The 57,671-nt window shown below is 43.2% G+C and carries 54 protein-coding genes (2 of these 54 cut by a window edge); 12 read left to right on the top strand and 42 right to left on the bottom strand.

The features are described from left to right. Positions 1–390, bottom strand: the 5' portion of a protein-coding gene (gene lpcA, locus ACOSVQ_RS14515; RefSeq protein WP_491983231.1) for a D-sedoheptulose 7-phosphate isomerase. Its footprint begins 186 nt before the window's first position; 390 of the gene's 576 nt are visible here — the first part of the coding sequence; it begins with the start codon at positions 388–390; its stop codon lies off the left edge, out of view. Positions 391–738: 348 nt separating this feature from the next. Here lpcA and fadE point away from each other — a divergent pair, with 348 nt between their 5' ends. Then, complete coding sequence (gene fadE, locus ACOSVQ_RS14510; RefSeq protein WP_491983230.1) at positions 739–3,183, top strand: acyl-CoA dehydrogenase FadE; 2,445 nt, start codon at positions 739–741, stop codon at positions 3,181–3,183. A gap of 67 nt (positions 3,184–3,250) precedes the next feature. Here fadE and ACOSVQ_RS14505 read toward each other — a convergent pair whose 3' ends face one another. Both ACOSVQ_RS14505 and dnaQ read right to left on the bottom strand, forming a co-directional pair. Then, positions 3,251–4,501 (bottom strand): TIGR03503 family protein, encoded by a 1,251-nt coding sequence (locus ACOSVQ_RS14505; RefSeq protein ID WP_491983229.1) that lies wholly within the window; start codon positions 4,499–4,501, stop codon positions 3,251–3,253. Positions 4,502–4,525: 24 nt separating this feature from the next. Continuing rightward, positions 4,526–5,269 (bottom strand): DNA polymerase III subunit epsilon, encoded by a 744-nt coding sequence (gene dnaQ, locus ACOSVQ_RS14500; RefSeq protein ID WP_491983228.1) that lies wholly within the window; start codon positions 5,267–5,269, stop codon positions 4,526–4,528. Between the two features lie 56 nt (positions 5,270–5,325). On the opposite strand from dnaQ, the gene rnhA reads away from it, so the two are divergent. Continuing rightward, positions 5,326–5,790, top strand: coding sequence for a ribonuclease HI (rnhA, locus tag ACOSVQ_RS14495; RefSeq protein WP_165312071.1), 465 nt, complete (start codon positions 5,326–5,328; stop codon positions 5,788–5,790). A gap of 2 nt (positions 5,791–5,792) precedes the next feature. On the opposite strand, the gene ACOSVQ_RS14490 is transcribed toward rnhA, so the two are convergent. Beyond that, the gene (locus ACOSVQ_RS14490; RefSeq protein WP_491983227.1) at positions 5,793–6,527 is read right to left on the bottom strand and encodes a methyltransferase domain-containing protein; all 735 of its coding nucleotides are present in this window, start codon (positions 6,525–6,527) and stop codon (positions 5,793–5,795) included. Positions 6,528–6,564: 37 nt separating this feature from the next. On the opposite strand from ACOSVQ_RS14490, the gene gloB reads away from it, so the two are divergent. The 3 genes from gloB (at position 6,565) to ACOSVQ_RS14475 (ending at position 9,653) form a co-directional block, all read left to right on the top strand. Next, positions 6,565–7,323, top strand: coding sequence for a hydroxyacylglutathione hydrolase (gloB, locus tag ACOSVQ_RS14485; RefSeq protein WP_491983226.1), 759 nt, complete (start codon positions 6,565–6,567; stop codon positions 7,321–7,323). A 72-nt stretch (positions 7,324–7,395) separates the two neighbouring features. Further along, a complete protein-coding gene (locus ACOSVQ_RS14480) occupies positions 7,396–8,970 on the top strand; it encodes a lytic transglycosylase (RefSeq protein WP_491983225.1) in 1,575 nt (524 codons plus the stop codon). Further along, positions 8,967–9,653, top strand: coding sequence for a YIP1 family protein (locus ACOSVQ_RS14475; RefSeq protein WP_491983224.1), 687 nt, complete (start codon positions 8,967–8,969; stop codon positions 9,651–9,653). Before ACOSVQ_RS14480 ends, ACOSVQ_RS14475 begins: the two co-directional genes overlap by 4 nt. 12 nt (positions 9,654–9,665) lie before the next feature. Here ACOSVQ_RS14475 and ACOSVQ_RS14470 read toward each other — a convergent pair whose 3' ends face one another. The 21 genes from ACOSVQ_RS14470 to rpsB all read right to left on the bottom strand — a co-directional run bounded on the left by ACOSVQ_RS14470 (position 9,666) and on the right by rpsB (position 32,305). After that, complete coding sequence (locus ACOSVQ_RS14470) at positions 9,666–10,520, bottom strand: endonuclease/exonuclease/phosphatase family protein (RefSeq protein WP_491983223.1); 855 nt, start codon at positions 10,518–10,520, stop codon at positions 9,666–9,668. 85 nt (positions 10,521–10,605) lie between these two features. Next, on the bottom strand, positions 10,606–10,944 hold the full coding sequence (glnB, locus tag ACOSVQ_RS14465) for a nitrogen regulatory protein P-II (RefSeq protein WP_042480092.1): 339 nt from the start codon (positions 10,942–10,944) through the stop codon (positions 10,606–10,608). Positions 10,945–11,025: 81 nt separating this feature from the next. Then, positions 11,026–11,337: a c-type cytochrome gene (locus ACOSVQ_RS14460; protein ID WP_491983222.1), complete on the bottom strand. Its 312-nt coding sequence runs from the start codon at positions 11,335–11,337 to the stop codon at positions 11,026–11,028. A 71-nt stretch (positions 11,338–11,408) separates the two neighbouring features. Continuing rightward, complete coding sequence (gene tilS / locus ACOSVQ_RS14455) at positions 11,409–12,713, bottom strand: tRNA lysidine(34) synthetase TilS (RefSeq protein ID WP_491983221.1); 1,305 nt, start codon at positions 12,711–12,713, stop codon at positions 11,409–11,411. 183 nt (positions 12,714–12,896) lie between these two features. Continuing rightward, entirely contained in the window at positions 12,897–13,856 is a 960-nt protein-coding gene (gene accA / locus ACOSVQ_RS14450; protein WP_491983220.1) for an acetyl-CoA carboxylase carboxyl transferase subunit alpha, read from the bottom strand. A gap of 45 nt (positions 13,857–13,901) precedes the next feature. Beyond that, complete coding sequence (gene dnaE / locus ACOSVQ_RS14445) at positions 13,902–17,381, bottom strand: DNA polymerase III subunit alpha (RefSeq protein WP_491983219.1); 3,480 nt, start codon at positions 17,379–17,381, stop codon at positions 13,902–13,904. Between the two features lie 76 nt (positions 17,382–17,457). Next, complete coding sequence (gene rnhB / locus ACOSVQ_RS14440; protein ID WP_491983282.1) at positions 17,458–18,084, bottom strand: ribonuclease HII; 627 nt, start codon at positions 18,082–18,084, stop codon at positions 17,458–17,460. A gap of 19 nt (positions 18,085–18,103) precedes the next feature. Next, on the bottom strand, positions 18,104–19,255 hold the full coding sequence (lpxB, locus tag ACOSVQ_RS14435; protein ID WP_491983218.1) for a lipid-A-disaccharide synthase: 1,152 nt from the start codon (positions 19,253–19,255) through the stop codon (positions 18,104–18,106). A 123-nt stretch (positions 19,256–19,378) separates the two neighbouring features. Next, entirely contained in the window at positions 19,379–20,167 is a 789-nt protein-coding gene (lpxA, locus tag ACOSVQ_RS14430) for an acyl-ACP--UDP-N-acetylglucosamine O-acyltransferase (RefSeq protein WP_491983217.1), read from the bottom strand. 1 nt (position 20,168) lies between these two features. Then, positions 20,169–20,600, bottom strand: coding sequence for a 3-hydroxyacyl-ACP dehydratase FabZ (gene fabZ / locus ACOSVQ_RS14425; RefSeq protein ID WP_491983281.1), 432 nt, complete (start codon positions 20,598–20,600; stop codon positions 20,169–20,171). A gap of 126 nt (positions 20,601–20,726) precedes the next feature. Next, positions 20,727–21,761: a UDP-3-O-(3-hydroxymyristoyl)glucosamine N-acyltransferase gene (gene lpxD, locus ACOSVQ_RS14420; protein WP_491983216.1), complete on the bottom strand. Its 1,035-nt coding sequence runs from the start codon at positions 21,759–21,761 to the stop codon at positions 20,727–20,729. A gap of 31 nt (positions 21,762–21,792) precedes the next feature. Beyond that, positions 21,793–22,302 carry an OmpH/Skp family outer membrane protein gene (locus tag ACOSVQ_RS14415; RefSeq protein ID WP_491983215.1) on the bottom strand — a complete coding sequence of 170 codons (510 nt, stop codon included), beginning with the start codon at positions 22,300–22,302 and terminating at the stop codon, positions 21,793–21,795. Positions 22,303–22,316: 14 nt separating this feature from the next. After that, entirely contained in the window at positions 22,317–24,731 is a 2,415-nt protein-coding gene (gene bamA / locus ACOSVQ_RS14410; protein ID WP_491983214.1) for an outer membrane protein assembly factor BamA, read from the bottom strand. A 38-nt stretch (positions 24,732–24,769) separates the two neighbouring features. After that, positions 24,770–26,128, bottom strand: coding sequence for a sigma E protease regulator RseP (rseP, locus tag ACOSVQ_RS14405; RefSeq protein WP_491983213.1), 1,359 nt, complete (start codon positions 26,126–26,128; stop codon positions 24,770–24,772). Further along, positions 26,125–27,333: a 1-deoxy-D-xylulose-5-phosphate reductoisomerase gene (ispC, locus tag ACOSVQ_RS14400; RefSeq protein WP_491983212.1), complete on the bottom strand. Its 1,209-nt coding sequence runs from the start codon at positions 27,331–27,333 to the stop codon at positions 26,125–26,127. The genes rseP and ispC overlap by 4 nt, the downstream gene beginning before the upstream one ends. A 51-nt stretch (positions 27,334–27,384) precedes the next feature. Continuing rightward, the gene (locus ACOSVQ_RS14395) at positions 27,385–28,227 is read right to left on the bottom strand and encodes a phosphatidate cytidylyltransferase (protein WP_491983211.1); all 843 of its coding nucleotides are present in this window, start codon (positions 28,225–28,227) and stop codon (positions 27,385–27,387) included. Positions 28,228–28,242: 15 nt separating this feature from the next. Continuing rightward, on the bottom strand, positions 28,243–28,995 hold the full coding sequence (uppS, locus tag ACOSVQ_RS14390) for a polyprenyl diphosphate synthase (RefSeq protein ID WP_491983210.1): 753 nt from the start codon (positions 28,993–28,995) through the stop codon (positions 28,243–28,245). Between the two features lie 94 nt (positions 28,996–29,089). Further along, positions 29,090–29,647 (bottom strand): ribosome recycling factor, encoded by a 558-nt coding sequence (gene frr, locus ACOSVQ_RS14385; protein WP_491983209.1) that lies wholly within the window; start codon positions 29,645–29,647, stop codon positions 29,090–29,092. 42 nt (positions 29,648–29,689) lie between these two features. After that, a complete protein-coding gene (pyrH, locus tag ACOSVQ_RS14380; protein WP_042480135.1) occupies positions 29,690–30,415 on the bottom strand; it encodes a UMP kinase in 726 nt (241 codons plus the stop codon). 184 nt (positions 30,416–30,599) lie between these two features. Further along, a complete protein-coding gene (gene tsf, locus ACOSVQ_RS14375) occupies positions 30,600–31,442 on the bottom strand; it encodes a translation elongation factor Ts (protein WP_491983208.1) in 843 nt (280 codons plus the stop codon). Between the two features lie 131 nt (positions 31,443–31,573). Beyond that, positions 31,574–32,305 (bottom strand): 30S ribosomal protein S2, encoded by a 732-nt coding sequence (gene rpsB / locus ACOSVQ_RS14370; RefSeq protein ID WP_491983207.1) that lies wholly within the window; start codon positions 32,303–32,305, stop codon positions 31,574–31,576. 349 nt (positions 32,306–32,654) lie between these two features. Between rpsB and map the strand changes: the two genes are divergently transcribed. The 3 genes from map to ACOSVQ_RS14355 all read left to right on the top strand — a co-directional run bounded on the left by map (position 32,655) and on the right by ACOSVQ_RS14355 (position 36,854). Further along, on the top strand, positions 32,655–33,548 hold the full coding sequence (map, locus tag ACOSVQ_RS14365) for a type I methionyl aminopeptidase (RefSeq protein ID WP_491983280.1): 894 nt from the start codon (positions 32,655–32,657) through the stop codon (positions 33,546–33,548). A 139-nt stretch (positions 33,549–33,687) separates the two neighbouring features. Further along, a complete protein-coding gene (glnD, locus tag ACOSVQ_RS14360; RefSeq protein ID WP_491983279.1) occupies positions 33,688–36,312 on the top strand; it encodes a bifunctional uridylyltransferase/uridylyl-removing protein GlnD in 2,625 nt (874 codons plus the stop codon). 161 nt (positions 36,313–36,473) lie between these two features. Continuing rightward, positions 36,474–36,854 (top strand): DUF3461 family protein, encoded by a 381-nt coding sequence (locus tag ACOSVQ_RS14355; protein ID WP_491983206.1) that lies wholly within the window; start codon positions 36,474–36,476, stop codon positions 36,852–36,854. Between the two features lie 104 nt (positions 36,855–36,958). On the opposite strand, the gene pgpA is transcribed toward ACOSVQ_RS14355, so the two are convergent. The 14 genes from pgpA to ACOSVQ_RS14285 all read right to left on the bottom strand — a co-directional run bounded on the left by pgpA (position 36,959) and on the right by ACOSVQ_RS14285 (position 49,474). Beyond that, positions 36,959–37,462, bottom strand: a complete 504-nt coding sequence (gene pgpA, locus ACOSVQ_RS14350; RefSeq protein ID WP_491983205.1) for a phosphatidylglycerophosphatase A — start codon at positions 37,460–37,462, stop codon at positions 36,959–36,961. 9 nt (positions 37,463–37,471) lie between these two features. Further along, entirely contained in the window at positions 37,472–38,446 is a 975-nt protein-coding gene (gene thiL / locus ACOSVQ_RS14345) for a thiamine-phosphate kinase (protein WP_491983278.1), read from the bottom strand. An 88-nt stretch (positions 38,447–38,534) separates the two neighbouring features. Beyond that, positions 38,535–39,005, bottom strand: coding sequence for a transcription antitermination factor NusB (nusB, locus tag ACOSVQ_RS14340; protein WP_165312100.1), 471 nt, complete (start codon positions 39,003–39,005; stop codon positions 38,535–38,537). Beyond that, complete coding sequence (gene ribH / locus ACOSVQ_RS14335; protein ID WP_042480155.1) at positions 39,005–39,475, bottom strand: 6,7-dimethyl-8-ribityllumazine synthase; 471 nt, start codon at positions 39,473–39,475, stop codon at positions 39,005–39,007. Before ribH ends, nusB begins: the two co-directional genes overlap by 1 nt. A gap of 215 nt (positions 39,476–39,690) precedes the next feature. Further along, positions 39,691–40,800 carry a bifunctional 3,4-dihydroxy-2-butanone-4-phosphate synthase/GTP cyclohydrolase II gene (ribBA, locus tag ACOSVQ_RS14330; RefSeq protein WP_491983204.1) on the bottom strand — a complete coding sequence of 370 codons (1,110 nt, stop codon included), beginning with the start codon at positions 40,798–40,800 and terminating at the stop codon, positions 39,691–39,693. Between the two features lie 59 nt (positions 40,801–40,859). Next, positions 40,860–41,516 (bottom strand): riboflavin synthase, encoded by a 657-nt coding sequence (locus ACOSVQ_RS14325; protein WP_491983203.1) that lies wholly within the window; start codon positions 41,514–41,516, stop codon positions 40,860–40,862. Between the two features lie 4 nt (positions 41,517–41,520). Continuing rightward, positions 41,521–42,642: a bifunctional diaminohydroxyphosphoribosylaminopyrimidine deaminase/5-amino-6-(5-phosphoribosylamino)uracil reductase RibD gene (ribD, locus tag ACOSVQ_RS14320; protein WP_491983277.1), complete on the bottom strand. Its 1,122-nt coding sequence runs from the start codon at positions 42,640–42,642 to the stop codon at positions 41,521–41,523. A gap of 36 nt (positions 42,643–42,678) precedes the next feature. Beyond that, positions 42,679–43,128 (bottom strand): transcriptional regulator NrdR, encoded by a 450-nt coding sequence (gene nrdR / locus ACOSVQ_RS14315; protein ID WP_042480166.1) that lies wholly within the window; start codon positions 43,126–43,128, stop codon positions 42,679–42,681. A gap of 133 nt (positions 43,129–43,261) precedes the next feature. After that, positions 43,262–44,512, bottom strand: a complete 1,251-nt coding sequence (locus ACOSVQ_RS14310; RefSeq protein WP_491983202.1) for a glutamate-5-semialdehyde dehydrogenase — start codon at positions 44,510–44,512, stop codon at positions 43,262–43,264. A gap of 13 nt (positions 44,513–44,525) precedes the next feature. After that, positions 44,526–45,659, bottom strand: coding sequence for a glutamate 5-kinase (gene proB, locus ACOSVQ_RS14305; protein ID WP_491983201.1), 1,134 nt, complete (start codon positions 45,657–45,659; stop codon positions 44,526–44,528). Positions 45,660–45,782: 123 nt separating this feature from the next. After that, entirely contained in the window at positions 45,783–46,172 is a 390-nt protein-coding gene (gene crl / locus ACOSVQ_RS14300) for a sigma factor-binding protein Crl (RefSeq protein ID WP_491983200.1), read from the bottom strand. Positions 46,173–46,278: 106 nt separating this feature from the next. Further along, positions 46,279–47,529, bottom strand: a complete 1,251-nt coding sequence (frsA, locus tag ACOSVQ_RS14295) for an esterase FrsA (protein ID WP_491983199.1) — start codon at positions 47,527–47,529, stop codon at positions 46,279–46,281. A 130-nt stretch (positions 47,530–47,659) separates the two neighbouring features. Beyond that, positions 47,660–48,124 (bottom strand): xanthine phosphoribosyltransferase, encoded by a 465-nt coding sequence (gpt, locus tag ACOSVQ_RS14290; protein WP_491983198.1) that lies wholly within the window; start codon positions 48,122–48,124, stop codon positions 47,660–47,662. Between the two features lie 60 nt (positions 48,125–48,184). Continuing rightward, positions 48,185–49,474: an NCS2 family permease gene (locus tag ACOSVQ_RS14285; RefSeq protein ID WP_491983197.1), complete on the bottom strand. Its 1,290-nt coding sequence runs from the start codon at positions 49,472–49,474 to the stop codon at positions 48,185–48,187. Positions 49,475–50,268: 794 nt separating this feature from the next. On the opposite strand from ACOSVQ_RS14285, the gene ACOSVQ_RS14280 reads away from it, so the two are divergent. The 4 genes from ACOSVQ_RS14280 (at position 50,269) to ACOSVQ_RS14265 (ending at position 54,412) form a co-directional block, all read left to right on the top strand. Then, positions 50,269–51,741, top strand: a complete 1,473-nt coding sequence (locus ACOSVQ_RS14280) for an aminoacyl-histidine dipeptidase (RefSeq protein ID WP_491983196.1) — start codon at positions 50,269–50,271, stop codon at positions 51,739–51,741. 259 nt (positions 51,742–52,000) lie between these two features. Then, the gene (locus ACOSVQ_RS14275) at positions 52,001–52,444 is read left to right on the top strand and encodes an ATP-dependent zinc protease family protein (protein WP_491983195.1); all 444 of its coding nucleotides are present in this window, start codon (positions 52,001–52,003) and stop codon (positions 52,442–52,444) included. Then, positions 52,441–53,346, top strand: coding sequence for a 30S ribosomal protein S6--L-glutamate ligase (gene rimK, locus ACOSVQ_RS14270; protein WP_491983194.1), 906 nt, complete (start codon positions 52,441–52,443; stop codon positions 53,344–53,346). The genes ACOSVQ_RS14275 and rimK overlap by 4 nt, the downstream gene beginning before the upstream one ends. Further along, a complete protein-coding gene (locus ACOSVQ_RS14265; protein ID WP_491983193.1) occupies positions 53,306–54,412 on the top strand; it encodes a succinylglutamate desuccinylase/aspartoacylase family protein in 1,107 nt (368 codons plus the stop codon). Before rimK ends, ACOSVQ_RS14265 begins: the two co-directional genes overlap by 41 nt. Positions 54,413–54,491: 79 nt before the next feature. Here ACOSVQ_RS14265 and ACOSVQ_RS14260 read toward each other — a convergent pair whose 3' ends face one another. The 3 genes from ACOSVQ_RS14260 to ACOSVQ_RS14250 form a co-directional block, all read right to left on the bottom strand. Continuing rightward, positions 54,492–55,847, bottom strand: a complete 1,356-nt coding sequence (locus ACOSVQ_RS14260) for a sodium-dependent transporter (RefSeq protein WP_491983192.1) — start codon at positions 55,845–55,847, stop codon at positions 54,492–54,494. Between the two features lie 125 nt (positions 55,848–55,972). Beyond that, entirely contained in the window at positions 55,973–57,526 is a 1,554-nt protein-coding gene (locus tag ACOSVQ_RS14255) for a sensor domain-containing diguanylate cyclase (RefSeq protein WP_491983191.1), read from the bottom strand. Between the two features lie 52 nt (positions 57,527–57,578). Beyond that, positions 57,579–57,671, bottom strand: partial view of a YggN family protein gene (locus ACOSVQ_RS14250; RefSeq protein ID WP_491983190.1) — the end only. It continues 651 nt past the right edge of the window; only the last 93 of its 744 coding nucleotides appear in the window; its start codon lies beyond the right edge, outside the window; its stop codon occupies positions 57,579–57,581.

Genomic DNA, 57,671 nt, shown 5'->3' with positions numbered 1-57,671 from the left:
CGCTTTTAGGATGTTGCCTGAGTTACCAGAAGTTGATAAACCAAACAGCACATCACCTGCTGAACCTACCGCTTCAACATAGCGAGAAAAAACAAAATCATAACCAAAGTCGTTGCTCACACAAGACAAGTGGCTTGGGTCAGAAATTGCGATACCCGGATAACCAGGACGGTTTTCGCGATAGCGACCAGTTAGCTCTTCAGCAAAGTGCATAGCATCACAGTGTGAACCACCATTACCACAAGACAGAACTTTGCCGCCTTGTTTGAATGAATCAGCAATAACTTTCGCTGCCGCTTCAATTTGAGCAATGTTGTGGTCATCGCTTAAAAATTTGTTCAACACTTCAGCGGCTTCTGTTAGTTCACTTCTAATTAGATCCTGATACATAGTTATTCTCTTCTTAAATCTGCTTGCAGATGAACTCTCTTCATTGAGAGTTAGGACACTATTGAGTTTACCCAAACCTGAGATTCTGTCGATAGATAAGCCTTAATAATTGCACTCTGCCAACAATATTCCACTGTCAGGAATCTTATCAGAGCGCACATTTTAGACTATTCACTCTACTTGGATCACTTTTTGAACATTTATAGGTTTTACATTTTATTAATATTTCATTTACACTTTACTGGTTAGACCACTTTTCAAAACAGAAAATAAACAACTTCAGAAAGCTCACAAAAATGAATGCTGATAACTCAAATAAACACACAGCATGACTATAAGGACATTAACATGGACATCTTGCTCTCTACACTTGGGTTCTTCGCGGTACTAAGCGCTTGCTTGTATCACAGAACTTCGTTGTTCGTATCACTCGTTGCGCTAACCATCACCATGTTAGTGCTCTCATTGTTCGGTCCTGTGGGCATCATAGGCTGGAGTCTATATTTAGCAGCGATTGCACTTTTCACTGTTCCTTCGATTCGCCAATCAGTGATAAGCGGTAAAGCACTAAAAGTATTTAAGAAAGTACTTCCTGCTATGTCTCAAACAGAAAAAGAAGCACTGGATGCTGGTACGGTATGGTGGGAAGCTGAGCTGTTCAAAGGCAAACCAAACTGGCAACAACTGCACGACATCCCAGCACCACAACTGAGTGAAGAAGAACGTGCCTTCCTTGAAGGCCCAGTCAATAAAGTCTGTGCAATGGTCAATGACTATCAAGTGACCCACGAACTGGCGGATCTTCCTCCTGAGGTTTGGCAGTATCTGAAAGACAACAAATTCTTCGCCATGATTATCAAGAAAAAATACGGTGGCTTAGAGTTTTCGGCTTACGCACAATCTCTAGTATTACAAAAGCTAACAGGCGTATCTGGTGTGCTTTCTTCCACCGTAGGCGTGCCTAACTCATTAGGCCCAGGTGAACTGCTACAACACTACGGAACAAAAGAACAACAAGATTACTACTTACCTCGCCTAGCTCAAGGCAAAGAAATTCCATGTTTCGCGTTAACCAGCCCTGAAGCGGGTTCTGATGCAGGCTCAATTCCAGATTTTGGCGTTGTATGCAAAGGTGAATGGGAAGGTAAAGAAGTTCTGGGTATGAGACTGACTTGGAACAAACGTTACATTACGTTAGCACCTGTCGCTACCGTACTTGGCTTGGCGTTCAAACTTCAAGACCCTGAACACCTGCTGGGTGATAAAGAAGATATAGGCATCACTTGTGCACTAATCCCAACCAATCTAAAAGGTGTGGAAATTGGTAATCGCCACTTCCCATTGAATGTTCCGTTCCAAAATGGTCCAACTCGCGGTAATGATATTTTTGTTCCACTCGATTTCATCATTGGTGGACCAGACATGGCAGGCCAAGGTTGGAGAATGTTGGTTGAATGTCTATCGGTTGGTCGTGGTATTACGCTACCTTCAAATTCAACAGGCGGAACAAAAACCGCAGCATTGGCAACGGGTGCTTACGCTCGAATCCGTCGTCAATTTAAACAACCTATTGGTCAAATGGAAGGCATCGAAGAGCCATTAGCTCGTCTCGCTGGTAACTCTTATGTGATGGATGCCGCGAGCAATTTGACAGTGGCAGGTATCGATTTAGGAGAAAAACCTTCTGTTATCTCTGCGATTGTGAAATATCACTGTACTCACCGTGGCCAACGCTCAATCATTGATGCGATGGACATTGTTGGCGGCAAAGGTATCTGTTTAGGCCCTTCGAACTTCTTAGCAAGAGGTTACCAAGGCTCACCTATTGCAATTACCGTTGAAGGTGCAAATATTCTGACTCGTTCAATGATTATCTTTGGTCAGGGTGCAATTCGTTGCCATCCATACGTACTAAAAGAAATGGAAGCTGCACACTCTGAAAGCTCTAATGCTGTTGAACAGTTTGATAGTGCATTAGCTGGCCACGTAAGCTTTACCACCAGCAACTTGATTCGCAGTATTTGGTTAGGTTTAACGGATGGTTTAGGTTCTTATTCACCAACCAAAGACGCAACTCAGCGTTACTACCAACAACTCAACCGCTACAGTGCAAACCTAGCTCTGTTGGCAGACATTTCTATGGCTGTGTTAGGTGGGTCACTAAAACGTAAAGAGCGTTTATCTGCTCGTCTGGGTGATATTTTAAGCCAACTTTATATGAGCTCTGCGACGCTAAAACGTTTTGAGAATGACGATCGTCCAGTAGAGGATTTGCCACTGGTTCATTGGGGTCTACAAGACAGCTTAAAACAAACTGAAGTAGCCATTGATGAGTTCCTTGCAAACTTCCCGAATTCAGCCATCGCTAAAGTGTTAAGAGTTTTAATTCTACCTTTCGGCCGTGTTCGTAAAGGACCAAATGACAAATTGGATAGCAAACTGGCGCAAATTCTACAGACACCAAGTGCAACCCGCTCTCGCCTTGGTCGCTACCAGTACTTGGCACCTACAGCACATAACCCTGCAGGCAGGATAGAACTGGCATTGAGTGTGGTTCTTCAAGCAGAACCAATATTCAATAAAGTGTGTAAAGCACTTGATAAACGCTACCCATTCACTCAACTTGATAAGATTGCAGCAGAGGGATTAGCAAACAAGATCATTAATGAGCAAGAGGCTGAACTACTAATTGAAGCCGAAAGCCACCGTCTGTACACCATTAATGTCGATGACTTTACACCGTCAGAACTAGCAGCAAAGAAAACAAAAACAAAACTAGAACAAGTGGCTTAATCAACAGCCCAAACGTAAAAAAGGGAGGTTAACCTCCCTTTTCTTATGACTTCGATATCTGCCGTTACTATTTCTTTGGCATATTGAGCTGCATTTCAGGAAGCATTTCCTTGCGAGCTTTGAACTTACGCATAAAGAACCATCCTACCAGCGCAAGTATAATTACCACCACGTTACCGATAGAGATATAAATGATGTATTGCGTACGTCGCTCTTCTCTCACCTTCTGCAGCAGCTCTTCTTGAGCGATTTTACGACGTTGCTCAGCTTCAGCTTCTTGCATTAAACGAGCTTGCTCAAGATCGATCTCCTGAACCACACTGTATGTGCTTTCTTTTATTGGGAAATAAAGCGGACGTTTGGACGCAAGGTCGGTTGCATAAACGCCACCTTCCCAAGCGTAGTTTCCTAAATCGCCATCATAAGGAATGGTGAGTGTCATCTTTAACGATTCTGACTCTGCAACCCCTTCGACTTGGAACTGTTTCTTGTCCGGCATTTCGTGGCGAATATGCGCAGCAAGCGAGCCGGGCTCTATCATACCTTGCTCACCACTAATAACGACTTGATGCGGCTCATTTGCCACGCGAGACTGAATAAAGCTCGATGATAGAGGCGAAGGATAGACAAGAACTTCTTGCTCAAGAGCGCGTAAAAACACGCCATTTCCCGAAGTAATTCTGACCTTATACTTACCTGGTTCTGGAGTAATATTGAGCTTAACAGTAAAAACACCGTCGCCCGGTTTTTCATCCAACTCTCGACCATCATCGGCAAACTCACCAATAACAGTAGGTACTGGACGAGCCTCTTTGACTAAACTCTCTTCATCTTCAATATATTTACGAAAAGTGACCTTGAGGTTCACTCTATCGAGAAAATCTTTAAGCAGTAACGGCTTGTCTTCAGACGTTAAACGAGCGGTAAATTTCATCTCCTCACCATGATAAATTCGGCTTGGAAACGTATCAGAGGTTAGCTGAAGATGTGATATGAGCTTTACATTGTTTCTAGGTGATACCTTACCAATGGCTTGCCAAGGCCCCGGCATAGGATTGTCGATAGAGATGATGTCCATCGTCGGCTCTTGATACCAACGGACATTATCTGGATTACGTGTAGCGTAATACTTCTTACCATCAGGGCGCACCAAAACCACAGGTTGAGAACCTTGCTCTCGGTAGATGACAAACGTAATTTGAGTGATGGTAGGGTCAACACGAAATCGGTTATCTAACAAAGAAAGTGAGGATTCGCGGCTAGCGAAAGTATTCAAACTCAAGAGGAGCCCCAAAAGGGCAATACCAATCCTCAACATATCATCTCCTAAAATAGACCACTCTTATTGACGCCAAAGACAAGAGCCACTCTTGGCGACTAAATCTAAACGTTCTTGATGCGCTTCTAATTCATCGGCGGATGCCATCAATACCTTTAGTGCTTTTCGTCCACTTTCTACTCGTTTAATCGATCCTGCACCTGTCGTGCCATCACTTTGTGCACCAGCGTTAAATTGAAGTGACGTTTGTCCACCAGTCATCAATAAGTACACATCAGCAAGAATCTCGGCATCGAGCAAAGCCCCGTGGAGCGTTCGGTGCGAGTTATCTATGCCATAGCGTTCACATAGAATGTCCAAGTTGTTGCGCTTGCCCGGAAAGATTTTCTTTGCCATGGCAAGGGTATCGGTGATTTTGCAGATCTGTTCGGTTTTAAGCGAACTTCCGCCTAATTTCGAAAACTCATAATCCATGAAGCCAACGTCGAAGGGCGCGTTGTGTGCAACTAACTCTGCGTCTTTTATGAAATCAAGGAATTCTTCATGGACATCATGATATTCAGGTTTATCGACCAAAAACTCATCCGTGATACCGTGAACTTCAACAGCCTCATCTTGGATTTTTCTATCGGGCTTTAGATAAACGTGAAAGTGACGCCCTGTGAGTTTCCGGTTCACGATCTCTACTGCACCGATTTCAATGATTCGGTGACCTTCGTAATGTGGACCGCCTTCTAGGTTCATACCTGTGGTTTCAGTATCGAGAACCACAATACGGTCGTATTCAGAATTGCTGCTAGTATTCATCAGGATATATATGTCAGACTATGCCAAATGTGTGCGTAACCCAATAGTATCAAATCATGAAGAAACAGGTGGAAATTTTCACTGATGGATCGTGTTTAGGCAATCCAGGCCCAGGTGGTTATGGAGTCGTTCTTCGTTATAAGAACAACGAAAAGACACTTGCCAAAGGCTATAAGCTAACGACGAACAACAGAATGGAAATGCTTGCAGCCGTTGTTGCACTGCAAACACTCAAAGAGCCTTGTCACGTTATTTTAACCACTGATAGTCAGTACGTACGCCAAGGTATCACTCAGTGGATCCACAACTGGAAGAAACGTAACTGGAAAACCTCTGCCAATAAACCAGTAAAAAATGCCGATCTCTGGCAAGCACTGGATCATGAAACGGCACGTCATCAGGTCGAGTGGCATTGGGTAAAAGGTCATGCAGGACACAGAGAAAATGAAATGTGTGATGAGCTTGCTCGTGTAGCGGCTGAAAACCCAACCGAAGAAGATACAGGCTATCAGCCCGAGTAAGGTTATTTTTCTTGATGTTTGATACGGTAGTTCACTCCAACCGGAGAAAGACGCCGTTTCAAACGCCAATGTGGCTTAATAGGTTTTAGTGGATAGGTACGCTTACGAGCGACAATAAAATACAAACTGCAAAACGTTGATCCAACATCACCCCTACTGTTTTCCAACCAAGTCCAGAAAGTACGGTATTTTTGCATTGGAAACAGAGCATATTGCTCACATTCAATGACCTGATAATTCAACAGCCCTAACCAGTCCTTAATACGATTCGGGGTGAACATTCTTCCACTCCAAGGCAAATTGTTTTTTCGCCAAGGCATTAAACTCGCAAGACCTGTAAAACTTATCGGATTAAAACCGGTGATGATCATATAGCCATCATCAATCAACACTCTATCGACCTCACGCAGCATTCGGTGTGGGTCATTACAGTAATCCAATTGGTGAGCAAGGATTGCAGCGTCTATGCTTTTCTCGAAGAAAGGTAAATCAAATCCATCAGCAATCACGGTATGCAATGGATTTTCTATATCAAGATTGACTTGGTGTTGAATGTTGCAGTTACAACTGGCAAGCTCACAACTCAAGCCACCCAGTTTTAACATATGATAACCAAAGAGTTTCGGGCACCACTCATCGAGCCGTGTTTGGATAGACTCACTGACCCATTGACCATTTTTCAATTGAGACCAAGAATGAGGTTTCTCAAATTTTTTTTCGCTGCGTGCTGGTTTCATCGCTAACCCGCTTCACCAAGGTGACTGGAGACAACTCATGTTACAGATCAAAAGCATACCTGCATTTAACGATAATTACATCTGGCTGATTCAAAATAACGACAACCGTTGCGCTGTTGTCGATCCTGGCGATGCAAGTCCAGTACTAGCTTATTTGGAGCAACATGAACTCATATTGGAAACGATATTAATCACTCACCATCACAATGATCATACGGGTGGCATACGAGAACTGGCAAAGCACTACCCAGATATTGAAATCATTGGCCCAACTCATGAACACGTTCCTCATTTAACGCAGAATGTTTCTGGCGGTGATCAAATTGAGCTGTTTGGTGAACGTTTTTGGGTATTGGGATTACCGGGACATACACTCGGGCATATAGGTTATGCAGGAGATGGCAAACTGTTCTGTGGTGATGTGCTTTTCTCTGGTGGCTGCGGACGAGTGTTTGAAGGCACGATGGAGCAGATGTATACATCTCTGGAAAAAATCCAAGCGTTACCAGAAGAAACGGAAGTGTATTGCGCTCATGAATACACCGCGAGCAACATTGCATTTGCTATTGCCGTTGAACCCCATAACGAACAGTTACAAATTTATCGTGATGAAGTAATTCGTTTACGCGCACAAAATAAACCGACGATTCCAACCACCTTACGAAAGGAAAAATGGATAAACCCTTTCTTACGTACCAGAGAAGCCAGTGTAATCAAGTCGGTAGCAAATCGAACCGCGCAAAATGATCCTATATCAATATTTACAGCATTACGCGAGTGGAAAAACGATTTTTAGGAATTTGCCACTTGTCAGGGTAATAAATAGGCAAGTATTATCTCCAGCCATTTATTGAAAAGATTGTTTTGCATGCGAGTACAAACCAGCTGTCTGTTGGCTCTCCTATTGGCGGGGTGCCAACTTAATCAGACAGCAGAACAAACAGCACCTGACGAGGTTGAAGTCACCGCACCTCAACAACAAGTCACAAAGAAACCAAAGGTATCTTCGAAACCTGTACCCGTTAAACAGGTTGTTGAACCTGTTGTTATCTCGCCTCAAGAGCAAGAAGATGTCTGGCAACGTATTGCCATGCAACTTAGCATGGGTATTCCAAAGCAGAAATCCATCGATTACTACCGAACGTGGTACTTGAAACACCCTAGCCATTTACAAAAAGTGGCTGAGCGCGCAGAACCTTTCTTATACCTTATTACAGAGAAAATTGAGCAAAGAGGCTTACCGCTAGAATTAGCCCTTTTGCCAATTGTTGAAAGCGCGTTTGATGCCTTTGCTTATTCGCATGGTAGTGCCGCCGGACTTTGGCAGTTCGTTCCTGCGACTGGGAAAATGTACGGTCTTGAGCAAAACTTTTGGTATGACGGACGTCGTGACGTCGATGCTTCTACCGATGCCGCTCTTACTTATTTAACCAATTTAAGTAAACGTTTTGATGGTGACTGGCAACACGCCATCGCGGCTTATAATAGTGGCGGCGGTCGAGTTTCCAGTGCGATTCGTAAAAACAAAAGCTTAGGTAAACCTATCGATTTCTTCTCTCTCGATTTACCAGAAGAGACTAGTGGTTATGTGCCAAAACTACTCGCATTGGCTGACATTATCGCAAATCAAGAGAAATACGGAATTGAACTCCCAGCTATTGCTAATAAACCCGTACTGAAATTAGTCGATCCTAAAGAACAGTTAGATCTTGCTATCGCGGCAAAATACGCGGGTTTGGATGTTAAAGAGCTTCAGAGCTACAACCCAGCTTATAATCAATGGGCGACTGCACCAGATGGGCCATTCCAGTTACTTTTACCTGTAGATAAAGCCGATACTTTCCTTGAAAACGCGGCAAAACATCGCGGTGAAGGAATGAAGCTAGTTCGCTACAAAGTAAAAAGTGGGGATAGCCTGAGCGTTATCGCTGCACATCACAATACCACAGCCAAAGTAATTCAAACTGCGAATAATCTTTCAAACAACTCTATTCGAGTGGGTCAATACTTGATGATTCCGACCTCAGTGAAAGATGAAAAAACGTATGTGTTAAGCGCAAATAATCGCCTTGAGAAAACGCAATCTATCTCTAGAGGCAAATACAAGTTCACTCACACCGTCGCAAGCGGTGACAATCTTTGGACAATTGCTCGCAAGCACAACGTATCAACTGGTTCTCTGGCGAAATGGAATGGAATGGGGCCTAGAGATACGCTTCGCATCGGACAAAAATTGGTAATTTGGAAAAATAACACCGATGGAGCAATAATCCGTACCGTTTTCTATAAAGTGCGTAATGGCGATACCCTCAGTGATATCGCTAGCAAGTTTAAAGTGAAAACATCAGACATAGTAAAATGGAATGACTTGTCGAATAACAAGTACCTGAAACCAGGTCAGAACTTAAAACTCTATGTAGATGTTACTAAGGTCAGTGTATGAACCCGTCCAGTAATCCTTTAACTCTGCTGTTGGACATTTTCCGTTCACCGCAAGATTGCTTTGCCGCACTTTACGACAGAAGTGCATGGGGCTGGCAACCCTTTATCGTTTTGATGATCACACCATTTCTATTCTGGGGAGCTTATTTCGCAAACGTTGATTTCGAATGGCTTAAAGCGGGCTTATCTGCTCAGATGGAAGTAACTAATCCAGACCTACTGATACTGCTCGAAGCTGACACTCTGCTCGCCAGTGAAATCATCAGTGATGTGATGGGACGAACCCTAACTATCATTCTTTTAGCATTGTGGTTTAACCTTGCGACTCGTCAAGGCAACACAAAGTTAGGTTTCTGGAAATGGTTTGCAGCAAGCTCTGCGATCATTTTCCCTGCGGTGATCGGTGATTTAGCAAGTTACGCTAGCCTGTTGTTAAAACATGGACAGGTAATGAGCTACGCGGCTGATTTGAATAGTGTGAATGGCTTAATCAAGCTGCCATTGACCAACTCTTGGTCTCAATTTGCCAGCTCATTTCCACTACTTCTACCTTGGTATATTTTCCTTGGCTACGCAGCAGTCATCACTTGGACTCAAATTGAGCGTGCACAAGCACTAGTGATTGCGACTTTACCTTGGGTAGCATACTACGGCATTTGGGCTATCAGTATTGCTTTAGGCTAAAATTGCTCTGGGCTAATATCGTAATAGGCTAAAGCGAACGAGCAATGGGTTATGATCAGAAGCGTCCGATTCGGGCGCTTCTGCGTTTTTGAGGTTTAAGCCTCGATAGAAAACATGATCCAACGGTAAGCCCGTTAAAAAACGCACTCTATAGTCGGGAGTGAAACTAACCTCTCTAAGCCCCAGAGAAGTAAGAACTTGCTTCATCACGCTCAATCTTGCTTCGCTCCAACTGTTAAAGTCACCTGCAACGATAATTGGCCCTGTATGTTTACTTAGTTCGCTCGCCAGTGCTTGCAGCTGAAGTTGGTATTCATTAGTACCATAAGTGAAGTTCACGGCATGCAAATTCACCACAGCGAGTTGTTGACCATTACTTAAAGGGTATTGAGCATAAATACCCGATTTCGGAAGTCTCAGCCAAGGCTCCATCTCGGTATAACCACAGGCTAGGCTCGGGGTGGTTCTGGCAAGATTAATAACGCCCGCCGACTCACCCATTACTTTAAACGCGTTAACCTGATTACCTTCCCATCCGTGTTTAAAAATCCAAGATCTGAAATCAGCACTCAAACTAGCTTCTTGCATCAACAGCAGCTGAGCACTATCACTTAATCGAGTGAGTTCTGAGTTCCACGAATCTCTGCTTTGCTTGTAGATGTTCCATACCAGCAATCCAAGCTCACCTTGTTTATCCAGATAAGCTGCGTCGTCATCATAAAAGCAAACAAGCGGCTCGCCTGAGCTGTTCTCGCTAACAGTAACCAATTGAGGAGCATCTGGAATGTTGAAAATCAGCTTGTGACCTGAAGTGACTAACGTGAACAATCCAAGCAAGATAATGACGAGTAAGTAACGTTTTTTCATGATCTAAGTACGTGGAAGTGAGCACCTGAAAGGAAAAAGGTAGATATAAAAAAAGGAGCATTCGCTCCTCTTCTCGTAAAACAGCTTAAACTGCGTCTTCGTCTTCTTCGCCAGTACGAATACGGATAACACGCTCAACGTCAGTGATGAAGATTTTACCATCACCGATTTTGCCAGTTTGGGCCGTTTCGATAATGGTATCGACACATTGATCAACAACATCTTCGTTGACAACGATTTCCAGCTTCACTTTCGGCAAGAAATCGACCATGTATTCAGCGCCACGATACAGTTCAGTGTGACCTTTCTGACGACCAAAGCCTTTAACTTCAGATACCGTCATACCCGTAATACCCACTTCAGCTAACGCTTCACGAACATCATCGAGTTTAAATGGCTTAATAATGGCTTCAATTTTTTTCATGTTCATCCCTTAAACTTGTATCAATGGTAGGCATTATCCGCTAGCCCTTGAAAACAATCAAATAATTAAGTCGGTTTACGTTTATTTCAAGCTTGCGTAGTAAGCCGCTAAGTTAGCGATATCCGCATCATTTAACAACGATGCTTGAGCTTGCATTACAGGAGCAAGTCCGCCAGTACGCTGCCCTGCTTTATATGCTTTGATAGAGGACACGATATATTGCTCGCTTTGACCTTTAAGGTTTGGATATCCAGGAATGACTGCAATACCATCCGCACCATGACAAGCTGCACATACTGCTGATTTTGCTTTTCCAGCTGCTACATCTCCAGCGACTGCATTACCCGCTAGAAGCCCAAGACCTAAAACAACACTCACTGCTAGTTTATTCATTGCTCTTCCTTATGTGATTGAATTTTCTTTTTATATCACTTCTATAACTAGGGTTAATTTTGGCATGAAACTTAGTACTTGTCCCAAATCAGCGTGCAATCTTGCCCACTGAAATCACGATCAACAAACAAATTTGCTACCGCGACCACTTTATCTTGATACATGAGTATCGGTGTTCTACGTCTTAACCAGCTTGGTACGCTGTACTCTTGAAACAACTTTTTCATCTTTCTTGAGCCAGCTCGCCCCACAGGGCAAGAACTCAATCCTTCCGGATTAAAGCTGATCCATAGATCATCTACCTTATCCGGTAAACAAATATCACCGCCTCCTTGCTTAGTCAGCAACAGAGAACCCAACTCATCCGGCAGCGACAATGTTTGTTCAAAAACGACAGAGCTTTTCCATCCAGAAATATCTCGATGCTCTTTCACACAATATAGACGATTATCAAAACGACGAATCTCATGACCATTCAATTTTAATTTTGGGTTGGCATCAACTACAGCGAATGCAACTTCCCGCCAGATCATCTCTGTATGCTGACGACTCGGCATCAACATTTGATGCTTTGCTAACCACTGACGGATAAGCTGCCTACGCACCCCATCACTTTTTTTATTCAGGATATCAATGCAGATACTGCCATCTGAGTGCAGAGAGTCTGATAATTCATCTTGCAATAGCTCTTCGAGCAACGCTTGCTGTTCTGCACATAATTCAGCACTGCGCTGAACAGCTTGATGAATCGATGGCCACCTTTCGTTCAAAACAGGCGTAATTTGATGGCGAATAAAGTTGCGCTCGTAACGAACATCATCATTACTTTCATCAGTAACCCAAGTCAGTTTATTTACCACAGCAAAAGCTTCTATCTCTGCACGTTTAACCGTTAACAGAGGTCTCAACATCATTCCATCTGAAAATGGTGCGGATAAAGCCATAGACGACAAACCTTTCGGTCCGCTACCACGTTTAAGTGCCAGCAAAAAAGTCTCGATTTGATCATCTGCATGCTGCCCTAATAGCAACACATCATTGTTACTTACATACTTAGCTAAAACATCATATCGAGCATCACGAGCAAGTTTTTCAACACTCTCTCCACATTCTAAGTCCAACCGAACATGTTCAATATTAAGCGGCACACTGGCATCATCACACCATAACTGACAGCATTCAGCCCAATGATCGGCATTCTTACTCAATCCATGATGGACATGAACAGCACTCACTGACGATCCCGTTTGATTACGATACCGAGCTAGAAGCTCAAGCAACACGCGAGAATCTGCGCCACCACTCAAGGCGAGGACAAAGCGTCGAGATGAGTATAGTTCTAGCTGTTGGCAAAAATGTGAGTACAAATCCAGCATAATTGGGTAGTCAGATAGTAAGAAGAACAGAATGAATCTTAAATTAAGTGTAAGTCTATCGTTAAGACGGGAAAACAAAAAGGGTTGGAATCAATCCAACCCTTTATTAAATCAGTAAAGTTTTTGCCAGTTCAACAATGAGCCTGCACAGCTGATTGGCAGCAACCGATTAACAGTAACCGATTAGCAGTAACCATAGCTTAGTAGACGTTGGTAACGACGCTCTAGCAGAGAGTCTTTATCCAAAGTATCTAGATCTGCTAACTGACGAAGTAGCGTTGCTTTCATATTTGCGGCCATCTGTTCATGGTTGCGATGTGCACCACCTAGAGGCTCTTCAATAATTTCATCAATTAGATCAAGCTCTTTCAGACGAGGAGCAACAAGACCCATTGCTTCTGCTGCTTGAGGTGCTTTATCAGAATCACGCCATAAGATTGATGCACAACCTTCAGGAGAAATTACAGAGTAAGTCGAGTACTGAAGCATATTCACGTAGTCACCCACACCGATTGCCAGTGCGCCACCTGAACCACCTTCACCCACAACGTTACAGATTACTGGTACTTTCAAACCTGACATCACTTTCAAGTTTTTAGCGATAGCTTCTGACTGACCACGTTCTTCTGCACCAACGCCTGGGTATGCACCTGCAGTATCGATGAAAGTAATGATCGGCATATTAAAACGTTCTGCCATTTCCATTAAGCGAAGTGCTTTACGGTAACCTTCTGGTTTAGGCATACCAAAGTTGCGTTTTACTTTCTCGCGAGTTTCACGACCTTTTTGATGACCGATGATCATCACAGGACGACCATCTAAACGAGCGATACCACCCACGATAGCTTTATCGTCTGCATAAGCACGGTCACCTGCAAGCTCATCAAACTCAGTAAACACATGTTCAATGTAATCAAGCGTGTAAGGACGCTTTGGATGACGCGCTAATTGCGCTACTTGCCATGCACCTAAGTCACCAAAAATTTTCTTTTTTAGCTCTAAGCTTTTCTTTTCTAGTTGTGCAATTTCTTTGTCGAGGTCAACTGAGTCGTTACCACCGTGACGAGATACGTCACGCAGTGCCTGAATTTTAGCTTCAAGTTCGGCAATTGGTTTTTCAAAATCTAGAAAATTTAGGCTCATCTACCTATCCTTTTTTACTCAGCTTGCCTGTGGCTTTGCTGAATTTTAGTTAAATTCAAGTTCTACCTGATCTGTGCCAAGTAGCTGTTGCAATTCGTCTAACAATGTATCGCTAGGTGTGACACGCCATTCTGTACCAAGTACTAGACGCGCTCGCGCATCAGGGCGCTGGTAGTATACATTGACAGGAACCGTTCCTGCTCGGTGAGGCGTAAGTATTTCACTAAAACGCTCAAAAAACTGCTCATCAATTTGAGATTGTTCTATCGATATTGATAAGCCACGGGCATATTTTTCACGTGCGCTGCCCATGTCCATGACTTCGCGCGCCGACATTTTAAGGCCACCATTGAAGTCATCAAAGCTGACCTGTCCAGAAATGACCAAAATTTTATCTTTTTCTAGCAATTCTGCATACCGTTCAAGGGCATCGGAGAATAACATTACCTCCATGCGACCGGAACGATCATCTAAAGTCATCAGACCAATGCGCGTACCACGTTTGGTTGTCATCACACGAGCAGCAATCACTAAACCCGCAACCGTTATCGATTGATCACGGCGTGTCGGTGTTGCCTCATTTAACCGACAGCTTGTATATCGATTAAGTTCCTTCAAATAGGCGTTAATTGGGTGCCCTGTCAAATAAAGCCCCAAAGTTTCACGCTCACCTTCTAGCCAAACTTTCTCTGGCCACTCAGGTACTTGAGTATATTTTTGTTCAACTTCTTCAGGTGCATCTGTCAGAACACCGAACATGTCAGCCTGACCAAATGCTTCAGCCTGATGGTGTTGACTCGCTGATTTCACAGCATCATTCAATGACGCCATCATAGCAGCGCGGTGTGGACCTAATCTGTCTAGAGCCCCAGCCAAAATCAGTTTTTCTATCACTCGTTTGTTCACCCTTTTCAGGTCAATACGAGCACAGAAATCAAACAAGTCTTTGAAGTAACCACCTTTGTCTCGCGCCTCTTGTATCGCTTCAATTGGGCCTTCACCTACCCCTTTGATTGCGCCGATACCATACACGATGGCTCCTGTTTCATCGACGTTAAAACGATATAAACCCGAGTTAATGTCTGGCGGAAGCACTTTAAGCCCCATGCGGATACATTCATCCACCAAACCAACGACTTTCTCAGTGTTATCCATGTCGGCGGTCATTACCGCTGCCATGAATTCAGCAGGGAAGTGCGTTTTTAGCCACAGTGTTTGATACGATACTAAAGCATAGGCTGCAGAGTGCGATTTGTTAAAGCCATATCCAGCGAATTTCTCTACAAGATCGAAGATTTTCATCGATAATTCGCCATCAACGCCGTTTTTGATCGCTCCCGCCTCAAACACTGCACGTTGCTTTGCCATCTCTTCTGGTTTTTTCTTACCCATCGCACGACGCAGCATATCTGCGCCGCCCAGAGTATAGCCAGCTAAGATCTGAGCAATCTGCATTACCTGTTCTTGATACAAGATAATGCCGTAGGTTGGTTCAAGCGTCTCTTTTAGAGACTCATGCTGCCACGTTTCATCGGGATAAGAGATTGCTTCGCGGCCGTGTTTACGGTCGATAAAGTTATCTACCATGCCTGATTGCAGAGGTCCCGGACGGAACAGTGCCACCAATGCGATGATATCTTCGAAACAGTCTGGTTGAAGACGTTTGATCAGATCTTTCATACCACGAGATTCAAGCTGGAATACCGCAGTGGTTTCTGAATTCTGCAACACTCGGAAAGATGCAGGATCATCTAAAGGAATCGACTCAATTCGTACGGGAGCCTTCCCTTCTCTTGCCATTCGAGGGTTAATCAACCCCAATGCCCAGTCGATAATGGTTAAGGTACGTAGACCCAAGAAGTCAAACTTAACCAAACCAGCCGTTTCAACATCGTTCTTATCAAACTGAGTAACAGGGAAATTACCTTCAGAATCAGCATAGATAGGTGCAAAATCGGTAATTGTGGTGGGTGAAATTACCACGCCACCAGCATGCTTACCTGCATTTCGAGTACAGCCTTCTAAGATTCGGCACTTATCGATCAGCTCTTTGACTTCTTCATCAGAGTTATACAACTCAGGCAATGCAGGCTCAGCTTTAAACGCTTTTTCCAGTGTCATCCCTGGGTCTGGCGGGATAAGCTTAGAAATGCGATCAACAAAGCCGAACGGATGCCCGAGCACACGCCCCACGTCACGAATAACCGCTTTGGCCGCCATAGTACCGAAAGTAATGATCTGTGATACTGCATCTCGGCCATACATTTCCGCAACGTGATCAATAACTTGGTCACGCTTATCCATACAGAAATCGACGTCGAAATCGGGCATAGATACACGTTCTGGGTTGAGAAATCGTTCGAATAGTAAGTCATATTCTAATGGATCGAGATCGGTGATTTTCAGTGCATATGCCACCAGCGAACCGGCACCAGAACCACGACCTGGCCCTACAGGAATGTTGTTATCCTTAGACCACTGAATGAACTCCATTACGATCAAGAAGTAGCCGGGAAAACCCATATTGTTGATTACTTCAAGTTCAACTTGCAGGCGTTCATCATATTCAGGGCGACGCTGAGCACGCACTTGTGGATCGGGGAATAAGAATTCTAAACGGTCTTCCAAACCTTCTTCTGATTTTTTAACCAGATACTCCGTCTCCAACATACCCTCTGTTGGGAATGCTGGAAGGAAATATTCACCTAATCGAACGGTGACGTTACATCGTTTAGCTATCTCGACGGTGTTTTGCAGAGCTTCAGGAATATCAGCGAATAACTCGCACATTTCTTCTTCTGAGCGTAAGTATTGTTGAGGACTGTAGAGTTTCGGCCTGCGAGGATCTTCTAGAGTGAAACCATCATGAATTGCTACGCGAATTTCATGTGCTTCAAAGAATTCTTCTGTGAGAAATACCACTTCATTCGTGGCAACCACAGGAATACCTTCGTTCTCAGCCACCTCTAACGCAAAGTGAAGATAGCTTTCTTCGTCGGCACGCCCTGTTCGAGTCAGCTCAATGTAGAAATGGTCAGTAAAGTAGGTCTGGTAGAACTCTACGCATTTATCAACCAGCGGTTGATTACCTTTAAGAAGAGCCTTACCAATCTCGCCTTGCTTGCCGCCTGACAAAATGATCAAACCTTCGGCATACTTGATTAACCACTCTTTATCAAGCACCGGCTGGTGCTGCACATGTCCACGCAGGTAGGCTTCTGAAATCAGGAGTGTAAGATTTTTATAACCAACGTTATTTTTCGCTAGGATAGTCAGTTTCGTCAGCTCATCACCAAACTCTTCAGAACGCATGGTGAAATCCGCACCGATGATAGGCTTCACTCCGCAGTTGTGTGCAGTGCCATAGAACTTAACTAAGCCACACAAGTTGGTAAAGTCGGTTAATGCCATCGCTGGCATGCCCATTTCAGCCACTTTTTTAACCAAAGGAGGCACTTTCGACAGGCCATCAACCATGGAAAAATCACTGTGAATGCGTAAGTGGATAAACTTAGGGTCTGACATTCAATTCTGTCCTAGATACTCGAAATTCGCTGTTATTGATGGGTATTCTACGTCAATACAAAAGGTATTGCAGGGCTTATTCCAAGCCTAAAGCACGTTTCACTGGTCCAAAACTTCGACGGTGCTGCTCAATGACTCCATTTTGTTCAATTGCTTCAAAATGTGCTTTAGTCGGATAGCCTTTATGTTTTGCAAAACCGAACTGCGGGTACTCTTTATCCAGCTCTTCCATTTCTTGGTCACGAACTACTTTGGCAATAATTGATGCAGCACTGATTTGTGCCACACGTAGGTCGCCTTTAACTACGGCGATAGAATCCATTGGCAACTTAGGTACTTTATTCCCATCAATCAAAACAAGATCTGGTTTGATACCCAATCCTTCGACTGCACGCTGCATCGCAACCATAGTAGCTTGAAAGATATTCAGTTCATCGATTTCTCTTGGGCTGCAACGACCAACTGACCACGCCAGCGCTTTTTCTTTGATTTCAGGTAGCAAAGCAAGGCGTTTTTTCTCGCTCAGTTTCTTCGAATCGTTTAATCCTTCTATCGGATTATTGGGGTCTAAAATCACTGCAGCTGTCACAACATCACCGACCAATGGTCCTCGACCAACTTCATCAACACCAGCAATAAATTGGTAGCCTTGTGGAATATCAAATGGTGGAAGTTCTTTTACCACTTTTTTTGTCGCTGCCATTTTCTTTGTAACTGCCATTTCATTCTTTCCCAATTAGCTTCAACACGGCATGTGCGGCTTGTTCATCAGCACCTTTGCGAATCCACTGATGCATTTCAGCAAACTTATCCAACATTGGTTGGTTATCATCATCTAGAAGCTCGCTAACATAATGAACCAAGTTCTCAACGGTACAGTCATTCTGCAACAGCTCTTTCACTAATTCTTGTTCCGAGAGAATGTTCGGTAGCGATACGTAAGGTGTTTTCACCAGACGCTTTGCCAAGAAATACGTCAGTGCATTAACTCGATAGCCGACAACCATAGGGCGCTTAAGCAACATACATTCCAACGCAACCGTTCCAGAAGCCAAAAGCACCGCATCAGAAGCAGTAATTACATTGCGCGCAGTATCGTCTACCAGAACAAAATCAAGCTCAGGCGCGACCTCTTTCCAAGCAGCTTCGAACTGCTCTCTACGTTTTTGATTCACAAGAGCAACGACAAATCCTAGGTCCGGATATTTCTCTCGCAGTTTCTTACAGGTTTCTATAAATGGCTGAGCAAGCATTTTCATCTCACCACCACGGCTTCCCGGCAATACAGCCAACCAACGACGAGAAGAGTCTAAACCAAGCAATTCTTGCGCAGGCAATTTTTCGTTTTGCAGCGGGATTGAGTCGGCCAATGTATGACCGATAAATTCACAAGGCACATTAAACTTGTCATAAAAGGCTTTTTCAAACGGCAAAAATGCTAAAACAAGGTTTGTCGCGGCTTCAATTTTAAAAATACGTTTTTGACGCCAAGCCCAAACTGATGGACTAACGTAATGTACAGTTTTGATTCCTGCATTTTTTAGGTCTAACTCAAGGCGCAGGTTGAAGTCAGGAGCATCGATACCAACAAACACATCTGGTGGGTTATCAGTGAAGTACTTTACTAATTCAGCTTTTACTTTCAGCAATCGAGATAAGCGACCTAGTACTTCAACCAAGCCCATTACGGATAGCTCTTCCATATCAAACAGAGACTGACATCCTTGAGCCATCATTTTCGGCCCACCAATGCCCACAAACTCAGCATCAGGATATTGCTGTTTAATTGCTTTAATGAAGCCTTCACCTAAGGTATCACCAGACATTTCACCGGCAACAATACCAATACGCAGCGGCTTTCTCGCTTCAGACATATTTTTAGCCTTTAAGTAGTTGCAAGAATGTGTTCTAAGTCTTTGAAAGTGAATACCCTTAAAACACAAAAAGACCGCAGCCTCTAAGCTGCGATCTTTTCCAATGGTCAGATCAATCGCAAATTAACGAATGATGCCACGTTCCGTTTTTTCCAGAATGGAAACAAAACGTTCAACAGCTGGCCACTCTTGTGCCATTTCTTTCAGTACAGGCAATACTTCTGTTTGAGTTTTACCTGAACGGTAAATTTCTTTGTAAGCTTTTTGAATTGCACGAATTTCTGCTTTTTCAAAACCGTTGCGCTTCAAGCCTACAAGGTTTAAGCCGAATGGTGTTGCGTGGTTACCTTGTGCAAGTACGTACGCAGGAACGTCTTGAACAACGGCTGAACAGCCGCCAACGTAAGCATAAGCACCAACTGTACAGAATGGGTGAATCGCAGATAGTGCCATCACACCAGCATTATCTTCGACAGTTACATGACCACCTAGGATGGCGTTATTACCAATGTGAGTATTGTTGCCAACCACACAGTCATGAGCAATATGAGCGTTAACACAAAGTAGGTTGTCATTACCCACCACAGTCGTTGCTTTATCTTGCACTGTACCACGATGAATTTGTACCGCTTCGCGAATCACGTTACGGTCACCGATAACCACAGTGGTATCTTCACCACCATACTTTTTGTCTTGGTTCTCTTCGCCAATCACGGCATGCGGGAAAATACGGTTTTCTTTACCGATAACCGTATTACCTTTAATAACAACGTGAGACATCACTTCAGTATTGTCGCCAATTGTCACGCCAGAAGTGATGTAAGTAAAAGGGCCAACCGTTACGTTAGCACCAATCACCGCGCCGTCTTCAACAACTGCGCTTGGATGAATTTGCGCTGTTTCGTGAATCATCTTAAAACTCTCTACGTGCACATTTTAGTTCAGCAGAACACACTACGTCGCCGTCAACTTTCGCTACACCATTAAACAGCGCGATACCACGACGTTCTTTTAAGAATTCTACTTCGATAACCAGTTGGTCACCAGGAACCACTGGTTTACGGAATTTTGCGTTATCAATGCTAGCAAAGTAGTACAGCTCGTTCTCTTTTGAAGCACCAAAAGATTTAAACGCCAGAAGACCCGTTGCCTGAGCCATAGCTTCAAGAATCAGTACGCCTGGGAAAATCGGCAGCTGTGGGAAATGACCAGTAAATTGAGGTTCATTAACTGAAACGTTTTTAAGGCCAACGAGATATTTGCCTTCTTCGTAATCTGTTACGCGATCAATCAGCAAAAACGGATAGCGATGAGGAAGTAGCTCCTGAATTTCGGTGATATTCATCGTTTTCTTTTCAGTAGTCAAAGTCATATTCCTATTCATAAAATTTTCAAAAAATCTTTCGGCATTATAGACGAAAAAGACTCGCACTTTGCGAGCCTTATCGACAAAGGTCTGTAAAATATGCCATTAAGCGTCGTTTTTTTGCGCCAATTGCTTTTCAACTTCTTTAAGACGCTTGTTCATCTCATCAATTCGATGAACACGAGTTGCAGTCTTACGCCACTCTTTATTTGGTTGCAAAGGGATACCAGAAGAGTACATCCCCTTCTCTTCAATGCTGCGCATTACCATGCCCATACCCGTGATGGTAACACCATCAACGATCTTAATATGGCCATTAATAACTGTCGCACCACCGATAATGCAGTACTTACCAATATGAGTGCTTCCAGCGACAACTGTACCACCAGCCATAGCTGTACCATATCCGATGTGCACGTTATGCGCGATTTGAAGTTGGTTATCTAAGATTACATTGTCTTCGATAACGGTATCGTCTAATGCACCACGGTCGATAGTAGTACAAGCACCGATTTCTACGCGGTTACCAATTTTAACCGAACCAATTTGTGGAATTTTAATCCACTCACCACGTTCGTTAGCGTAACCAAAACCGTCTGAACCAATCACAGTACTGGATTGAATTAAGCAATCGCTGCCGATTTGCACATCGTGGTAGACGCTCACGTTTGCCCATAACTTGGTGTTATTGCCCAACTTGGCATTTTTACCAATAAAACAACCCGCACCAATTACCACGTTGTCACCCAACTGAACTCCAGACTCAATAACAGCATTGGCACCAATTGATACGTTAGTTCCCATAACAACGTCTTCAGCAACAACTGCACTTGGTGCTACGCCATTTGATGCTGGAGCAGGAGTTAAGTCTAGAGCTTGTGCTACCTTTGCAAAAGCAACATAAGGATCTGCAACAACCAAAACATTAGATGGACACAGCGAACGCTCTGACTCTTTCACCATCAACACTGTCGCTTTTGATTCAGCCAAGTGTTTGCTGTACTTCGGATTCGACAAGAAAGTCACATCACCTTCTTGTGCACTATCCATAGGAGCTACACGATGAACAACTGCATTGCTGTCACCGAATAACTCACCGCCAGTAATTGCTGCTAATTCAGCTAAAGTCAGTGTTTTCATGTTTAAATGCTATTTTGTCTATAAGAGCTAATTATTTGATTGCTTTGATTACTTTTTCTGAAATATTGAATTCAGGCTTACCGTATTGCATAGCGCTGATATCAATAATCATATCGTAGCCTTCTTTCTCTGCCACTTTTTTAACTGCATCTTGGATAACGTGGAATAACTTTTGTTTTTCTTCCGCTTCACGCTGCGCAGACGCCTTATCTAAAGCTTGAGCTTTGATTTTGTAAGTACTGTCTAGCTGACCAATTTCGATACGAAGTTTTTCAACTTCTTCTTGGCTCATTAGAGAAGAGTCACGCTTAAGTTTCTCAATTTTAGTCTTAGCCTGAGCTTGAATACTTTGTAGCTCAGCCGCTTTATCTTCAAATTCAGCTTTCATTTTTTGCAACACAACTTCACGTTGTGGCAACGCTTGGAATACTTGAGCAGTATTGATGTAACCAACTTTTTGCGCGGCTTCAGCTGCATTTGCAAACATTGATGTGCTAAGAACAAGAAGACTAACACCTGCAGCTTTGATCATATTTTTCAAAATACTTTCCTCTATTAGAACGTTTTACCGATGGTAAATGTGAAGAACTCTTCATCATCACCTTCGTAAATTTTTATAGGTTTAGCCAACGAGAAGACCAGAGGCCCCATTGGTGACATCCATTGTAATGCGACACCGTAAGATGAACGGTAATTTGTTGGGTCTGAGTAGTCATAGTAGTACTCATCACCGTAGTCTGCTCCACCTTCACGGTAGTCAAATTCAGTATCCCAAACACTCGCCATATCAAAGAAGATACTGGTACGGATTTGGCTACGAGCTTCATCTGATGCAAATGGTGTAGGGAAAATCAACTCCACACTACCCAATGCAATTGCGTTACCACCAACTGAGTCATCAGAGGCAATATCAGAGCCATTGTTCGAACTTGAATAGTCACGGTAAACCGCTTTAGGTCCCGCAGAGTTTGAACCAAATCCACGTAAGCTAGTGAAACCACCCGCATAGAAGTTCTCATAGAACGGATATAGGTTATCGTTACCATCCGTCTGACCATAACCGTTACCATAACCCAAGCGACCACGAAGCAACAATGCAAACTCATGTTTCTTAGTTAGTGGGAAATACTGACGAACATCATACTGCAGTTTAAAGAACTGTGCGTCAGAGCCAGGTACGGTCATCTTATAATATGCACGTTGATAGTTACCTGCCGTCGGGAAATAACCTTTGTTCAGATTATTACGTGTCCACGATAAGTTGATATCAAAATCGTTAGTAATCAAACTACCATCGTCGTCAAGATTGCTCGCTTGCGCAATCAAGAACTGCTCGATCTGCAAATACGGAGATAAGTTACCGATCTTGTTATGGGTATATCCCACACCAAATTCGAAGCGGTTTAATTCATCGAATGGGAAACCCCAAGTCAAGTTTGTACCGTAACTTTCATTGGTATAGTCAACAATACCCGCTTCTGAAGCTTCGAATTGGTTATAGAAAACCTTACCACCCAAACTCACACCATCAAGGTTCCAGTATGGGTCACGATATTCCAGAGTTACGTTCTTTTGGTAATCGTTAGTCATAGCACTGATACCGACGCGGTTACCAGTACCTAAGAAGTTATCTTGCTGCAAACCAACTTGGAAGCTCATGCCTGATTCAGTACCGTAACCTATACCAAAGTTAACGCTACCGGAGTTCGCTTCTTTTACGTTATAGACAAGATCAACCTGATCTTCACTTCCTGGAACGCGAACAGTTTGAACGTCTACCGTTTCAAAGAAACCTAAACGGTTTAGACGTGCTTTACCAGTATCAATGGCTTTAGAGCTTAACCAGCTACCTTCCATCTGACGCATTTCACGACGCAGAACTTCGTCGCGAGTTGCATTGTTACCCACAAAGCGAATATCGCGTACATAAATACGCTTGCCAGCTTCAACGTTAACAACCAACGACACTTCTTTGGTTTCGTCATTAAATTCAGGGATGGTACGCACTTGAGGATAAGCGTAGCCTGCTTCCCCTAAAACGCGTTTCACACCTTCTTCAAGTTGGGTAACAGCTGAGCCATTGTAAGTTTCACCATCTTCAAATGGGATAAGCGCTTCAAACTCAGCTTCTTTGCCGATAAGTTCACCGCGGAACTTAACATCTTTAACCGTGTAAGGTTCACCTTCAGTCAGGTTAAGTGTGATGTAAACGCCTTTCTTATCTGGAGAAATAGAAACGTTGGTTGAGTCGACTTGGAATTTTAAGTAACCGCGGTCAAGATAGTAAGAACGCAGAGCTTCAATATCCCCAGCTAGAACTTGCTTCTGGTATTTGTCATCAGAAAGGAAATTCCACCACGCAACATCAACATTAAGGTTGAAGCGTGATAACAGCTCTTCGTCAGTAAACACTTCGTTACCGATAAAGTTGATCTGTTGAATTTTTGCAGAAACACCTTCAGTGAAAACAAACTTCAAATCAGCACGATTACGCGGCAACGGTGTAACAACAGCCTGAACGGTCGCATTGTATTTACCAACGCTGTAATAGAAGTCTTCTAAACCTTTTTCAATATTGCTAAGCGTTGTACGATCTAATGCTTCGCCAACTCGAATGCCTGAAGCATCCAAGTTCTGTTGGAGTTGTTCTTCTTTTATTGCCTTGTTACCGGAGAAAGAAACCGTTGCAATCGTTGGACGTTCTTTGACGTCAACAACTAACACATCACCGTCTCTTAACACTTTTACGTCTTCAAAGTTACCTGATGCGTAAAGTGCTTTAATAATTCCTGCAACATCTTGTGAATCGACAGAGTCACCGATACGAACTGGCATTTTCAACAAAGCTGCACCAAGTGCCACACGTTGTAATCCGTTGATCTGAATGTCCTGTACAACAAAATTTTCGGCACTGTTCGCCGACACGCTGGTTGCGAGCAGTGTCGCGAAAAGGATCTTTTTCATTGCCATATGTATTTGAATTATTCCTTACTACAGCTTTTGCCCAATCACAGGCGAGTAAAATCGTTAAATAAAGCCACTGCCATTAAGGAAAAGATAATAGCCCCACCAATTCGATAGCCCATTTCTTGTACTTTTTCTGGTACCGGGCGGCGAGTAAGTCCCTCAATGGCAAAAAACAACAGATGCCCACCATCCAACATTGGAAGTGGCACCAAGTTGATAATCCCTAAATTCACACTAATTAGCGCTAAGAACCCTAAGAAATAGACCAAGCCATAATCGGCTGTCGTTCCTGCACCTTTGGCAATCGAAATAGGACCACTTAAGTTATTAAGACCAACATCACCAACAATAAGCTTTTTCAACATATTGATGGTTAAACCAATAACTTGTCCTGTTTTTTCGACCGCTTTACCAACCGATTCAAATACACCATATTGGAGATCAAAGCGATAGTTTTGAGGCCATTCTGCGACTTCAGGTGCGATACCAGCGAAACCAATCACTTTTCCTTGAGCAATACTCTTTGCTTGAGGAGTTAAAACCAGTGATAGCGATTCGCCTTGTCTATCTACTTTTAACTGAAGTGCTTTATCCGGACTGTTTTGGATTGCCGTTACGACCTGCAGCCATTCATCAATAGGATTACCATCGATTTGAGTCAGAACATCGCCAACTTTCAGTCCAGCTAGCTCACCCGCACCACCTTCAGATACACTCAGTAAAGACATATATATTTCAGGGGTATAAGGTTTAAAGCCTAAGGCTTCCATAGCAGACTGCGATTCTGGATCAAAGTTCCATTCGGATAGGTCTAAAGTTTTAATTTCGTCGAACCCAACACCTTCTTTAGACGTCACCGTCAAAGTAAGTTGCTTGTCACCAATATGATCGATTAAACCCATATTGACCGATTCCCAGTTTAGCGTTTCGACACCTGAGACGGATTTGATCTGCATACCAGACTCAAGACCTGCTTGAGCGGAGATAGAGTGTGGGATCACTTCACCAATAACTGGTTTAACAGTTGGTACACCAACAAGAAAAACAATCCAGTAAGCAAAGATGGCAAAGAAGAAATTGAATGCAGGGCCAGCAGCAACGATTGCTGAACGTTTCCAGAGTGGCTTTTTGTCAAATGCGTAGCACTGTTGTTCAGCGGGCACATCATCGACCCTGCCGTCGAGCATTTTGACGAAACCACCAAGAGGAATCATCGAGATGCTGTATTCAGTACCATCTTTACCAATTTTGCTCCAGATAGATTTACCAAAGCCTATTGAGAATTTTTCAACTTTCACGCCACATTTTCTAGCAACCCAAAAGTGCCCAAATTCATGTACGGCAACCAAAATGCCAAGGGCTACGATAAAGGATACAAAATTCCACAAAATGCTACTCATAATCCACGCTCTTTCAGTACTTGATTTGCTAGCTTGCGAGCCATTGTATCTAGCTCCAACAGGCTTTCCAAGTCATAGGAATGTAACTGGTTATTAGTACGACATGCTTGAGTCAATACAGTTTCATTTATCAATGCAATATCAGTAAATCGGATTCGTCCTTTCAAAAATGCATCGACAGCGACTTCATTTGCTGCATTAAGTGAAGTTGTTGCATGCTGCCCTTCGTAGCAGGCATCAATCGCTAGTTTCAAACAAGGGTAGCGTTCATAGTCAACATCCATGAACGTCAACTCGTTCAATCGAGTAAAATCAAGAGGATTAACATTTGCACTGACACGATTCGGATAAGCCATTGTAAAAGCGATAGGCGTCGCCATATCTGGCTCCCCCATTTGCGCAATAACAGAACCATCCTTGAACTGCACCATTGAGTGGATAACTGACTGTGGATGAATTAGAACTTTCAACTGTTCTCTTGAAGCATTAAAAAGCCATTTGGCTTCAATATACTCCAAACCTTTATTCATCATGGTTGCGGAATCTACAGATATCTTGGGTCCCATCGACCAATTTGGATGAGCAATAGCTTGTGCCGGAGTAACACTTGATAATGAGCTAATATCGCTGTATCGGAAAGGTCCACCAGAACCTGTAAGTAGGATATGAGATACCCCATTCGATGTGAGATCGCATCGACCAAGCTGAGTCTGAATCTCTCTCGGCAGACATTGAAAAATAGCATTGTGCTCACTATCTACAGGCAGTAACTCAGCACCGTATTGTTCTACTGCGTCAATAAACAACTGACCAGACATTACTAACGCTTCTTTATTGGCTAGCAATACTCGTTTACCTGCTTTTACTGCTGCCATAGTAGGCACTAGACCAGCCGCACCGACAATTGCCGCCATAACAGTATCAACTTCAGGCATTGATGCAACATGACACATAGAATCAGCGCCGTAAGAAACTTCTGTTCTAAGCTTAAGTTCTGCAAGTTGCAAAGTGAGTTGTTTGGCAGCTTCCGGAGTTGCCATTACCGCATATTGAGGCTTCCAAATCAGGCAGAGTTCACGCATTTTTTCAACGTTCACACCAGCTACTAAAGCAACAATTTCAAATTGTTCCGGGTTTTCTTTTACAACTTTAAGCGTGCTGGCGCCTATAGAACCAGTCGCACCAAGAATCGTTAACTTACGCATAGCAAAACCGTTGTTATTAATAGAAATAGGCAAGACTTGCTTACCTATTTGTTAGAGCATGAAGTAAAGAAAAGCAAAAACAGGGAATGCTGCCGTTAGGCTATCTATACGATCAAGTATACCGCCATGCCCCGGAATAATGTTGCTGCTATCTTTAATACCGGAAACGCGTTTGAACATACTCTCAACTAAATCACCAAGTACTGATATCACTACCGTTAGCAGAATAGTTATTAGCATTACAGGCACAGATGTGAATTGGATACTGAATAGGTCAGCAAATATCCACCCAACTAGCATGGCTGCTATAACCCCACCCAATAATCCTTCAATAGTTTTATTCGGGCTAACCGCTGGTGCCATTTTATGTTTGCCGAAACTTTTTCCCGCAAAATAAGCCCCGCTGTCTGCTGACCAAACAATAAAGCAGACAAATAAAACTAAGCGAGCACCATGATATGAGTCGATAGAAATATTTTCAGCGCGAAGAAAAATCACACTCCAAAAGAATGGTATCAAGGTGAGGATTCCGAAAAGATGGCGAAGAGATTTAGAGTTTTCCCACCATGGACGAGACTTTGGGTAGGTAATTGCCAAGAAGCTCGAAAGAATCCACCATAAACTACCGATGATAAGCAGTAGAAATTGGGAATCATCGACAGATTGAAACCAAGCCCCATCTTGAACTAGCCAAAAATAACTTGCCGCGCTGACGATAACTGCTGGAACTAGCGCCAGATAGCGAGAAGAAGCGTTAACAAATTGAGTCCATTCCCAACAGCCAATCAAAGTTACAACTGCCAATGCAGCCATAAACCACGGAAGAGAGAGATAAAAAATGGCTAAAATCACCAGAGGTGCAAGTATGAGCGCTGTAATTATTCTTTGCTTCAAACTTTAAATCCTATTTTATTTTTCCATCAATGCCTTGATTTGTTCACCAGTACAACCAAAACGGCGTTCACGATTAACAAACCAAGTCACTGCTTCAACCAAACTATCTTCGCCGAATTCAGGCCAATAAGTCGGAGTGAAATACAGCTCAGCATAAGCCAGCTGCCACAGCATAAAATTACTGATACGGCATTCCCCGCCCGTACGAATCATGAGATCGACAGCTGGAATATCAGACATTGTCAAATGAGATCGAATAGTTTCTTCAGTGATATCCGAAGGTACTAGTTCACCCTTAGAAACTTTTTCTGCAATGCTTTTTGTCGCCTGAGTAATATCCCATTGACCGCCGTAATTTGCAGCGATGTTGATCAACATGCCTGTATTATCTTTAGTCAGCTCTTCTGCTTGAGTGATTTTATTTTGCAAGCGGTCACTGAAACGACTCTTGTCGCCGATAACACGTAAGCGTAATTGATTTTTATGTAACTTTTTAACTTCGGTAGTCAGAACTGTCATAAACAGCTCCATTAACACACCGACCTCTTCCTCAGGTCGACGCCAGTTTTCACTACTAAAGGCAAAAAGCGTTACCGCTTTAATGCCCATACGAGCTGCGGTAGAAATGGTTTTACGAACAGATGCGACACCGTTCTTGTGTCCAAAAACACGAGGTTTACCTTGTTCTTTAGCCCAACGTCCGTTGCCATCCATAATGACTGCAATGTGTTGAGGTAAAACATCGGGAGAGAGTGGCGAATTAAGCATAAGGAAGTATTGACGATAAAAAGATGGTGAAGAGTAGCATAGATAAACGCTGCGCTGCGAGCACAGCGTTTATATCATTGAAAGTTATGAGAGATTAAACTTCCATTAGTTCTTTTTCTTTCACTGCTAGAACTTCGTCGATTTTCTTCACAGCTAGATCTGTCAGTTTTTGAATCTCGTCTTGAGCTTTACGATCTTCGTCTTCAGATATTTCTTTATCTTTAAGCAGAGCTTTAAGGTCACCATTCGCATCACGACGAATGTTACGCACTGCAACACGACCACCTTCTGCTTCACCACGTACAATCTTAACGAGATCGCGGCGACGCTCTTCTGTTAGCGGTGGAAGTGGTACACGAATAATTGTACCTGCAGACATAGGGTTTAGACCTAAATCTGACGCCAAGATTGCTTTTTCAACTTTTGGCGTTAGTTCTCTATCAAATACAGTGATTGCTAGCGTACGTGCGTCTTCAGCAACAATGTTTGCAACTTGTGTTAAAGGCGTTGGAGCACCGTAGTACTCAACAGAGATGCCAGAAAGTATGCTTGGGTGAGCACGCCCAGTACGAATTTTAGAAAGGGTGTTTTTTAGTGCTTCAACACTTTTGTCCATACGCTCTTGAGCGTCTTTTTTAATCTCATTAATCACAATTTCACCTTAATTCTTATTTCATATAGAGAGTGATTATACTTAGGCGCTGATCAGCGTACCTTCCGCTTCACCCATAACCACGCGGCGTAGAGCGCCAGGTTTATTCATATTGAATACGCGGATTGGCATACCGTGGTCACGAGCCAATGTAAACGCCGCTAAATCCATTACTTTCAATTCTTTCTCAAGAACGTCGTTGTAAGAAAGTTTATCATACAACTGAGCGTCTGGGTTAGCTACAGGGTCAGCAGAGAACACACCGTCAACTTTTGTTGCTTTTAGAACGATATCAGCTTCGATCTCAATACCACGTAAACACGCAGCAGAGTCCGTCGTAAAGAATGGGTTACCAGTACCTGCAGAGAAAATAACCACACGACCGCCACGTAGTTGGCTGATAGCGTCCGCCCAGTTGTAATCGTCACATACACCATTTAATGGAATTGCAGACATTACACGAGCATTTACGTATGCACGGTGAAGTGCGTCACGCATTGCCAAACCATTCATTACTGTCGCTAACATACCCATGTGGTCACCCACAACGCGGTTCATACCTGCTTTAGCCAGACCAGCGCCACGGAACAAGTTACCGCCACCGATAACAACACCCACTTGTACACCAAGCTCTACCAGCTCCTTTACTTCTTGAGCCATACGGTCAAGAACGGCTGGATCGATACCAAAACCTTCTTCACCTTGAAGCGCTTCGCCGCTAAGTTTTAACAGAATACGTTGATATACTGGTTTAGGGTTCGTTGTCATGGACTTTACCTTCCAAAGAGAGTTGTTGATTAACAGTCATGAATAGGCTTACTCAAGTAAGCGCATTCGTCACGGTTAAACAGCATGCTTAGTTATATAGCTTAGCTAACTAAACATTCACCGGCTTATTCGTGAAAAGACCGCAGCCTTGGCTACGGTCTTTTTATAAGCAATTCGCTAAGGATTAACCTTTTTGAGCCAATGCTACTTCTTCTGCGAAGCTCAGGCCTTCAGCTTTCTCGATACCTTCTCCTACTTCTAGGCGAACGAAAGTAACAACAGAAGCGCCACGCTCTTTAAGGATTTCACCAACAGATTTCTTAGGTTCCATTACGAATGGTTGACCAGTTAGAGAAACTTCGCCAGTGAATTTCTTCATGCGGCCTTCAACCATTTTCTCTGCGATTTCTTTTGGCTTGCCTTCGTTCATAGCGATTTCAACTTGAACTTCACGCTCTTTAGCAACTACGTCTGCTGGTACGTCTTCTGGGTTAACGTATTCTGGACGAGAAGCTGCTACGTGCATAGCAACATGTTTTAGAGTTTCAGCATCGCCTTCACCCGCAACAACAACACCGATCTTCTCACCGTGACGGTAAGTAGCTAGTGCAGCGCCTTCAACGTATTGAACGCGACGGATGTTAACGTTTTCGCCGATTTTAGCTACTAGAGCAACGCGAGTTTCTTCGAACTTAGCTTGTAGTTCTTCAACAGAAGCTTTAGAAGCTAGTGCGTCTTCAGCAACTTGGTTAACGAATGCAGTAAAGTTAGTATCTTTTGCTACGAAGTCTGTTTGACAGTTAACTTCAAGAAGAACAGCTACACCGTTTGCTTCTTTAATAGCGATAGTACCTTCAGCAGCAACGTTACCTGCTTTTTTAGCAGCTTTAGCAGCGCCAGACTTACGCATGTTTTCAATCGCTAGCTCGATGTCACCGTTTGTTTCAACAAGCGCTTTTTTACATTCCATCATACCTGCGCCAGTACGTTCGCGCAGTTCTTTTACTAGAGCAGCAGTAACAGCCATTCTCTATTCCTCAGTTAAATTCTGGATAAGGTAAAAATTGAGGGCCTACATTATCGGCCCCCAATACTAACTATAACCTAGCATATGTTTCAGTTATTGACGCATACGCTAAGTGAGACTCGGAGCCGCTATTATTCAGCTTCTACGAAACCGTCTTTTTCAGCAACTACAGCAGCTACGTCTTTGTTACGGCCTTCATTTACAGATTCAGCCGCAGCGTTTAGGTATAGTTGTACTGCACGGATTGCGTCGTCGTTACCTGGGATAACGTAGTCAACGCCGTCTGGGTTAGAGTTAGTATCAACAACCGCGAATACTGGAATACCTAGGTTGTTTGCTTCTTTAACTGCGATGTGCTCGTGATCAGCGTCGATTACGAATAGAGCGTCTGGAAGACCGCCCATCTCTTTGATACCACCAAGAGATTTCTCTAGCTTCTCCATTTCACGAGTACGCATTAGAGCTTCTTTCTTAGTTAGTTTGTCGAAAGTACCGTCTGTAGACTGTGCTTCAAGATCTTTTAGACGCTTGATTGATTGACGAACAGTTTTCCAGTTAGTTAGCATACCACCTAACCAACGGTTGTTTACGTAGTATTGGTTGCTTGCAAGAGCAGCTTCTTTAACAGCTTCAGATGCAGCGCGTTTAGTACCTACGAAAAGAACTTTACCTTTTTTCTCGCCAACTTTAACTAGCTCAGCTAGAGCTTCGTTGAACATTGGTACAGTTTTTTCTAGGTTGATGATGTGAACGCGGTTACGAGCACCGAAAATGAATGGCTTCATTTTTGGGTTCCAGTAACGAGTTTGGTGACCGAAGTGAACACCAGCTTTCAGCATATCGCGCATTGATACAGTTGCCATTATAAAATCCTCTATGGGGTTAGGCCTCCACATCCCCCATGCATCCGACTCCTAAGCTAATACTTGGAGCACCCCGGAACACGTGTCGGAATGTGTGTGATTTAAGATAAAAGTTAATGGACCAAACTCTGATTCGCCATTAAAGAAGAAAACAGACCCTGATTCCGGCGCGCTTTATACCATATTTTTCACCTTTATGGCTAGAAAAAAATGCCTTTCACTTGCAGTCTTCTCTCATTCAGATTGGCTAAAATACGACAAATAGTGCGCAGACCTTAATGATAGTCGAGGACGATCAAAACAATTCTTATTTGACTGTTTCCTTGCGCTTCCACTTTCCACTGATACAATAACGCGATTAGCACGCACCAAGTGCAAACATGTATATAGAGTAAAGCCGATGTCTGTAAAAATTAAGAATGCTGAAGAAATAGAAAAAATGCGCGTTGCTGGTCGTCTAGCAGCAGAAGTTCTAGAAATGATTGAACCTTATGTAAAGCCAGGTGTGACAACTGAAGAGTTGGATCAAATCTGCCATAAACATATCACCGAAGTTCAAGGCGCAATTCCAGCACCTCTTAACTACCACGGTTTTCCAAAGTCAATTTGTACTTCGATCAACCATATTGTTTGTCACGGTATCCCTGCGACTCAAGATACAACGTTTGGTCAAATCTCTCGCCCTGCGGTACTAAAAGACGGTGATATTCTTAATATCGATATCACGGTGATTAAAGATGGTTACCATGGTGACACGTCAAAAATGTTCCTCGTTGGTGAAGTGTCTCCTGCAGATAAGCGTTTATGTATGGTTGCTCAAGAGAGTTTGTACCTATCCCTTAAGAAGGTGAAACCAGGCGTCCAACTTGGCGAAATTGGTACAACGATTGAGAAATACATCAAAACCAACAACAAGAATAACCCAAGCACAAAATTCTCTATCGTTCGTGACTACTGTGGTCATGGCATTGGCGCAGAGTTCCATGAAGAGCCTCAAGTGGTTCACTACAAAAATAGTGACCGCACAATCCTTCGCGAAGGTATGACTTTTACAATCGAACCGATGATCAACGCAGGTAAATTTGGCTGCCGTTTAGATGACGAAGACGATTGGACTGTGTACACAGCCGATGGTAAGAAATCAGCGCAATGGGAACATACTATTTTAGTTACAGCTGACGGTTGTGAAGTCTTAACTCTACGAGCAGAAGAATCACTACCACGCTTCTTAGTTAACGCTTAAGCACTGATAAAATTGAATCTCGCTGAAAATATCCCTGCTCGCAGGGATATTTTTTTATCTGTCACTATCTGGTAGATTCGTTTCAACAAATATTTAATTGTTATCTCAAAAACGAGATACCAGCATGGATGCTATGACTATGCCTTTTCAGTCTCCTTTAACTTTTTCTGATGAACAGCTAACCATCAGTGAGTTAAAACAACAGCTCGAACATTTTGCCCAATATCAAAAGCAAGAGTTTTTAAATCACCACCCAGTGACCGATCTCGTTCTTGGACGTTCGGAGTATATGGATTTACTCCTTCATCGTTTATGGCAACACTTTGGTTTCATGAACATTGCCGAACTGAGTTTAGTTGCTGTTGGCGGTTATGGACGTGGAGAACTTCATCCGCTGTCTGATATCGATATTTTGATCATATCGAACAACAAAATCGCTGAAGAAACAGAACTCAAAGTCAGCGAATTTATTACTCTACTCTGGGATCTACGCCTTGAAGTAGGTCACGCGGTTAGAACCGTAGATGAATGTTCAGAAATTGGCCGAGCGGATCTGACTGTAGCAACCAACTTGCAAGAAGCTCGTTTATTAGCAGGCAGCGAAGATACCTTCCACCGCTTGAAAATGTTGATTCATTCTGAATCCTTCTGGCCAAGTGAAACCTTTTACAAAGCTAAGATTCAAGAGCAACGCGAACGTCATGCGCGCTATCACGATACTACCTACAACCTTGAGCCTGACATCAAGTCAACTCCCGGTGGTCTGCGCGATATTCACACCTTAAGCTGGGTTGCTCGCCGACACTTTGGTGCGACTTCCCTCTACGAGATGAGTCGCTACGGCTTTTTAACCGATGCGGAATATCGTGAACTGGTTGAATGCCAAGACTTCTTGTGGCGTGTACGTTTTGCTCTGCATATGGAGCTAAAACGTTACGACAACCGCCTAACCTTTGGTCTTCAGGCTCAGGTAGCCGAACATCTTGGTTTCACCGGTGAAGGTAACCGCGCCGTTGAAATGATGATGAAAGAGTTCTATCGCACCGTTCGTCGTGTCGCTGAACTCAATAAAATGCTCCTTAAACTGTTTGATCAGGCAATCTTAAATAACGGCGAAGAGTGCGAGCCAGAGATTCTAGACGACGATTTCCAACGTCGTGGCAATTTGATCGAGGCAAGAAAGCCAGCCTTATTCCAAGCTAGACCAGAAACAATTTTGGATATGTTTCTGCACATTGCCAATGATTCAACCATTGATGGTGTCGCTCCGGCAACCATGCGCCAATTACGTACTGCGCGACGTCGTTTAAACAAGTTTTTACACACCATCCCAGAAGCTCGTGACAAGTTTATGGAGCTAGTTCGTCACCCAAATGCGCTGCACAGAGCTTTCAGCTTAATGCACAAATTAGGCGTTCTAGCAGCTTATCTGCCGCAGTGGAGCCAAATCGTTGGTCAGATGCAGTTTGACCTATTCCACGCCTATACGGTTGATGAACACAGTATCCGCCTACTCAAACACATCAATACCTTTAGTGATCCTGCCAACCATGATAGACACCCTATTTGTTGCGAAATCTATCCAAAGTTGCAGAAAAAAGAGCTGCTCATTCTTGCTGCGATTTTCCATGACATCGCGAAGGGACGAGGAGGAGATCACTCAGAGATAGGTGCGGTAGAAGCGTATGATTTCTGTATTGAACATGGGCTTTCAAAACCAGAAGCCAAACTTGTCTCTTGGTTGGTGCTCAATCACCTTCTTATGTCTGTCACCGCTCAGCGTCGTGACATTTACGATCCTGAAGTAATAATCGAATTCGCGAAGAAAGTTCGTGACGAAGAGTATTTAGAATATTTGGTATGTTTAACTGTCGCGGATATCTGTGCAACTAACCCTGAACTTTGGAACAGCTGGAAGAGAACCCTGCTTGCAGAGCTTTTCTATTCAACTCAGCGAGCCCTGCGCCGCGGATTAGAGAACCCTGTTGATGTGCGAGATCGTATTCGCCACAACCAGCAGCTATCTTCAGCGTTGTTGCGTAAAGAAGGCTTTACTAGCAGAGAAATAGAACTGCTGTGGCAACGTTTTAAGGCCGATTACTTCTTGCGTCATACCCATAAGCAAATCGCTTGGCACTGCACTCATTTATTGCGCCATCAAGATCCAACTCAACCTTTAGTGCTGCTAAGTAAAAAAGCTACACGGGGTGGTACAGAAATATTTATCTATACCAAAGACCAACCGTCTTTATTTGCAAAAGTCGTTGGGGAACTCGATAGACGTAACCTTAACGTTCACGATGCTCAAATCATGACCAGCAAAGATGGTTATGTACTCGATACCTTCATGGTTCTGGACCAGAATGGAGCGGTGATTGAAGAGGCTCGTCATCAAGCACTAAGCAAGCACATTGTTAATGTGCTAAAAAGCGAAAAAGTGCTGGAGCTCAAAACGCGCCGACTACCTCGTCAATTGAAACACTTTACCGTTAAAACCAAGATCGACTTTTTGCCTACGAGAAGTAAAAAAAGAACGCTTATGGAGTTCGTTGCGCTAGATACCCCTGGGCTACTAGCGACTGTAGGCGCAACATTCTCCGAGCTAAACTTGGATCTTCATGCAGCGAAAATCACCACAATGGGCGAACGAGCAGAAGACTTGTTCATTCTAACCAGTCCACTTGGTAATAAACTCAGCGAAGAGGAAGAGATACTTTTACGCGAACGATTAATTACCAATGTTTCGGAGCTTGCACCCGATTGAAATTGTTACAAATAGCGATCTTGTCCACAAGTTAATCGATTTAAGCAAAATCCGCTATCTAACACACTTCGAGACTGCTACATTTAACTCAGGGTCTGTGTAAAATTCAAACTATTCAGATCCTGTAAAATTGATGTAAAACACAAACCTAGAGGTCGCTTATGTTTCCACACCTCAATGGCTTAGGAATCCAAGATCCTAGCCAGATAGAACGCTACTCTTTACGCCAAGAGGCGCAAAAAGATGTGTTAAAAATCTACTTTAAGAAGCAAAAAGGTGAATTATTCGCCAAAAGTGTAAAGTTTAAATACCCAAGGCAGAAAAAAAGCGTTTTGGTTGACAGTGGAAGTCATCAATATAAAGAGATCACAGAAATCAACCGCAACTTGACGTTGATTATTGATGAACTCAACAAAATAACCCGACCAGAGACACCACAAGAAATCGATGTAAAACAGAAGATTTTGAAAGATCTTCGCCACTTGGAGAAAGTGGTCGCAAGCAAGATAGCGGAAATCGAAGCAGACCTCGAAAAACTTTAGTGCTCGCATAAGGCATTAGGTATCAAAGAAACGGTTATAGAAAAGGTTCCCACTGGGAACCTTTTTTAGTATCTAATCTTTTATTCTGATTTAACCTGCGATTATCACATCCAGCCAGACCAATACCCCACAAGGCCAAGACTCACAGCGGACATCACACCAGCCACTAAATCATCAATCATAATGCCGAGACCACCATGAACACGTTTATCTAGCCAGCCAATTGGCCAAGGTTTTACCATGTCAAAAAAGCGGAATAACACAAAGCCAGATAATATCCATTTCCAATCAAAAACTGGCAGATTGAACAACGGTACTATCAGCATCGTGATCCAAAAACCCGCAAATTCATCCCACACTATAGAGCCATGATCGTGCACTTTCATGTCATCGGAAGTGATCTGACAAATTCTGATACCAACGATACTGGCGATAATCACCACAGCAACATACAGCCACAATGGTAGCTGCACCAACAACAAGTAGAATGGAACTGAGGCAAGAGTACCCATCGTACCCGGCACAACTGGCGATAACCCGCTACCAAAACCTGTTGCGAGCAGGTGCCAAGGGTTACTTAATGAAATTAATGATTTAGGGTTAGTCATACCTCTACCTTATTCATCAGCCTTAAAATGATCATATCCTTCCAATGACCAATTCAGCTTTTTACCTTTATGGTGTAATTCAAACGTGCCAAGAGGACGAATTTGACCAATACAGGTCACTTTGGTTCCTGTATGAGCAAGAGCACTCTCAAGCGAACCCTTATTTCGTTCTGGAACCGTAAAACATAACTCATACTCTTCACCGCTGGTTAATGCACATTGCTGCGCAGCGGAGATGTCACCCATAAACTGCAGTAACTCTTTGGAAATAGGTAGTAAGCTGGTATCGATTGAAGCACCGACTTGTGAACGATTTAAGATATGTCTTAAGTCAGCAATAAGACCATCAGAAATATCAATCGCAGAAGATGCCAAATTGAGTAGCGCCTGCCCAGCCAATACTCTTGGATGGGAAATATAATGACGTTTTTCCAATTCTAGAGCGAAAGGCTCATGTCTTTTCGCATCATCAAGAACCACACTCAAACCCGCTTTGCTGTCACCAAGTTCACCAGTCACATAAATCCAATCACCGACTTTGGCTCCTGAACGAGTAAGTGCTCGATTATCGGGTACAAAGCCCTGAACGGTTAAGCTAATACTCAAAGGTCCTTTAGTCGTATCACCGCCAATCAGTTGAATATTGTAGTAGTTAGCGAGGTCGAAAAAAGCATCACAAAATGGCTTAAGCCAAGCTTCATCTATTTTAGGTAAAGTGAGAGCCATGGAAACCCAAGCTGGTGTTGCCCCCATGGCCGCTAAATCACTGATATTTGAAGCTAACGCTTTATGTGCCACCCACGCTGGGTTAGCGTCCGCTAAGAAGTGAGTACCTGCAACTAAGGTATCTGTACTGATGGCAATACGTACACCTTCTGGCGCTTTCACTATCGCGCAATCATCCCCAAGCGAAAGATGAACATCTTTGCGCTGAGTTTGACGAGCAGAAAAATATTTATCGATTAGGTTAAATTCACCAAACATTCGGTCATTCCAATCCTGTCGAATAGACATCTAATATTCACGATATAAAAAAGGTCAGCAATTGCTGACCTTTCTATACTAAATCGAATTACGATTTTTTGCGTACGTGAGGAGCTGCTTTATCAAGCACACCGTTCACAAACTTATGGCTATCTTCCGCTGCGAATACTTTCGCTAGCTCAATCGCTTCATTGATAACCACTTTGTAAGGTACATCATCACGACGAGTCATCTCGTACATTGCAAGACGGAGCAATGCTAGCTCCATCATATCTAGGTCTTGCATTGGGCGAGAGACAAAAGGTCTTAGCTTGCTATCAAGTTCCGTGTGGTTAAGCACGACACCCGCTAAAAGGTCGCGGAAATACACAACGTCAGTTTCTGGAGCAGCTAGAGCTGGTTCAGATGCGTGATGCTCTTCTTCATCATACTTACCATTCGATAAAAATTGCTCCTCAATTGTTGCAACATTATCTTTAGTAATTTGCCACGAATAAATAGCTTGTAGCGCAAATTGACGTGCATTACGACGTGCGGCTGGTTTCACACTGGCCCCCATTAGGAATCTATTTCAGAAAGAACGTTAATCATCTCAAGTGCGCTTAGTGCAGCTTCTGCACCCTTATTACCAGCCTTGGTTCCTGCGCGTTCAATAGCTTGATCGATTGTATCAACAGTTAGGACACCAAATGCTACTGGAATGCTGAATTCCATAGACACTTGCGCCAAACCTTTATTCATTTCACTACAAACATAGTCAAAGTGTGGTGTACCACCACGGATCACTGAGCCTAGAGAAACGATAGCGTCAAATTTACCTGTTTTTGCTACACGTTGTGCAGTCAATGGTAGTTCTACTGCACCAGGGCAGCGAACAACGGTAATGTTATCGTCACTCACCTGTCCGTGACGCTTTAAAGTGTCGATGGCACCAGACAATAGACTCTCGTTAATAAAACTGTTGAAACGAGAAATCACAATCGCAACTTTTGCATTTGGTGCTGGGAAACCACCTTCTATCACTTTCATAAGCTTTCCTTTAACTCTGGTTCATCAAGTGAGAATCGCCGGATTCTAGCATAAGTTTGTGAGCTATATCTAATGGAAATTGGCTCGCATAGTTATGAATAACCAACATTCAATCACTTGAATTCAATACTCTGAAGAAATTTAACCCGTAATAGATACCTAGTACGGGCTCATTTTAATGTGTAGTCATTGATTTGTTCGAAAACGTCTTCAACCTACTCGCAAACATACTCAACTACGTTTAGACCAAAGCCGCCTAACGCGTGATATTTTTTCGTTGGCGACGACAGTAAACGCATATCACGAACACCTAGGTCAGCAAGAATCTGTGAGCCCACACCTACTCGACGTGAAGTACCCTGTTTCTTCGCCATTGCTGGAGCGTCACCACAGTCTTGTTGTTCAAACATCTTGATACGATGAACCAGCAAATCACTCGACTCTTCATTGCCAAGAATCACCAACACACCACCTTCTTCAGCGATGCGTTTCATTGCGCTTTGCAGAGTCCAACTACGGTCAGAACTTCTATTACTGTGAAGAATATCAGTGAAAGTGTCTTGTAGGTGTACGCGAACTAACGGTGCGCTCTCAGTCAAGTCACCTTTTTGCATCGCAAAGTGAACTTGGTTATCGATAATGTCGCGATATGTCACGAGTTCAAACTCACCATATTCGGTAGGCAACTTACATTTCGCTACGCGTTCAATCGTTGTTTCGGTGTTATTGCGGTGCTCGATAAGGGCTGCGATAGTGCCAAGCTTGATATCGTGTTTCTCAGCAAAGATTTCTAAGTCCGGACGACGAGCCATGCTGCCGTCGTCTTTTAGAATTTCAACGATAACAGATGCTGGTTCTAAACCTGCTAGACGAGCCAAATCACAGCCAGCCTCAGTGTGACCAGCACGAACTAATACACCGCCATCTTGAGCTGTCAGTGGGAAAATATGACCAGGCTGAACCAGATCAGAGGCTTTCGCATCTTTTGCCACCGCCGCTTGAACCGTACGTGAACGGTCTGCTGCAGAAATACCTGTAGTCACACCTTCTGCAGCTTCAATTGATACTGTAAACGCAGTGCTGTACTGAGCGTTGTTATCTTGCACCATTGGTGGCAAGCCTAACTTTTCACAGCGCTCTTTAGTCATCGTTAAACAGATTAAGCCACGACCGTGAGTCGCCATGAAGTTAATAATTTCAGGGGTGATATGCTCGGCAGCAACAATCAAGTCACCTTCGTTCTCGCGATCTTCGTCATCCATCAGGATAACCATTTTACCAAGGCGAATATCTTCAATAATTTCTTGTGGCGTACTAATTGGCATTGTTTTTAGTCCTATTGTTAGCCGCTTATGCATGTTCCATTAAATAAATGGATACAGAGTTAAGCAAATCCGTTCTGTTGCAGAAATTCCATCGTTAATCGAGATTCAGGTTGTTTCGCTTGCTCTCGACCTTGTAGCAAACGCTCCAAATAGCGCGCTAATACATCCACTTCCAAATTTACTTTTCGACCGACTTGGAATGAGTCAATTGTCGTTTCCTGAGTGGTATGCGGGACGATGGTCAGTTTAAAAGCGTTTTTACGTAAATCGTTGACAGTTAGGCTAATACCATCAACGGTAATTGAGCCCTTTTCTGCAACGTATTTGTTCAGTTCTTCAGGGAGTTCAACCCAAAATTCAATAGCTCGACCAACGATGTTGCGCTCAACAATTTCACCAACACCATCCACGTGGCCAGAAACAATGTGTCCACCGAAACGTGTTGTTGGAAGCATAGCTTTTTCCAAATTCACTTTGTCACCAGCTTTGTAGTTGGCAAAACTGGACTTCTTCAACGTTTCTAATGAGAGATCGGCACTGTAGCTCGAACCATTAAAAGCGACGACGGTGAGACAAACGCCGTTGGTCGCAATACTGTCACCCAGTTTAACATCAGACATATCCAGCTTGCCGACATTCACGGTAATGGTGACATCTTCGCCTTTAGGTGTGATTGCGGTGAGTTGGCCGACCGCTTCGACTATTCCAGTAAACATAGCGTTAATCTTTTCTTTTTAAGTCAGTAGGTTTTGGTATCGCAACAATACGAATATCAGAACCCACCAATCGACAATCTTTTATATCGAGATCCATCACTTGTTGCATGTCAGTTAGACCTAAAGCACCAAATAGACCTCGACCATCACTTCCCATTATTTTAGGAGCCAAATACAAAACCAACTCATCAACTAGCTGCTCTTGCAGCAGAGATTTCGCCAATGTTGCACCAGCTTCAACCCAAATATGGTTGATATTATGTGTCTTGGCTAATGTTGCCAAAATTTGGCGCAAATCTAACTGACCATGGGCATTCACTTCAACCGTTACGTCAGCATTTTCATCACTGACTCGTAATACTGAAGAAGGTGAAGCATAAAGCGCCAATTCAGGATGCAGTTTATTCTGTCTATCTAAAATGACGCGAACAGGCTGACGTAGCTCGGTTTCCGGATACACATCTTTGATACTTGCAGCAAACTCATTCCAACGAACGGTTAAGGATGCATTGTCATCAATAACCGTTTGGCTGGTAGACAAAATCGCCCCGGCTTGCGCGCGATAATGTTGCACATTTTGTCGAGCTTGCTTCGACGTTATCCATTGGCTTTTGCCATTCGATAACGCGGTTTGTCCATCGATGCTTGCCGCCATTTTCAATTGAACGAATGGCATTCCCGTTTGCATACGTTTGATAAACGCAGGGTTCAACGCTTTAGCATCGGCTTCAAGTAGTCCTACTTCGACTTCAATTCCCGCATCTCGCAGCATTTGAATGCCACGACCAGAAACTTGAGGATTCGGATCTTGCATTGCACAGATAACTTTCGAAACACCTGCTTTTATCAATCCTTCCGCACATGGAGGTGTGCGTCCGTAATGAGAGCAAGGCTCTAGAGTGACATAAGCCGTGGCGCCAACAGATCGTTCACCAGCCATTCGCAAAGCATGCACTTCAGCATGAGGCTCACCAGCACGATAGTGGAAGCCCTCACCCACGATGGTCTCACCTTGAGTGATCACACACCCAACATTGGGATTAGGCGCAGTGGTAAAACGACCTTTTTGAGCAAGCTTTATCGCTCGCGTCATCATTTGGTGATCAAAAGGGGTAAACATTGTCATCATCTATTTGTAATCAGGTAAATTCGTAAACTGTTGCTAGTCTTCCAGCTTGGCAATTTCTTCACCAAACTCACGTACATCTTCAAAGCTACGATAAACCGACGCAAATCGAATATAAGCCACTTTATCTAACTCTTTTAGCGCGTCCATAACGAGGTTACCAATCAGTTGACTTGGGACTTCTCGCTCACCAGTTGCTCTCAGTTTCGATTTAATAGTACTGATTGCAAGCTCAATAGAATCAGCACTTACAGGGCGTTTTTCCAAAGCACGTTGTAAGCCACCAATCATTTTGTCTTCATCAAATGGTTCGCGATTGCCATTGGATTTGATCACTCTTGGCATCACTAATTCAGCAGTCTCAAACGTTGTAAAACGTTCGCTGCAAGCAAGACATTGGCGACGGCGACGAACTTGGTGTCCATCAGCCACAAGACGGGAATCGATTACTTTCGTATCGTTTTCAGAACAAAAAGGACAATGCATACCACCTCCATAGTAAGAGTGTCAGTTTACAGGAATCACTAATATTAAGAAAACAAAAAGGGGCGTCATACGCCCCATTTCAATCGATTAATTACTTAAATAACAGAATATAACTTACGTTAGAAATAAGTAATTAAGCGCGAGATAAGTAATTCGCCTTACCTACCCACTTGTAACTGGTGAGCTCTTCTAACCCCATTGGACCACGGGCATGTAGTTTCTGAGTAGATACCGCCACTTCCGCCCCCAAACCGAACTGTGCACCATCCGTAAAACGAGTCGACGCATTGACATAAACCGCTGCAGAACCTGCGGTATTAATGAATTTCTCAGCATTGAACAGATCGTTTGTCATAATCGCATCTGAATGGCTAGCATTGTGTTCACGCATGTGGTCAATCGCTTCATCTACGTTCTGAACCACTTTTACACCTAAGGTGTAACTTAGCCATTCTGTGTCAAAGTCACCATCTTGCGCATCACGAACGTTACTCGCAGATTGCATCAACGCTTTTGCTTTAGGCTCAGCTACAAAGGTGACTTTATCATTGAGTTTTATGATCAGCTTTTCCAATAAAGGCTTTGCAATGTCTTGATGAACTAAAAGAGTATCGAGCGCGTTACAAGCCGATGGTCGCTGAACCTTTGCGTTTTCAATCACATCCACGGTTTTGTCTAAATCTGCACTTTGATCAACGTAGATATGACTGATACCAAAACCACCAATGATCACTGGGATGGTGCTGTTTTCTTTACACATTTTGTGTAAACCCGCACCGCCACGAGGAATGATCATATCCACATAGTCATCCAGTTTGAGTAACTGAGAAACCAATTCGCGATCCGGCTTTTCAATGTACTGTACTGAAGCTGCAGGCAGTTGCGCTTTTTCCAAAGCAGATTGAATGACCTTTACTAACTCCATATTAGAGAAAAAGGTTTCTTTACCGCCACGTAGAATGGAAGCGTTACCTGTTTTCAAACACAAAGCCGCAATGTCGATAGTTACATTTGGTCGTGCTTCGTAAATAACACCAACCACACCAAGAGGAACACGACGTCGAGACAACGACATACCGTTTTCCAATACTTTACTGTCGATCTCGCTACCAACTGGGTCGTTTAAACTAATAACGTTACGAACATCGTTAGCGATCCCCGTTAAACGCTCTTTATTCAGTAGTAGACGATCGAGCAACGCATCAGATAAACCAGCTTCACGACCGAGTTCAATATCTTTAGCGTTGGCACTTAGAATGACATCCGCATTGGCTTCCAGCTCATCAGCGATGATGGATAGTGCTTGGTTTTTCTGAGCCGTTGTAGCGGTAGCAAGTTGAAAAGCCGCGTCTTTCGCTGCTTTTCCCATAATTGTTAAATCCATGCCTATCCTCGATTTATTCTTGGATCACGACCATATCATCTCGGTGAACGACTTCTGAGCCGTAATCATAACCAAGAATGTCGATAATCATTTTACTGTGTTTGCCTGCAATTTTTGCCAGATCAGAATTTGAGTATGCTGCGATTCCGCGCGCAACGAGTTTTCCTGACTTATCAGTGACTCGGACAACTTCACCACGGGAAAACTGACCTTGAACACTCACTACGCCTTTTGCTAGTAAGCTGCTGCCTTTTTCATTGACTGCTTTCACAGCGCCGTCATCGATGATGATATCTCCGGAAGCCGAAGGTCCTGCTAATATCCAGCGTTTGCGATTTTCCAATGACTCTTCTAATGGTAGGAAACGAGTTCCTTGTGGCGCATCACTCAGTGAATCAAAAATCACGTTTTCACCACGACCTGCCGCAATAATAACTTCAATGCCAGCTCGGCGAGCAATATCTGCCGCTTGCAGTTTCGTTGCCATACCACCAGTACCTAATGTGGTACCGCTGCCACCAGCAATTTTACGCAAGGTATCATCAATGGTTTTCACTTCTTTGATCAGTTCTGCATTTGGATCTTTGCGCGGATCAGCAGTGAAGAGACCTTTTTGATCGGTCAGAAGTAAAAGCTTGTCCGCACCACACAAAATCCCCACCAATGCCGACAAGTTGTCATTATCGCCAACTTTGATTTCGCTGGTTGCCACTGCATCGTTTTCATTAACCACAGGAATAATATCGTGTTCAACTAAAGCATTAATGGTGTCGCGAGCATTTAAGAAGCGTTCACGATCTTCTAGATCGGCGCGAGTTAGCAGCATTTGGCCAATCTTGATGCCGTAGATAGCAAACAGAGATTCCCAAACTTGAATCAGCTGACTTTGTCCAACCGCAGCAAGCAACTGTTTGCTCGACATTGCGTTGGGCAGTGCGGGGTAACCTAAATGTTCGCGGCCTGCTGCAATTGCACCTGAAGATACAATTACCACTGAGTGGCCTTGCTTTTTCAGTTCTGCACACTGGCGAGCAAGCTCAACCATATGAGCTCTATCAAGAGCGAGTGTGCCACCGGTAAGAACACTGGTTCCTAGTTTTACAACGACAGTTTGCGCTGTAGTTCCGCTTTGCTGATTCGTTTTCATGCCTTCTTCTTCAAATTGAAAACAATTAAGAGAAGATGTTTTAGCAATCAACAGCGATAAGCACAAGAAGAAAAAGGTGCTAAATAGCACCTTTTACGTTCAGTAACATTCAAATAGCTAAAATCACACAAATTCTACTGATTCTTCATGCATAGAAAGCGATAAACCGAAACGTTCGTCTAACGTTTTCTCTAGCTTCTTATGAAACTCATCTCGATTTTGAATGACATCAGACAACGCAGACTCAGGAATCGATTTTGCCTCCCATTCACCTGCTAGGTTGTAACGACCCGACTGATATTTTGCCTCATATCCAGACTCAGTTTGACCGAGCACCATCCACCAGCCCCAAAACTCACGTTTCTCTGGAGCTTTTCTGTCATCCACACATGCAGCTAAACAATCAAACAAATAGCTACCTTCTTTACATTTTCCTTCACGTAAATAAGGACCAATTGCTTTGAATGCGGATAACAAACGGTAGTGCGTCGGATTTTTCGTCCCTTCTGGCATAGGATTCTCCATTTCCATATATAAGAATAAATATCACTATTATTTATATGCCTAAAAAGGCATATAAATGACGTAAATATTACTCTTAACTAATTTAGGAAAAATGTCACCTACAGAGTTCTTCTTGAAGCCACTTTATCGCCAAATCGAGGGATTGCTCATATCCTTGTGTAATTGTCTTGCTTTTTATCTGCTTAGCTTTGCCACCTTGACTAAAAAGCGCCACGAGTTGATTGTCAGACAATGGAGAAACAGGATCACCTTCCAAACCAACCGCCAAAATCGGCACCTTTGTTCTTCGGCTGCTTAAGAAGCCTTGTGTTTTCAATGACCAAGCTTTCATTTGACCAGATAAACTATCAATATCAACCGCATCTTTACCTAATCGCGAAGCCAATATGTCGAGATACATTTTAGGCATCTGTTTCAATTTGGTTGGAGATGACCACACATCATGTATCGGCGCACCAATAGCGACACACGCTTTGACTTTTTCCTGCTCTAGGAATGACAGGCGAACCATCGCATTTCCGCCAAAACGAAAACCGATTAGACCAATGCAAAAATGATCAACCCAAGGCACATCCGCTAATTGATTAATCACGGCCTGATGCAGACAAGATGTATCTTCAGTCAGCGGCCATTGCGAACTGTGACCAATAGAAGGCATATCGATGGTTAACATGGCAATGTCGTGCTTTGCCAAGTAGTCACGGAAAAGTCGCCACATGTCAGTTTGCAAGCTATCTAAACCAGCACTAACAATCACCACTGGGCGAGGTTTATCAGTGTTCGAGAGATGTAAGTAACCAGAAAATTTCTTGTTCTGATAAGTAAAATCTAGTTTTTTAACCGTAAAACTGGTCAATTCTGCCGCTTCAGAATAGGCTTTGGTTGCTAACACCTGAGCTTGTAAAGCCAAATTATCATTCTTTAAATGCGGATAGCCGGCAATACTAAAACAGAGCGACGCTTTGAAGAGTTCCTCTGCCGCAGCGTCACCTTCCAATACAGAAGATGTTTTTTGATGCTGCATGCCAAGGCGTGTCCATTCGAATGACCAGTTGCCGTTATGGTAACCCATTACAGTATCGAGCCAATCGTCATCAGTTCGCGAATGTGTGGATGAAGCAATGCGTGAAAGCACCTCTTCTTGTTCTATAGGATTCACCCCCTGCCATACCCATTGCAGACGGCGCACGTTGCGGTACCAAGAGTAACCTTCTTGCTTCTTCTTGTTTTGTAAAAATTCCAAATTGCTAGGCATGTATTGAGTCAGCGCCGACGTCTCTTTCGCCTGCTTACGCTTTACAAACAACGTCTCTGACAAATTTATATTGTTATCTTCTTCAGACATAACCCAGTCTCGCTAAATAAACGATTTATTTGTTTTATATAGTAATAAAAAAAATGACCCAAGAAAGGGTCATTTTTAAGTAAATGCTATTTTTCAATAAAGCTTATGTTTAAACACAAGCTGTAAAGGTTTATTTGCGCTTACGATTCACTGGTTCAACGAAAGAAAGTTGCATATCCCAAGGCTGCTCAATCCAAGTGTCTTGTTCAATATCAACTACGTATTCATCAACTAAGTCTTTGCCTGCTGGTTTTGCACACACAGTGACAAACTTAGCTTTTGGATACATTTCGCGAATTTTGCGCGCTGTATCGCCGCTATCAACCAAATCATCAACGATAAGGAAGCCTTCTCCGTCATGCTCTGGTGCTTTTAGTACTTTCATATCACGCTGGTGATCGTGGTCGTAGCTAGAAATACATACTGTATCTACATAGCGAATACCCAGCTCACGAGCAAGAATAGCTGCTGGTACTAAACCACCGCGGCTAACACCTAGGATACCTTTCCATTGTTCTGCAGGCATTTGACGCTCAGCGAGTTCACGACAATAGTTCTGCATATTGTCCCAAGTGATAACGAATTTTTTGCTCATTGTAATAAACCTAATTTAATACATGTTATGCGTGATGAATTTCACCACGCCATTAAAATCTTAAGCGAAAATCAACTTAGCCAAGAAGATAGCAGTCATAAACCACACACTTGCTGAGATCTCACGGCCTTTACCGCTCAGTACTTTGATTGCGGTGTAAGAGATGAAACCTAATACAATACCTTCAGCGATAGAGTAAGTCAGAGGCATAAGCAAGCAAGTTACTACAACTGGAGCTGCTTCAGAAAGATCTCGCCAGTCAACACCAACAAGACCAGACATCATCAGAATAGCAACGTAGAAAAGAGCGCCTGCTGTTGCGTAAGCTGGAATCATCCCCGCTAATGGCGAGAAGAATAATGCAAGAAGGAACAAAATGCCAACTACAACTGCGGTTAAACCAGTACGTCCACCAGCAGCAACACCCGCAGTACTTTCTACGAAAGATGTTGTATTTGAAGTACCAAGCAATGCACCGATAGAAGTTGCAGTAGAGTCAGCAAGTAGCGCTTTGTTCAGGCGAGGAATCTTACCGTCTTTGCCGATTAAGTTAGCTTTAGTTGCAACACCAACTAGCGTGCCAGCTGTGTCGAATAGGTCAACAAACAAGAATGCGAAGATAACTGAAATCATACCGATGTTGAAAACACCAGCAAAATCAAGTTGTAGGAAAGTAGGTGCAATGCTTGGTGGAGCAGACACAACGCCATGCCATTGAACGTCACCAAAAATGATACCTAGTCCAGTAGTAAGCAAAATTGCAATCAATACTGCACCTTTAACACCACGGTTAACTAAACCGATAGTAAGGAAGAAACTTACTGCAGCTAGTACAGGTGAAAGGCTAGTAAAATCACCAACGGATACTAGTGTAGCTGGGTTATCTACAACGATTTTTGCGTTTTGCAGTGCAATAAATGCCAAGAACAGACCGATACCAGCAGAGATACCCGTTCTTAGAGACATTGGAATTGAGTTAATGATCCATTCACGAATCTTAAACAGACTCAAAATAATGAAAAGCACACCAGAGCAGAATACAGCAGCTAGCGCAACTTGCCATGTATAACCCATTCCAAGAACAACAGAATAAGTGAAGAATGCGTTCAGACCCATACCAGGAGCTTGAGCGATTGGGTAGTTGGCAACAAAGCCCATAATGAAACAGCCAATTGCAGCGGCCAAACAGGTCGCAACAAATACTGATCCCTGATCCATGCCAGTTGCAGATAAAATGGCAGGGTTCACAAAAATAATGTAAGCCATTGTCAGGAACGTAGTTACACCTGCAATGATCTCAGTACGCACGTTTGTACGGTGTTCACTGAGTTTAAATAGCCTTTCCAGCATGATCGAGTCCTAATAAAGGTAAAAAGTAAACGGTTGCGTAATCGATTGGGCGCAGATTATAAAGACATCAGATCACAAATTCCAGACCGAATTTATTTTGATTTTAAAAGTTCTAACAATCAGTTATGCATGGCTCTTCATAGAAATCGGCATATTTCACTAAAATCAGTGAAGTTGTTAATACTATGTAAAGACAAAAGTAACAGGCAAAAAAAAACGCCACCTGAGTTACAGATGGCGGTGAATCATACTGACCACTCTAAAAGTAGCGGCCAAAAACAAATTCCAATATAGGGGTGAACATTACTGTTCAAATCACATGCATTTGGTCTCACTTACCAAAGCCTGTGGGGTGTAACGTTGCAGATTGACATAACATCTTTCTTTAACATTACGAGGGTAAACTCGCTTCGAAATACTCACTTTCGAATTGGTTATTAATATACCACAAAGAAAAAATATTACAAATTTATAGTGAGTGAAATCACATATTGTTTATAAATCTTACAAACCACTCAGATTAATTGGTAATAAAATTACAGAAATGACGTTTTATTTTTGATTTACATAGCAAAAACAGTGCAACTTATTGAGTAAGTTAATTTTAACATACGAGCTACCGCTCATTTCTCAATTATTGTCTGTCAAAAAATCCCCATCCATGCCACTACTCGATTTAACGACTCAATGGTATGCTGTCCACCAAATATTGCCCCGCCAGACAGGTTATTTCTCTAAATTTACAACCTCTCGCCACTATTTAATCGGGGTATAGATAAATAAAGGAGTCATCTATGTCTGAGTTCCATTCTGAAATAAGCCACCTATCACCAGCTCCAGTTTGGCAATTTTTCGATAAAATCTGTTCAATTCCACACCCTTCAAAACATGAAGAAGCGCTCGCTCAAGCCATTATCGGTTGGGTAACAGAACTTGGTTTAGCTGTTCGCCGTGATGCAACAGGCAACGTGTTTATCAAGAAACCAGCAACACCAGGAATGGAAAATAAGAAAGGTGTCGTACTTCAAGCACATATCGACATGGTTCCGCAGAAGAACGAAGACACAGACCATGACTTCACTAAAGATCCAATTCAACCTTATATTGACGGTGAATGGGTAACGGCAAAAGGCACAACGCTTGGCGCAGATAACGGTATGGGTATGGCAGCTTGCTTAGCAGTATTAGCATCCACTGACATCAAACATGGCCCATTAGAAGTGCTACTAACTATTGACGAAGAAGCTGGCATGACCGGCGCATTCGGTCTTGAAGCAGGTTGGTTAGAAGGTGAAATTCTTCTTAATACCGATTCAGAGCAAGAGGGCGAAGTGTACATGGGCTGTGCTGGTGGTGTTGATGCTTCAATCAAGTTCGATATCAAACGTGAAGCAGTTCCATCTAACTTTGTGACGCGTCAGCTTGTCCTCAAAGGTTTAAAAGGCGGCCACTCAGGTTGCGACATCCATACTGGTCGTGGTAACGCAAACAAGCTACTTGCTCGTTTCCTATCAGGTCACGCCAACGAGCTCGATCTGCGTTTAGTTGAGTTCCGTGGCGGCAGCTTACGTAACGCCATTCCACGTGAAGCATTTGTTACTGTGGCACTTCCTGCAGAAAATGAAGCTAAATTGGTAGAGCTTTATAGCTTCTATACAGATCTACTCAAATCAGAGCTTGGTAAGGTTGAAACCAATATCGTAACGTTTAATGAAGCAAAAGCCGTTGATTTAGACATGTTCGCGCTTGCTGATCAAAAACGTTTCATTTCAGCACTTAATGCGTGTCCAAACGGTGTTATCCGTATGAGTGATGAAATTGAAGGTGTCGTAGAAACTTCATTAAACGTGGGGGTGATTACCACCGAACAAAACCAAGTAACGGTACTGTGCCTAATTCGTTCGCTGATCGATTCTGGCCGTAGCCAAGTTGAAGGCATGCTAGCGTCCGTTGCTGAGTTAGCGGGTGCATCGATTAAATTCTCTGGCGCTTACCCAGGCTGGAAGCCGGATGCAGACTCTCAAATCATGCACATCTTCCGTGATATGTATGAAGGTATCTACGGAAACAAACCAAATATCATGGTAATTCACGCAGGTCTCGAATGTGGTCTATTTAAGAAACCTTATCCAAATATGGACATGGTTTCATTTGGTCCAACAATTAAATTCCCGCACTCTCCTGATGAGAAAGTAAAAATCGACACTGTTGAATTATTCTGGGAACAAATGATTGCTTTACTGGAAAATATCCCAGCTAAATCTTAAGTTTGTTGACAGAAAATGCTGACACTAAGCCGAAGCTAAACCCTTCGGCTTTTTACATTTTTTACAAATATTTTTTGTCGATACGAATATTTTTTTTCATTAGCGAGAGAATAATCACTGCTGTTAGAGTGCGCGTCCTTGAAGTTCCCAGAGAAGTTCACCACACTCTATTCAAGGCATTACGTCTTCACGACGCATATGCGGGCTGTTCTCCATTTCAGCCTTAAATAAATTCCAAACAAAACACTAAGATACTGCGATGAAAGAAAAAATGACTGTCGGATGGCGAGAGAGACTTAGCCTTCCTGGGTTAGGTATTGATAAAATTAAAGCGAAAATCGATACCGGAGCCCGCACATCTTGCTTACACGCATTTAAGTTAGAAAGCTTTACTAAAGAAGAGAAACTTTGGGTACGCTTCTGGATCCACCCAAATCAACACGATGTGGATACAGTTGTAGTTTGTGAGGCAGAAGTAATAGCAGAGAGAACAGTACGAGATTCAGGTGGTCATGAAGAATCCCGTTACGTTATTAAGTCCGACATCTGTTTAGGCGGACAAACGTGGCCTGCAGAAATTACATTAACAAATAGAGAAAATATGGCATTTCGCATGCTTTTAGGCCGTACCGCGATGCATCATAGGATTATCGTTGATCCAACCGCATCGTTTTTAATTCCTTTTGAGGCACCCAAGTTATGAAAATTGGTATTCTGTCACGTAACTCTTCGCTATATTCAACCAAGCGATTAATTGAAGCTTGTAAGCAGCGTGGACACGAAGTAAAAGTGATTGATGCTTTACGTTGTTACATGAATATCAATTCAGACCAACCTGAAATCCATTTTAAGGGTGAAGAGCTGGCTGGATTTGATGCGATTATTCCTCGAATCGGTGCATCAGTAACCTTCTATGGTACGGCTGTATTACGCCAATTCGAAATGATGGGTGTGTACCCTGCAAACGAATCTGTAGCGATTAGCCGTTCACGAGACAAACTGCGTTCAATGCAGTTGCTTTCTCGCAAAGGGATTGGTATGCCTATTACAGGTTTTGCTAGTAAGCCGGATGATGTTAAAGACTTACTAGACATGGTTGGCGGCGCACCTGTTGTGATTAAATTGCTTGAAGGTACTCAGGGTATCGGTGTTGTTCTTGCTGAAACTCGCAAAGCGGCTGAGAGTGTTATCGAAGCGTTCATGGGCCTGAAAGCTAACATCATGGTTCAAGAATATATTAAAGAAGCAGGCGGTGCGGATATTCGCTGTTTCGTCATTGGTGATAAAGTTATCGCCGCAATGAAACGACAAGGGGCAGAAGGCGAGTTCCGTTCTAACCTTCACCGTGGTGGTTCAGCATCACTGGTTAAGATCACACCACAAGAACGTAAAACAGCTATCGAAGCCGCTAAAATCATGGGGCTGAATGTCGCTGGTGTTGATTTACTTCGCTCGGCAAGAGGACCATTGGTCATGGAAGTAAACTCATCTCCAGGCTTAGAAGGCATTGAAGCTGCGACCGGTAAAGATATCGCCGGAATGATTGTCGAATTTCTAGAAAAAAATGCGGCAAGTAAAAGGACAAAAACACGTGGTAAAGGCTAGAAAATATAAGAACGCAGCATACGAATTCCTGGGGGAGAAAATTCCCCCAGCAACCAAACAAGTCATTGAATTGGAAGGAGCGAAACTCTATACCCACTCGCCCCTTTCCATTCCTATTGAAATCATTCATGGCGCTTTACCGGGTCCTGTCCTTATGGTCAACGCGGCCATCCATGGTGATGAACTCAACGGTGTTGAGATCGTAAGACAACTGATCAATTCCATCGATCCGAAAAAACTAAAAGGTACTCTGATTACCGTACCTATTGTTAACGTATTCGGCTTTATTCATAAGTCACGTTACTTACCAGATAGACGTGATTTAAACCGCTGCTTCCCGGGCAGCGACAGCGGGTCTCTGGCTTCACGAATGGCGCACATCTTCTTTTCTCAAGTCGCCCTCAAATGTGATTACATTATTGACCTGCATACTGGTGCTATTCACCGCACTAACTTACCGCAGATCCGCGCAGACTTAAGCAATCCAGAAACACTGCGTATCGCTCAAGCCTTTGCTACCCCTGTAATTCTCGACTCTCCATTAAGAATGGGCTCTTTACGTAGTGAAGCAGAGAAATCGGGTATTACCGTATTAACCTATGAAGCAGGTGAAGCGCTTCGCTTTGAACCGATCGCAATCAGTGCAGGTGTCGTAGGCGTGAAACGAGTAATGCAGGCAATCGGCATGCTAAGAGCAAGTCGTAAGAAACTACCCAACTCTGTCATTGCTAAATCGACCAGCTGGTTACGTGCAGAAGCGGATGGTATTTTGCGTACCGTCGTCTCACTGGGAGACCGAGTGGCAAAAGGTCAAGTATTGGCCTACATCAACTCACCTTTAGGCAACGTTGAAGTTGAAGTGAAAGCGAATAAAGGCGGTATTGTTATCGGTCAGCAAACGCTACCACTAGTGAATGAGGGAGATGCTGTATTCCACCTCGCATATTTCACACAAGATGACGATATGGTTGAACAGTTAGTCGGTGACTTTATTGAAGAAGTGATTGAAGTGGATTTGGAGCCTCTGACTACCGGTCAGATAATGCCTCCTTCACCATCGGAATAAGGAAATATTCTTAGCTCTCATTTTTCACTCAATAAAAAACCTTGGTATCACTACCAAGGTTTTTTTGTGTCTGATGGGATTAACCAAATGAAGCCCAAATTACGGTTGCCACCAGAATAGGACAGACAAACTTCACATACCAAGGCCAGATTTTACCAAAGGCGCTTTGGCGGAATTCAGGGAAACCTTGCTCTAACTCTTTAAGCTTGGAGTTACGATTCCATACCCAGCCACCAAACAAACAGAACATTAAGGCCGCTGTCGGTTGCAGATATTGAGTCGCCGTTGTTGCGACTAAGCCAAACAGTTCACCGAAGTTATAGACAATCACCACACTGAATAGCGCGATTAAGCCACCTAACACCCAACTGGTTGGCGTACGTTTAGTATTAAAACGTTCGGATACTAACGCTACCGGACATTCCAGCATGGAGATCGATGAAGTCAAAGCGGCAATCGTCAGGAGTAAGAAGAACACGATTGCAAACAGTTGTCCAAACACGCCCAAACTATCAAACATTAGCGGTAGAACAGTGAAGACGAGCGTATCAGAGCTCAGTAGTGAGCCATCTTCTGCGTAAATTTGAACCCCTTTATTCATCGCAACGAACATCGCAGGAAGAACCACTAGACCAGCGATAAAGGCAACGCCTGTGTCAACCAAAGTAACGTTCATCGCCATTTTAGGCAGATTCTCTTTCTTACTTAGGTAAGAGCCATAAATCAGCATTGAACAGCCACCAATGGTCAAAGAGAAGAATCCTTGCCCCATTGCCGCAAGAATCATCTTACGGTCAAAAACCTTATCGAAGTCTGGCACTAAGTAATGTTGCAAACCTTCCATCGCGCCCGGTTGCATCATGATGTAAATAAACAGCACACCAAACAGCACAAACAGAGCTGGCATTAGTCGTGTTGACCATTTTTCAATGCCCTGCTTAACACCACCTTGAACAATCAAGATAGTCAAAACATAAAATACAATAGTGCCGAAAAAGTTGCGCTCAACACTAAAACCCTTGAACCATGCCGTCGCGCTTTCCATACCCAGTAAATCAGTAATAGCACCCAGCATAAAACAGATGATCCAGCCACCAACAATACTATAAAACGCCAAAACAGCGCTTGGTACACTCAGACCTAACCAGCCTACTAAAGCACCGGCTTTCTTAGCCGTAGGATTCGCCGTCAGTGAACGCATACTATCCACTGGGTTTGCTTGTCCCGAGCGACCGATAGCCATTTCGACCACCAGCATAGGAAACGCAACAACCAAAATGAGAACTAAATAAACTAAAAGGAATGCGCCACCACCATTGCTGGCTGCTTGAGTCGGAAAGCCCCAGATATTACCAAGACCAACGGCTGCACCTGCTGCGGCCAATACAAATCCAAGACGAGAACCAAATGTTTCGCGGGTATTACTCGATGTCATTACTACTCACAAATATCACCAAACTAGTTGACTAGTACATTAAATGAAATTAGCTACTGATACAACAAATGGCAGTACAGTTTGCTGCTTTAATAAGCGATTATTTACTATTTATTGCGTAATATTTAATTTACACCGATTAAACGCACAGAATGCTTGTTGAAATCTTGTACAACGTACTGATCTCGACCGTTCTTCTTGGCCATATACAACGCCTGATCAGCCTGATGAAACAGTTCTTGATAATAAGCCATTGTCGGTTTTGCGATTTGAATACCGCCGATACTGATCGACAAATATTCACGCCCTGCGACAGGAATATAAGGATGAGGGATTTTTAGGTTATGAACCGCCTCTTTCAACTTCTGACCATATTCATTGAGATCAAGAGGCACATCACTGGCGAAGACAACACAAAACTCTTCTCCACCAAAGCGAGCAACTATTTTGTCTCCACTGTATTCAATGGATTCCAACCCTTTAGCCACCGCCTTCAACGCATTATCGCCGTCCAAATGACTTAGGTTGTCGTTATAGAGTTTGAAATAGTCGACATCCACTAAATAGAGAGCGATATAGCTAAAATGGTAATCGTTTATAAAAACGGTAAGACGACTTTTTAAATGACGACGATTTGAAAGCTCGGTAAGAGGATCGTGCTCCGATTGCCAACGCAGATCTCTACGGCTAGCTTCCAAATCATTCATGATTTTGTTTATCGTTCTGGCAAATCCCTTCATTTCTTTCGAAATGAAATAAGACTCATCGGGAATAAAGCCGCCCTGAGCTTGAAACTTTTCCAGTACCAGATTGGCGTTGTTAATAGGTGTAACTAATGACTTAGCCAGCAAAAGGTTAATGAAATAGAACATGATGGAAAAAGCCAAAAGTGCAAACACCTCCTCCCAAACAATAAAGCTTGGAATCTTGACCCGATGGTAAACCTTTATCACCACGCCAGAATTACCGCTGTAATCCAACTTAGAGATATAAGAAATATTCTCGATAGGATGAAGATTTAAGGTGTTACTTTCGTTCACCAAAATATCAATCTGAATGCCTGTCGCTTTATGCACGTCTTCCGCAAACTTCTTAGACAGCTTCTTGAAAAAGATCATATACCCCTTGTCGCACGCTGTCGCATCACTCATACAAACTCGAGTGGTTGCAGCAAAATACGGCTCATGGTCAATAACGATGAAGCGAACTACCGCTTTAACAAAATTGGGTTCAAGTTGCTCCGCTTCATTAAGTATGGTTGGGAAGTATTGCGTATAACGATCATCATCGACTAGGTGATTTGTGCTCACATCCAGCGTTTTACCCCATACGAAGGTTTTATCCGGTGCGAAGACAAAAAAACCATTAATGACTTGTGAGGTGTAAGAATGAACACCGATGCTGTCTTCAACAAATTCTTCATTGGGAGACCGAATGAAATCAACCATGTCGTCCCACGCAGCATAGTCCACCATCGAATCACCAAGTTTAAGTTTGGCGAACTCTATAATGGTTTCAACACGTTCGATTTCCTCTGTCTGTAGTTCTTCAGCTTGAGTAACATGACGATCGTAGGTCCATATATATTTAAACCCGAGATAACAGGCAACAAAGCAAATCACCACAGAAATAGCGGTCAATATCGTTATCCAACGAACACTAATATTGTTAAAAATCATCTCACCTACAAACACACCAAAGTAAAAGGAGCGCTTAATGCGCTCCTTTAGTTTAGATCGTAAATACTTGGTAGTTCTTTAGTTCAGGTATCTTTTTGTGCAATTCTTGCTCTTGCTCAACAATATCATCAAGGGATTCACACAG

The organism is Vibrio sp. HM8-C (assembly GCF_058630515.1).
This window is presented reverse-complemented; position numbering and strand designations above follow the sequence as displayed.

Excerpts from the sequence above, each read along its gene's own strand:
- fadE (WP_491983230.1), top strand. The coding sequence starts at position 739 with ATGGACATCTTGCTCTCTACACTTGGGTTCTTCGCGGTACTAAGCGCT.
- ACOSVQ_RS14505 (WP_491983229.1), bottom strand. The coding sequence starts at position 4,501 with ATGTTGAGGATTGGTATTGCCCTTTTGGGGCTCCTCTTGAGTTTGAAT.
- dnaQ (WP_491983228.1), bottom strand. The coding sequence starts at position 5,269 with ATGAATACTAGCAGCAATTCTGAATACGACCGTATTGTGGTTCTCGAT.
- rnhA (WP_165312071.1), top strand. The coding sequence starts at position 5,326 with ATGAAGAAACAGGTGGAAATTTTCACTGATGGATCGTGTTTAGGCAAT.
- ACOSVQ_RS14490 (WP_491983227.1), bottom strand. The coding sequence starts at position 6,527 with ATGAAACCAGCACGCAGCGAAAAAAAATTTGAGAAACCTCATTCTTGG.
- gloB (WP_491983226.1), top strand. The coding sequence starts at position 6,565 with ATGTTACAGATCAAAAGCATACCTGCATTTAACGATAATTACATCTGG.
- ACOSVQ_RS14480 (WP_491983225.1), top strand. The coding sequence starts at position 7,396 with ATGCGAGTACAAACCAGCTGTCTGTTGGCTCTCCTATTGGCGGGGTGC.
- ACOSVQ_RS14475 (WP_491983224.1), top strand. The coding sequence starts at position 8,967 with ATGAACCCGTCCAGTAATCCTTTAACTCTGCTGTTGGACATTTTCCGT.
- ACOSVQ_RS14470 (WP_491983223.1), bottom strand. The coding sequence starts at position 10,520 with ATGAAAAAACGTTACTTACTCGTCATTATCTTGCTTGGATTGTTCACG.
- glnB (WP_042480092.1), bottom strand. The coding sequence starts at position 10,944 with ATGAAAAAAATTGAAGCCATTATTAAGCCATTTAAACTCGATGATGTT.
- ACOSVQ_RS14460 (WP_491983222.1), bottom strand. The coding sequence starts at position 11,337 with ATGAATAAACTAGCAGTGAGTGTTGTTTTAGGTCTTGGGCTTCTAGCG.
- tilS (WP_491983221.1), bottom strand. The coding sequence starts at position 12,713 with ATGCTGGATTTGTACTCACATTTTTGCCAACAGCTAGAACTATACTCA.
- accA (WP_491983220.1), bottom strand. The coding sequence starts at position 13,856 with ATGAGCCTAAATTTTCTAGATTTTGAAAAACCAATTGCCGAACTTGAA.
- dnaE (WP_491983219.1), bottom strand. The coding sequence starts at position 17,381 with ATGTCAGACCCTAAGTTTATCCACTTACGCATTCACAGTGATTTTTCC.
- rnhB (WP_491983282.1), bottom strand. The coding sequence starts at position 18,084 with ATGGCAGCGACAAAAAAAGTGGTAAAAGAACTTCCACCATTTGATATT.
- lpxB (WP_491983218.1), bottom strand. The coding sequence starts at position 19,255 with ATGTCTGAAGCGAGAAAGCCGCTGCGTATTGGTATTGTTGCCGGTGAA.
- lpxA (WP_491983217.1), bottom strand. The coding sequence starts at position 20,167 with ATGATTCACGAAACAGCGCAAATTCATCCAAGCGCAGTTGTTGAAGAC.
- fabZ (WP_491983281.1), bottom strand. The coding sequence starts at position 20,600 with ATGAATATCACCGAAATTCAGGAGCTACTTCCTCATCGCTATCCGTTT.
- lpxD (WP_491983216.1), bottom strand. The coding sequence starts at position 21,761 with ATGAAAACACTGACTTTAGCTGAATTAGCAGCAATTACTGGCGGTGAG.
- bamA (WP_491983214.1), bottom strand. The coding sequence starts at position 24,731 with ATGGCAATGAAAAAGATCCTTTTCGCGACACTGCTCGCAACCAGCGTG.
- rseP (WP_491983213.1), bottom strand. The coding sequence starts at position 26,128 with ATGAGTAGCATTTTGTGGAATTTTGTATCCTTTATCGTAGCCCTTGGC.
- ispC (WP_491983212.1), bottom strand. The coding sequence starts at position 27,333 with ATGCGTAAGTTAACGATTCTTGGTGCGACTGGTTCTATAGGCGCCAGC.
- uppS (WP_491983210.1), bottom strand. The coding sequence starts at position 28,995 with ATGCTTAATTCGCCACTCTCTCCCGATGTTTTACCTCAACACATTGCA.
- pyrH (WP_042480135.1), bottom strand. The coding sequence starts at position 30,415 with ATGACAACGAACCCTAAACCAGTATATCAACGTATTCTGTTAAAACTT.
- tsf (WP_491983208.1), bottom strand. The coding sequence starts at position 31,442 with ATGGCTGTTACTGCTGCTCTAGTAAAAGAACTGCGCGAACGTACTGGC.
- rpsB (WP_491983207.1), bottom strand. The coding sequence starts at position 32,305 with ATGGCAACTGTATCAATGCGCGATATGCTGAAAGCTGGTGTTCACTTC.
- glnD (WP_491983279.1), top strand. The coding sequence starts at position 33,688 with ATGCCTTTTCAGTCTCCTTTAACTTTTTCTGATGAACAGCTAACCATC.
- ACOSVQ_RS14355 (WP_491983206.1), top strand. The coding sequence starts at position 36,474 with ATGTTTCCACACCTCAATGGCTTAGGAATCCAAGATCCTAGCCAGATA.
- pgpA (WP_491983205.1), bottom strand. The coding sequence starts at position 37,462 with ATGACTAACCCTAAATCATTAATTTCATTAAGTAACCCTTGGCACCTG.
- thiL (WP_491983278.1), bottom strand. The coding sequence starts at position 38,446 with ATGTTTGGTGAATTTAACCTAATCGATAAATATTTTTCTGCTCGTCAA.
- nusB (WP_165312100.1), bottom strand. The coding sequence starts at position 39,005 with ATGGGGGCCAGTGTGAAACCAGCCGCACGTCGTAATGCACGTCAATTT.
- ribH (WP_042480155.1), bottom strand. The coding sequence starts at position 39,475 with ATGAAAGTGATAGAAGGTGGTTTCCCAGCACCAAATGCAAAAGTTGCG.
- ribBA (WP_491983204.1), bottom strand. The coding sequence starts at position 40,800 with ATGCCAATTAGTACGCCACAAGAAATTATTGAAGATATTCGCCTTGGT.
- ACOSVQ_RS14325 (WP_491983203.1), bottom strand. The coding sequence starts at position 41,516 with ATGTTTACTGGAATAGTCGAAGCGGTCGGCCAACTCACCGCAATCACA.
- ribD (WP_491983277.1), bottom strand. The coding sequence starts at position 42,642 with ATGACAATGTTTACCCCTTTTGATCACCAAATGATGACGCGAGCGATA.
- nrdR (WP_042480166.1), bottom strand. The coding sequence starts at position 43,128 with ATGCATTGTCCTTTTTGTTCTGAAAACGATACGAAAGTAATCGATTCC.
- ACOSVQ_RS14310 (WP_491983202.1), bottom strand. The coding sequence starts at position 44,512 with ATGGATTTAACAATTATGGGAAAAGCAGCGAAAGACGCGGCTTTTCAA.
- proB (WP_491983201.1), bottom strand. The coding sequence starts at position 45,659 with ATGAAAACGAATCAGCAAAGCGGAACTACAGCGCAAACTGTCGTTGTA.
- crl (WP_491983200.1), bottom strand. The coding sequence starts at position 46,172 with ATGCCAGAAGGGACGAAAAATCCGACGCACTACCGTTTGTTATCCGCA.
- frsA (WP_491983199.1), bottom strand. The coding sequence starts at position 47,529 with ATGTCTGAAGAAGATAACAATATAAATTTGTCAGAGACGTTGTTTGTA.
- gpt (WP_491983198.1), bottom strand. The coding sequence starts at position 48,124 with ATGAGCAAAAAATTCGTTATCACTTGGGACAATATGCAGAACTATTGT.
- ACOSVQ_RS14285 (WP_491983197.1), bottom strand. The coding sequence starts at position 49,474 with ATGCTGGAAAGGCTATTTAAACTCAGTGAACACCGTACAAACGTGCGT.
- ACOSVQ_RS14280 (WP_491983196.1), top strand. The coding sequence starts at position 50,269 with ATGTCTGAGTTCCATTCTGAAATAAGCCACCTATCACCAGCTCCAGTT.
- ACOSVQ_RS14275 (WP_491983195.1), top strand. The coding sequence starts at position 52,001 with ATGAAAGAAAAAATGACTGTCGGATGGCGAGAGAGACTTAGCCTTCCT.
- rimK (WP_491983194.1), top strand. The coding sequence starts at position 52,441 with ATGAAAATTGGTATTCTGTCACGTAACTCTTCGCTATATTCAACCAAG.
- ACOSVQ_RS14265 (WP_491983193.1), top strand. The coding sequence starts at position 53,306 with ATGCGGCAAGTAAAAGGACAAAAACACGTGGTAAAGGCTAGAAAATAT.
- ACOSVQ_RS14260 (WP_491983192.1), bottom strand. The coding sequence starts at position 55,847 with ATGACATCGAGTAATACCCGCGAAACATTTGGTTCTCGTCTTGGATTT.
- ACOSVQ_RS14255 (WP_491983191.1), bottom strand. The coding sequence starts at position 57,526 with ATGATTTTTAACAATATTAGTGTTCGTTGGATAACGATATTGACCGCT.